Annotated in this window: 47 protein-coding genes (2 of these 47 running past the window's edge); 12 read left to right on the top strand and 35 right to left on the bottom strand. The window is 49.3% G+C overall.

Annotated features, from left to right (window positions below):
* Both EHO60_RS09790 and EHO60_RS09785 read right to left on the bottom strand, forming a co-directional pair.
* On the bottom strand, positions 1 to 173 hold the start of the coding sequence (locus EHO60_RS09790) for a substrate-binding periplasmic protein (RefSeq protein ID WP_135768037.1). 688 nt of this gene lie to the left of the window's left edge; the window shows 173 of its 861 coding nt (coding positions 1-173); its start codon is at positions 171 to 173; its stop codon lies off the left edge, out of view.
* Between the two features lie 81 nt (positions 174 to 254).
* Positions 255 to 2,219, bottom strand: coding sequence for an acetoacetate--CoA ligase (locus EHO60_RS09785; RefSeq protein ID WP_135767910.1), 1,965 nt, complete (start codon positions 2,217 to 2,219; stop codon positions 255 to 257).
* Between the two features lie 87 nt (positions 2,220 to 2,306).
* Here EHO60_RS09785 and EHO60_RS09780 point away from each other — a divergent pair, with 87 nt between their 5' ends.
* On the top strand, positions 2,307 to 2,732 hold the full coding sequence (locus EHO60_RS09780) for a hypothetical protein (RefSeq protein ID WP_246028224.1): 426 nt from the start codon (positions 2,307 to 2,309) through the stop codon (positions 2,730 to 2,732).
* 20 nt (positions 2,733 to 2,752) lie between these two features.
* On the opposite strand, the gene EHO60_RS09775 is transcribed toward EHO60_RS09780, so the two are convergent.
* Positions 2,753 to 3,160: a 6-carboxytetrahydropterin synthase gene (locus tag EHO60_RS09775; protein ID WP_135767909.1), complete on the bottom strand. Its 408-nt coding sequence runs from the start codon at positions 3,158 to 3,160 to the stop codon at positions 2,753 to 2,755.
* 67 nt (positions 3,161 to 3,227) lie between these two features.
* On the opposite strand from EHO60_RS09775, the gene EHO60_RS09770 reads away from it, so the two are divergent.
* Positions 3,228 to 3,452, top strand: coding sequence for a DUF1858 domain-containing protein (locus EHO60_RS09770; RefSeq protein ID WP_135767907.1), 225 nt, complete (start codon positions 3,228 to 3,230; stop codon positions 3,450 to 3,452).
* 185 nt (positions 3,453 to 3,637) lie between these two features.
* On the opposite strand, the gene EHO60_RS09765 is transcribed toward EHO60_RS09770, so the two are convergent.
* The 7 genes from EHO60_RS09765 to EHO60_RS09735 form a co-directional block, all read right to left on the bottom strand.
* A complete protein-coding gene (locus EHO60_RS09765) occupies positions 3,638 to 4,156 on the bottom strand; it encodes an NADPH-dependent FMN reductase (protein WP_135767906.1) in 519 nt (172 codons plus the stop codon).
* Positions 4,157 to 4,217: 61 nt separating this feature from the next.
* A complete protein-coding gene (locus EHO60_RS09760) occupies positions 4,218 to 5,009 on the bottom strand; it encodes a hypothetical protein (protein ID WP_135767905.1) in 792 nt (263 codons plus the stop codon).
* Positions 5,010 to 5,011: 2 nt separating this feature from the next.
* A complete protein-coding gene (rodA, locus tag EHO60_RS09755; RefSeq protein WP_135767904.1) occupies positions 5,012 to 6,532 on the bottom strand; it encodes a rod shape-determining protein RodA in 1,521 nt (506 codons plus the stop codon).
* On the bottom strand, positions 6,519 to 8,465 hold the full coding sequence (gene mrdA, locus EHO60_RS09750) for a penicillin-binding protein 2 (RefSeq protein WP_135767903.1): 1,947 nt from the start codon (positions 8,463 to 8,465) through the stop codon (positions 6,519 to 6,521). The genes rodA and mrdA overlap by 14 nt, the downstream gene beginning before the upstream one ends.
* Positions 8,466 to 8,969 (bottom strand): rod shape-determining protein MreD, encoded by a 504-nt coding sequence (mreD, locus tag EHO60_RS09745; protein WP_135767902.1) that lies wholly within the window; start codon positions 8,967 to 8,969, stop codon positions 8,466 to 8,468.
* Positions 8,966 to 10,081 carry a rod shape-determining protein MreC gene (mreC, locus tag EHO60_RS09740; RefSeq protein ID WP_135767901.1) on the bottom strand — a complete coding sequence of 372 codons (1,116 nt, stop codon included), beginning with the start codon at positions 10,079 to 10,081 and terminating at the stop codon, positions 8,966 to 8,968. Before mreC ends, mreD begins: the two co-directional genes overlap by 4 nt.
* A gap of 62 nt (positions 10,082 to 10,143) precedes the next feature.
* Positions 10,144 to 11,166: a rod shape-determining protein gene (locus tag EHO60_RS09735; protein WP_010413872.1), complete on the bottom strand. Its 1,023-nt coding sequence runs from the start codon at positions 11,164 to 11,166 to the stop codon at positions 10,144 to 10,146.
* Between the two features lie 190 nt (positions 11,167 to 11,356).
* On the opposite strand from EHO60_RS09735, the gene EHO60_RS09730 reads away from it, so the two are divergent.
* Complete coding sequence (locus EHO60_RS09730; RefSeq protein ID WP_135767900.1) at positions 11,357 to 12,910, top strand: Ppx/GppA phosphatase family protein; 1,554 nt, start codon at positions 11,357 to 11,359, stop codon at positions 12,908 to 12,910.
* Between the two features lie 18 nt (positions 12,911 to 12,928).
* Here the strand turns inward: EHO60_RS09730 and EHO60_RS09725 are convergent, their stop codons facing one another.
* The 6 genes from EHO60_RS09725 to EHO60_RS09700 form a co-directional block, all read right to left on the bottom strand.
* Positions 12,929 to 13,330, bottom strand: coding sequence for a DUF6941 family protein (locus EHO60_RS09725; RefSeq protein WP_135767899.1), 402 nt, complete (start codon positions 13,328 to 13,330; stop codon positions 12,929 to 12,931).
* Positions 13,331 to 13,386: 56 nt separating this feature from the next.
* Positions 13,387 to 16,158: a 2-oxoglutarate dehydrogenase E1 component gene (locus tag EHO60_RS09720; RefSeq protein ID WP_135767898.1), complete on the bottom strand. Its 2,772-nt coding sequence runs from the start codon at positions 16,156 to 16,158 to the stop codon at positions 13,387 to 13,389.
* A 12-nt stretch (positions 16,159 to 16,170) separates the two neighbouring features.
* The gene (gene lpdA / locus EHO60_RS09715; RefSeq protein WP_135767897.1) at positions 16,171 to 17,574 is read right to left on the bottom strand and encodes a dihydrolipoyl dehydrogenase; all 1,404 of its coding nucleotides are present in this window, start codon (positions 17,572 to 17,574) and stop codon (positions 16,171 to 16,173) included.
* 12 nt (positions 17,575 to 17,586) lie between these two features.
* Positions 17,587 to 18,822 carry a 2-oxoglutarate dehydrogenase complex dihydrolipoyllysine-residue succinyltransferase gene (gene odhB / locus EHO60_RS09710; protein WP_135767896.1) on the bottom strand — a complete coding sequence of 412 codons (1,236 nt, stop codon included), beginning with the start codon at positions 18,820 to 18,822 and terminating at the stop codon, positions 17,587 to 17,589.
* A gap of 199 nt (positions 18,823 to 19,021) precedes the next feature.
* Positions 19,022 to 21,481: a penicillin-binding protein 1A gene (locus EHO60_RS09705; RefSeq protein WP_135767895.1), complete on the bottom strand. Its 2,460-nt coding sequence runs from the start codon at positions 21,479 to 21,481 to the stop codon at positions 19,022 to 19,024.
* Positions 21,478 to 22,431: an MBL fold metallo-hydrolase gene (locus EHO60_RS09700; protein ID WP_135767893.1), complete on the bottom strand. Its 954-nt coding sequence runs from the start codon at positions 22,429 to 22,431 to the stop codon at positions 21,478 to 21,480. The genes EHO60_RS09705 and EHO60_RS09700 overlap by 4 nt, the downstream gene beginning before the upstream one ends.
* Before the next feature lie 101 nt (positions 22,432 to 22,532).
* Here EHO60_RS09700 and EHO60_RS09695 point away from each other — a divergent pair, with 101 nt between their 5' ends.
* The 3 genes from EHO60_RS09695 to glyA are packed head-to-tail and all read left to right on the top strand — an operon-like array spanning position 22,533 to position 25,503.
* Entirely contained in the window at positions 22,533 to 23,372 is an 840-nt protein-coding gene (locus EHO60_RS09695; protein ID WP_135767892.1) for a rhomboid family intramembrane serine protease, read from the top strand.
* Positions 23,365 to 24,222 carry a lipoate--protein ligase family protein gene (locus EHO60_RS09690; RefSeq protein ID WP_135767891.1) on the top strand — a complete coding sequence of 286 codons (858 nt, stop codon included), beginning with the start codon at positions 23,365 to 23,367 and terminating at the stop codon, positions 24,220 to 24,222. The genes EHO60_RS09695 and EHO60_RS09690 overlap by 8 nt, the downstream gene beginning before the upstream one ends.
* A gap of 33 nt (positions 24,223 to 24,255) precedes the next feature.
* Positions 24,256 to 25,503: a serine hydroxymethyltransferase gene (gene glyA, locus EHO60_RS09685; RefSeq protein WP_135767890.1), complete on the top strand. Its 1,248-nt coding sequence runs from the start codon at positions 24,256 to 24,258 to the stop codon at positions 25,501 to 25,503.
* A 74-nt stretch (positions 25,504 to 25,577) separates the two neighbouring features.
* On the opposite strand, the gene EHO60_RS17135 is transcribed toward glyA, so the two are convergent.
* From EHO60_RS17135 to EHO60_RS09675, 3 genes are all read right to left on the bottom strand, one after another.
* Positions 25,578 to 25,745, bottom strand: a complete 168-nt coding sequence (locus EHO60_RS17135) for a hypothetical protein (RefSeq protein ID WP_167880181.1) — start codon at positions 25,743 to 25,745, stop codon at positions 25,578 to 25,580.
* A 330-nt stretch (positions 25,746 to 26,075) separates the two neighbouring features.
* The gene (locus tag EHO60_RS09680; RefSeq protein ID WP_135767889.1) at positions 26,076 to 26,816 is read right to left on the bottom strand and encodes a LytR/AlgR family response regulator transcription factor; all 741 of its coding nucleotides are present in this window, start codon (positions 26,814 to 26,816) and stop codon (positions 26,076 to 26,078) included.
* Positions 26,817 to 26,818: 2 nt separating this feature from the next.
* On the bottom strand, positions 26,819 to 27,859 hold the full coding sequence (locus EHO60_RS09675; RefSeq protein ID WP_210409331.1) for a sensor histidine kinase: 1,041 nt from the start codon (positions 27,857 to 27,859) through the stop codon (positions 26,819 to 26,821).
* A gap of 241 nt (positions 27,860 to 28,100) precedes the next feature.
* Here EHO60_RS09675 and EHO60_RS09670 point away from each other — a divergent pair, with 241 nt between their 5' ends.
* Both EHO60_RS09670 and EHO60_RS09665 read left to right on the top strand, forming a co-directional pair.
* On the top strand, positions 28,101 to 29,522 hold the full coding sequence (locus tag EHO60_RS09670) for a hypothetical protein (protein WP_135768034.1): 1,422 nt from the start codon (positions 28,101 to 28,103) through the stop codon (positions 29,520 to 29,522).
* Positions 29,523 to 29,536: 14 nt separating this feature from the next.
* The gene (locus tag EHO60_RS09665; protein WP_135767888.1) at positions 29,537 to 30,277 is read left to right on the top strand and encodes a FecR family protein; all 741 of its coding nucleotides are present in this window, start codon (positions 29,537 to 29,539) and stop codon (positions 30,275 to 30,277) included.
* A gap of 37 nt (positions 30,278 to 30,314) precedes the next feature.
* Here the strand turns inward: EHO60_RS09665 and EHO60_RS09660 are convergent, their stop codons facing one another.
* From EHO60_RS09660 to EHO60_RS09640, 5 genes are all read right to left on the bottom strand, one after another.
* Positions 30,315 to 33,389 carry an Ig-like domain-containing domain gene (locus EHO60_RS09660; protein WP_135767887.1) on the bottom strand — a complete coding sequence of 1,025 codons (3,075 nt, stop codon included), beginning with the start codon at positions 33,387 to 33,389 and terminating at the stop codon, positions 30,315 to 30,317.
* A 17-nt stretch (positions 33,390 to 33,406) separates the two neighbouring features.
* Positions 33,407 to 37,360 (bottom strand): hypothetical protein, encoded by a 3,954-nt coding sequence (locus EHO60_RS09655; protein WP_246028222.1) that lies wholly within the window; start codon positions 37,358 to 37,360, stop codon positions 33,407 to 33,409.
* A gap of 445 nt (positions 37,361 to 37,805) precedes the next feature.
* Positions 37,806 to 38,906 carry a TMEM43 family protein gene (locus EHO60_RS09650; protein WP_135767886.1) on the bottom strand — a complete coding sequence of 367 codons (1,101 nt, stop codon included), beginning with the start codon at positions 38,904 to 38,906 and terminating at the stop codon, positions 37,806 to 37,808.
* 131 nt (positions 38,907 to 39,037) lie between these two features.
* A complete protein-coding gene (locus EHO60_RS09645; protein ID WP_135767885.1) occupies positions 39,038 to 39,787 on the bottom strand; it encodes a beta/alpha barrel domain-containing protein in 750 nt (249 codons plus the stop codon).
* Between the two features lie 4 nt (positions 39,788 to 39,791).
* Positions 39,792 to 40,130: an STAS domain-containing protein gene (locus EHO60_RS09640; protein WP_135767884.1), complete on the bottom strand. Its 339-nt coding sequence runs from the start codon at positions 40,128 to 40,130 to the stop codon at positions 39,792 to 39,794.
* A gap of 73 nt (positions 40,131 to 40,203) precedes the next feature.
* On the opposite strand from EHO60_RS09640, the gene murD reads away from it, so the two are divergent.
* Complete coding sequence (gene murD, locus EHO60_RS09635) at positions 40,204 to 41,553, top strand: UDP-N-acetylmuramoyl-L-alanine--D-glutamate ligase (protein ID WP_135767883.1); 1,350 nt, start codon at positions 40,204 to 40,206, stop codon at positions 41,551 to 41,553.
* 25 nt (positions 41,554 to 41,578) lie between these two features.
* Here murD and EHO60_RS09630 read toward each other — a convergent pair whose 3' ends face one another.
* From EHO60_RS09630 to EHO60_RS09615, 4 genes are all read right to left on the bottom strand, one after another.
* Entirely contained in the window at positions 41,579 to 43,561 is a 1,983-nt protein-coding gene (locus tag EHO60_RS09630; RefSeq protein WP_135767882.1) for an HD family phosphohydrolase, read from the bottom strand.
* Positions 43,562 to 43,844: 283 nt separating this feature from the next.
* Positions 43,845 to 45,239, bottom strand: a complete 1,395-nt coding sequence (flgE, locus tag EHO60_RS09625; RefSeq protein WP_135767881.1) for a flagellar hook protein FlgE — start codon at positions 45,237 to 45,239, stop codon at positions 43,845 to 43,847.
* Positions 45,240 to 45,266: 27 nt separating this feature from the next.
* Positions 45,267 to 45,941: a flagellar hook capping FlgD N-terminal domain-containing protein gene (locus EHO60_RS09620; protein WP_135767880.1), complete on the bottom strand. Its 675-nt coding sequence runs from the start codon at positions 45,939 to 45,941 to the stop codon at positions 45,267 to 45,269.
* Between the two features lie 10 nt (positions 45,942 to 45,951).
* Positions 45,952 to 47,523, bottom strand: a complete 1,572-nt coding sequence (locus EHO60_RS09615; protein ID WP_135767879.1) for a flagellar hook-length control protein FliK — start codon at positions 47,521 to 47,523, stop codon at positions 45,952 to 45,954.
* Between the two features lie 197 nt (positions 47,524 to 47,720).
* Between EHO60_RS09615 and EHO60_RS09610 the strand changes: the two genes are divergently transcribed.
* The gene (locus EHO60_RS09610) at positions 47,721 to 48,176 is read left to right on the top strand and encodes a DUF1499 domain-containing protein (RefSeq protein ID WP_135767878.1); all 456 of its coding nucleotides are present in this window, start codon (positions 47,721 to 47,723) and stop codon (positions 48,174 to 48,176) included.
* A 31-nt stretch (positions 48,177 to 48,207) separates the two neighbouring features.
* Here the strand turns inward: EHO60_RS09610 and carB are convergent, their stop codons facing one another.
* The 5 genes from carB to EHO60_RS09585 all read right to left on the bottom strand — a co-directional run bounded on the left by carB (position 48,208) and on the right by EHO60_RS09585 (position 55,189).
* Positions 48,208 to 51,534 carry a carbamoyl-phosphate synthase large subunit gene (gene carB, locus EHO60_RS09605; RefSeq protein ID WP_135767877.1) on the bottom strand — a complete coding sequence of 1,109 codons (3,327 nt, stop codon included), beginning with the start codon at positions 51,532 to 51,534 and terminating at the stop codon, positions 48,208 to 48,210.
* 41 nt (positions 51,535 to 51,575) lie between these two features.
* Positions 51,576 to 53,858: a sulfatase-like hydrolase/transferase gene (locus EHO60_RS09600; RefSeq protein WP_135767876.1), complete on the bottom strand. Its 2,283-nt coding sequence runs from the start codon at positions 53,856 to 53,858 to the stop codon at positions 51,576 to 51,578.
* Positions 53,839 to 54,423 carry an RsmD family RNA methyltransferase gene (locus tag EHO60_RS09595; RefSeq protein ID WP_135767875.1) on the bottom strand — a complete coding sequence of 195 codons (585 nt, stop codon included), beginning with the start codon at positions 54,421 to 54,423 and terminating at the stop codon, positions 53,839 to 53,841. The genes EHO60_RS09600 and EHO60_RS09595 overlap by 20 nt, the downstream gene beginning before the upstream one ends.
* Positions 54,420 to 54,914: a hypothetical protein gene (locus EHO60_RS09590; protein ID WP_246028246.1), complete on the bottom strand. Its 495-nt coding sequence runs from the start codon at positions 54,912 to 54,914 to the stop codon at positions 54,420 to 54,422. Before EHO60_RS09590 ends, EHO60_RS09595 begins: the two co-directional genes overlap by 4 nt.
* Before the next feature lie 83 nt (positions 54,915 to 54,997).
* Complete coding sequence (locus tag EHO60_RS09585; protein WP_135767873.1) at positions 54,998 to 55,189, bottom strand: hypothetical protein; 192 nt, start codon at positions 55,187 to 55,189, stop codon at positions 54,998 to 55,000.
* A gap of 105 nt (positions 55,190 to 55,294) precedes the next feature.
* Here EHO60_RS09585 and EHO60_RS09580 point away from each other — a divergent pair, with 105 nt between their 5' ends.
* Both EHO60_RS09580 and EHO60_RS09575 read left to right on the top strand, forming a co-directional pair.
* Positions 55,295 to 56,287 carry a hypothetical protein gene (locus tag EHO60_RS09580; protein ID WP_135768032.1) on the top strand — a complete coding sequence of 331 codons (993 nt, stop codon included), beginning with the start codon at positions 55,295 to 55,297 and terminating at the stop codon, positions 56,285 to 56,287.
* 4 nt (positions 56,288 to 56,291) lie between these two features.
* Positions 56,292 to 56,654, top strand: coding sequence for an LIC12806 family lipoprotein (locus EHO60_RS09575; protein ID WP_135767872.1), 363 nt, complete (start codon positions 56,292 to 56,294; stop codon positions 56,652 to 56,654).
* 6 nt (positions 56,655 to 56,660) lie between these two features.
* On the opposite strand, the gene EHO60_RS09570 is transcribed toward EHO60_RS09575, so the two are convergent.
* Positions 56,661 to 57,593 carry an energy transducer TonB family protein gene (locus EHO60_RS09570; RefSeq protein WP_135767871.1) on the bottom strand — a complete coding sequence of 311 codons (933 nt, stop codon included), beginning with the start codon at positions 57,591 to 57,593 and terminating at the stop codon, positions 56,661 to 56,663.
* Positions 57,571 to 57,671, bottom strand: partial view of a Holliday junction branch migration DNA helicase RuvB gene (ruvB, locus tag EHO60_RS09565; RefSeq protein ID WP_135767870.1) — the 3' end only. It continues 931 nt past the right edge of the window; 101 of the gene's 1,032 nt are visible here — the last part of the coding sequence; its start codon lies beyond the right edge, outside the window; it ends in the stop codon at positions 57,571 to 57,573. The genes EHO60_RS09570 and ruvB overlap by 23 nt, the downstream gene beginning before the upstream one ends.

The raw sequence follows: 57,671 nt of genomic DNA, 5'->3' as shown, positions 1-57,671 counted from the left end.
TCTATGTAAAAAGGAGCAAAGGTCCGATTTCCGGTGACCCGTAATTCGCCTCGTTTCTGAATGTCCTGCAATCTGGAATTGGAAAAATCGCCCTGCGCAGTCAAAGAGACCGAGAAGAGAAACAAAAAAAGGGAACCGACGAAGCAAAACGGTTTAGAAAGATAGAAACTCATTCCGGAAAGGAACCCGCTTTTTCCGAACATTCTAATTCCGATTGCGTCCTTGCACAAGGGAAAAACGTTTTCCGCAAACGATCAGTCTACCTGCAACTCGGGTAGATTCGCGAAGGATTCCAGGCATTCCGGATTTGCGAGAGCGTCCTTATTCGGCACTGTCTCTCCCTGGACGGTTCTTTTCACCGCAATCTCCACCTTCTTCATATTTCTAGTATAGGGAATATCGGAGACCGCCAGGATTTTTGCCGGAACATGACGCGGAGAAACCTTCTCCTTGATCTCCTTTCTTATAAAAGTTTCGAATTCACCGGTAAGCGCCTTACCAGGAACCATTTTCAGGAATAGAATCACCCGTACGTCGTCCTTCCAGTCCTGACCGATTACGACCGAATCCGCAATTTCGCTGATCGTCTCCAGCAGAGTATACAGATCCGCCGTTCCGATCCTGACTCCTCCCGGATTCAAAGTCGCGTCGGATCGCCCGTAGACGACCATTCCGCCTTCATCGGTGATCTCCGCGAAATCCCCGTGACGCCAAACCTCCGGGAATACGTCGAAATAAGCGGAACCGTATTTTTTGCCGTCGGGATCGTTCCAGAATTCCAAAGGCATGGAAGGAAAAGGCTCCGTGCAAACCAATTCGCCCTTCCCCTTCTCCATAGGCTTACCCGTATCATCGAAAATTTTAACGGACATACCGAGACCAATGCACTGCAATTCCCCGGCGTATACAGGTAAATTAGGATTTCCTAATGCAAAACATCCGTTCAAATCCGTTCCTCCGGAAATGGAGGAAAGTCTCAGGTCCTTTTTCCAGGATTCGTAAACGTATCGAAACCCGTAAGCCGGCAGAGGCGAACCGGTGGAAAGCACCGCACGTAATCCGGAAAGATCCTGCGTCGGTCGAAATCCCTCCTTTTCCAGACTTAAAATGTATTTTGCGCCGACTCCGAAAATATCCGTCCGCAACTCGGACATCATCCGAAACAAAACTCCAGGATCCGGATAAAACGGGTTTCCGTCGAAAAGTTGGATCGTCGCTCCGATGGAAAGGGAACTTACCAACCAATTCCACATCATCCAGCCGCAGGTAGTGTAATAAAAAATACGATCATCGGGCTGAAGACCGGTATGCAAGGCCAGTTCCTTCCAATGATTCAAAAAAACCCCGGGTCCTTGTACCATACATTTCGGCAACCCGGTGGTCCCGGAAGAGTACATGATATAAACCGGATGATCGAAGGGCAATTGTTCGAATCTAGGTTCGGTTCCTGGAAAACTACGTTCCGCGTCCGCCAAAGAGATCGATATGGGCGGGAAGTCGTGCATTTTAGGGGAATTCGAAGCGACTTCGACGGAAGGATACTCCGACACAAGAACGGTTTTTAGGTCGGGAAGCTCCTTGGTAATTTCCTGAACGATTCCTGCTAAAGGAAGACTCTTTCCCTTGAATTCGTAACGGTCGGTAGTCACGAGAACCTTCGGGCGAATCTGGCCGAAACGGTCCAAAACCCCTTTTGCACCGAAATCCGGGGAACAGGAGGACCAGACTGCTCCGATCGAAGTCGTCGCCAACATGGAAACCACGGTATCAGGAACGTTCGGCATCAGACCGGCGACCCGATCTCCCGGCGACACTCCTAGGGCCCGAAGATAAGCCGCCAGAGAACCTACACGGCTCCTGAGTTCGGAGAAAGGCACTTTCGCTCTAGCTCCGCTTTCCCCGATGTATTGAATGGCAATGCCTTCGTCTTTCCTTCGCAAAAGATTTTCCGCAAAGTTCAACCTTGCTCCAGGAAAAAAACGGGATTCGCGGAACGTCCTTCCTCTGTGGAAGACTTCCTCGTACGGTTTGGAATGGAGAACGGGCGCATACTCCCAGAGCAATTCCCAAAAGCGAGGAAACTCTTTCACGGACCAGGAATGCAAACTCCGATAGTCCGCGAATTTGCTTCCGACTTTTTCCTCCACGAAGGATTGGAAGTGGGTCATTCGAGAGATCCGAATTTGCTCCGGATCCGGTTGCCAAAGCGGTCGATTCATCTTAGGCATTGAATGCTTGAGAAAAATCCCGACAAGGTCAACAGGAATTTAGTTGAGCAACCAAGGTGAAAATCATAAGTATGTGACGTGGACCATTCCTCACCCGACTTTTGGATCCGTTTCGACCTTCCTACGATCCTGTTTTTAGCTGCGAGTATCCTGTATGCCGGCCACGGTTTTCTGCACCAGTTGATCGTCGGAGGAGCGATTTCCGCGTTCCAACATCCGGACGAAAGACAATCCAGATTGATTTTGATGATTTGGATCGCTACCGGCGGATTCATGAGTTTTTTAGGACTCTTGCCCACCACGTTAATTCTACTTTTCGGTGCGGACCCGGCTCCCGTAAAGGCTGCACTTTGGACGAATTTCATCGCGTTGGGCTTTCTGGCCTTTCATTCGATCGTGTGCGGAATCCAATATCTTCCAAAGCCTCTGCGCATCGGTTTTTATTTCACCTCCGCGTTTGCCGTCTGCCACTTATTGTTTTTGGTTACGTACGGGAAATTCTAAACGAATCGGAAAACTTCCGATCAACCTTCCGAAGGTTCGAAAAAAGCCAGGTTCTCGGGACCTTCATGGATCACGATCCGATCCACTCTTCCCGAGGACGCGTGTACGCTATCTTTGATGTGATGGTAGAACCATCTGGCCATATTCTCGGAAGTGGGATTCGTACGGATAAAATCGGCATGCTGGTTGATCAGGATATGGTCCAGCTCGGATACCAGTTCCCGCAGCCTCTTTTTGGAGGTCAGAAAATCGAAACTAATGCCATCCTCCCCGATATTCCGTTTTCCGGAAAGATAGACTTCCACCTTAAAGGAATGCCCGTGAATCGGCTCATCCGAACCGTCCTGGAAGTATTTGTATAAAAAATGAGAGGATTCGAATCTTTCTTCGATCCTGATATAGAACTTGCCCGTTTCCTGAAAAAACATGGTATTGACTAAGGATCCGGGAGTCTATATATTGGAAGGAAACCCGTACTAATAGGAGAATTTCCGTATGTCGGAAGCGGTCAAGCCAAGATTTTATAAGGAAATGACGGTGGGAGAAGCAATCGCTCTCCATCCGGAAGCAGGTCTCGTATTTTCCAGCTACCATTTGGGAGGCTGTTCCCACTGCTCGATCAACGAATTGGAAACCATCGAACAGGTTTGCATGGGCTATGGCGTAGAAGTGGAAGTGCTGATCGAAAGCCTGAACAATTTACTCGAAGACGAGGAATAAATCTCCGGAATGTGGCGGCCCCGCCGCTTCGCTCCGGTCACGCTACTCCGGGCTGCGCTATCGCTTCGGTCGCGGCCTTTCCATCTGTCTCTCACAAATAGCCTTCCGTCCCCGCGACTGCTTCGCACCCTACGTATCGTTGCCGCGTCCTGCCAAAGAACTTCTTCTCTAAATTTCAAATTCACCTATATACGAGTCCGAGGAACTGCGCATAGGGATTCTAAGATCTCCCGGACTCCGTTGGACCAAATCCCTGGATCGTCCTCCGGAGAAAGCGGCCTCTGTTCAACAACATGTGCATTCATCGCGCGGAGAGTTTCTGCCAGAGATCGGAGGGCGAAGGTTCCGCGAGACCGGATGGCATAAGCGTTCGTAATCCCGACAGGTTTGTCTACAAGCTCTCCGGAGCCGACCACCCAATCCAAAGCGTTCTTCAAAACTCCGGGAACCCCATGCCCGTATTCGGGACAGGCAAAAATCAGAGCGTCCGCCGCTTGCAGATGGTTACGCCAATCTCCGAGATGTTTCGAACTCTTCTGCAATTCCACTTCCCGGTCCGGAGAAAAGGGAGGAAGCAGATCTAAATCGGAGAAGATTTCCAAGTTAAAGTGTTCCCGGCCGAGCACTCCGATCGTTTTCAATAATTTCGTATTCGTGGAATTTTTCCGGAGACTACCGGAAACGCCGAGCAAGTTGATTTTCATGAAAATTAGACTTAGGAAGGGGCCGTCTCGCCGAGCCGGCGGAACGATCTTCTAGAGACTTCTATTCCTCTTCCGGAATATAATAATATCGAACCCCGGCTTTCCGGAAATATTTCTGAATTCCCGCCTGTCCAATCGTGTCTTCCACTTTCTTCAGTCGACGCTGAAACGTATCTTCCGGAATCCGAAACGTATCTCCCAAAGAATCGTATCTAAAAAATCGAAGTCCTTTGTTATGCCGGATCATCAAAAGATTGCCCGGTTCCGACTCCCAATTTTTCTCCTCTTCCCAGGAAAAATAAATCGAACGCCCCGGAAAGATCGGATATTTCTTTCCTTCGTACAATACTTTCTCTTTCGATCTGTCGATGTTTCGAAAGATCTTCTTCGGGCCGCTTTTCACGATAAAGAAAACGGTACCGCACCGAAACGTGAGAAATAGAGGAATTCCGGAAAAGGTAAAACCTTCGATACTCGGCGCTTGCTCTAAAGAACGATTTAAGGTAGAAGCCTCCGCGATTCTTTCCAGTTTGGCCCGCATCGATTCGTCCAGAAAATCCACCAGATCGTTTTTTCGGATTTTATCCAATTGGCGGTACAGGATGTCGAACTCCCTCTTTTCGTACGCCTTATTCCTGACAAAACCGTCCAACTGTCTCTTTAGATTGACGAGTCTTGCGCGGAAATACGGGGCATCGCTACGGGAAGCGATCGTAAACATCTCCTCCCAAAGAGATTCGAGTTCCCGAACTTCCGTATTTCGATCGAACGTGCTTTTTTCCACCTCTTCCAGGATATATCGGAATTTGCGCTTAAGATCGAATAGAAACCTTGAATCTTTGACTCGTTCCATAATTAGTTCGCATGTTTTCTCATCTTAATGGAAAGGATAATACCCGCCGCCGTCATGGACATGATCAAGTGGGAACCGCCATAACTCATAAAGGACAATGGAATTCCGGTCACCGGCATCAAACCGATCACGATCCCGATATTGATCGCCATGTGATAAAACAGCAAGGCCACGATCCCTGATGCAAGGAGGGAACCGAACCTGTCCTTACTTTCGTAACTGATCTGTAGTCCGCGAAGCGGAATGGAAAACAGAAAAAACAAAAGGAATACGGAACCGATAAAGCCCGTCTGCTCCGCCCAAGAAGCGAAAATAAAATCCGTACTGGATTCCGGAACGTGAGGGATCTTCCCTTCCGTCATCTCCGCGTTCAAAAAACCTTTTCCCACCAGCTTACCGGAACCTACGGCAGGTTTCGAAGCTCTGAGTTGGTACCCTGCTCCCTGCTTGAATTCGTCCGGATTCAAAAATGCGGTCAAACGAATGACCTGATTCTCCCGGAAAGGAACCGTCTTCATCACTACCACGGCGGATAAGATGCTAATCCCCACGATTCCAAGCGGTATATAATAAGTGCGTAATGTTCTTGCTCCCCTGGCGATCCTAAGCAAAATCATGGTCACGCTCAAGGCTATCAAAGTGATCCCCATCCCGATCAGCAATGTCTGATTGGAAAAAAGTTTAAATACGAAACTTGCCTCCAGATCGGTGACCTGATCCACCGCCTCCCGCAAAGAAGCCAAGGTTTTTGGGGTAAGATTCGCTCCGGGGATTTCCTTTCCGTCCAAGACCTGCCAGACCTTACCCCCGAGACGGTTTACGATGGACAATAGGTCCGTTTTTCCTGTCTTTTGCAGAAAGGCCGCTATGTCGTTCAAAAGAGTCAGCCTGGAGTATTCGACGTACATAGGAATCAGAAGAGAAACTCCTCCTAAGGTCAAAAACGAACTGATATGCAGGTAGTCCGCTCCTCCCAGAAACAGCATCGTAAAAAGGATAGGAAGAAAAGACACCGCTGTCCCGAAGTCCGGTTGAAGTAAAATCAAGGCCATGGGCACGAGCACGATGACGAACGGAAGAATCAAAACCGTGATTTTCTTCATTTCTTTTTCGCGCAGCACCAGATATTGCCCCAAAAGGATCACCGTGGAAAGTTTGGCGAACTCGGAGGCCTGGATTCCGACCGGTCCTATCTTAAGCCAAGACCGGGCTCCTCTTCCCGAAGGAAGATATCCGATTCCCGGTATCAAAGTAAGGACAAGAAGAAAGATTACAAATAAATAAATTACTAACGCGTAAGCCCCGATCAATTGATAGTTTACTCTGGAGAGGAACCACATCACGGCCAGACCTACGACGAAATACAAAAATTGTCTTGCCCATTTGTGTCCGAAAAGACCGACCCCTTGGTCGTCGAAATTGTATTCCTGGGAGTACAGGGTCAGGATACTGCAAAGAACGACGATCACTACGGAGATTACGAGAAAATAATCGATTCGGTCGATGGATCTATCTGACATCATTGGATTTCTCCGGAAGTACCGGAGCCCCAGGCTCCGGAGATTCTATTACCCGTTTAAAACTACCCGGAGGAAAGGCGGCTCGAAACATTTCGCGCGCAACGGGGGCCGCTCCTGCAGCCCCTCCGATTCCGTATTCCACGAAGACCGCGACCAATACCTGTTCGCTTACCGGAGCACTGGCCGGAGCATACCCGATAAACCAGGCGTGATTGGACCCGGAGGCTCCGCGACGTCTGGTCTGTGCGGTTCCAGTCTTACCCGCGATATCCGGCAACCCTGGTTTGTTCAAAACGTACGCCGCAGTTCCGCTTTTTACCACCAAGCGCAAACCGGCCTTAATCGCCTCTACGGTCGAAGGCTGGATGGGAATATCCCGAAGCAACTGGGGCTCCGTGCGATTGATGATGGAATTATCGACGGGATCCCTGATTTCGCTTACGATATAAGGCTGATAGATCTGTCCTCGATTCAATAATCCTGCATAAAACAAGGCCATACCCAGGGGGGTAACGGACATGAACCCTTGGCCGATGGAAAGATTGATCGTATCTCCGTCGAACCATTTCGTTCCATAGGTTCTCTTTTTCCATGCTGAAGAAGGTACAAAGCCCTGCTTCTCATCCGGCAGATCGATATTCGTCTTATTATCCAATCCGAAAAGTCTGGAATAGGTGAGGATCGGATCCGATCCCAACTTATAACCTAAATTATAAAAATAAACGGAACAGGACTTTTGCAATGCGTGGGCCAGATCGTTTGTTCCGTGCCCTCCCTTTTCCCAACAAAGAAAAATCTGGTCGGGAACCCCCGCAAACGTCGACTTTAGAACGAAACTACCGTTGCAACTATAAGTGGTCTCAGGAGTATAATCCACCTTATGCCCGCTTTCCAAAGCAGCCAAAGCCACCAAAGTCTTGTAAGTGGAAGCCGGAGGAAACTTCGACTGGATGGATAAGTTTAAGAAACCTCCGTTCCCATCCACTCTCCGGTAATGGGAGGTTCTCTCGGAACGATTCTTTCCCGAAAGCACGTTGGGATCGAAACTGGGGTTCGAGGCCATCGCCAGAACCTCTCCCGTGGCCGGACGGATTGCAATGGCAGTACCTCTGGCGCCCTTCAGAGCTTTGTAAGCCGCAATTTGAATGTCCTTATCGATGGTAAGAATTAAATTATTTCCTGGAGTCGAATGCTCTACGACTCTCTCTTCCTCGATATTTCCTTCGGAACTTCTCTTTTGGATTCGGAAACCGTCCGTTCCGCGGAGACGTTCGTCGTATTCCAATTCCAAACCGCTTTTTCCGAGCCATTGGTAGGATTTAATTTCGCGAGTCAAAAGGTCCGCTTTGGAAGGCTTCCCGATATATCCGGTCACATGCGCCAACGCCGGCCCCATTTTGTAGATCCTACGGGGAGAAGGAACCAGAACCACGTATTTGGAGACTGTATCGAATACCGAGATCCGTTCTTGTTGTGCTTTGCTGATCGCTTCCAAAAGAACGAACGGCTTTTTGGATTTGATGTTCTTGGAGAATCTCGGTTCGATCAGATCCTCTTCGTAATAGGACATGGGAATGGAAAGCGTTCTCGCAAATTCATGCAAAAACTTCCGAACCCTAGAAGGATCGTATTTCAAAAGAGAAGTATTTAATACGGCATCCAAACTGGAATAATTCGAGACCAAAGCCATCGAGGTTTCCGGAGTCAGAAAGTTCCGGTCGAACATTTCTCCCCGAGCGGCCGGAATCGTTTCGCTCTTACGAACGAACTTTTCCGCCTTTAAGGAGTTGTCCGTTCCTTGGACGATTTGCAGATTAAAAAGCTGGATCACGAAGGCGGCAAGGGTAAAAACCACGAATCCGGAAAACAAGTACAAGCGGACGCGAAAGCTACGCTCTAGTTTGAATTCTGTGGATGTGGGAGATCCTCCAAGCACTTAAGCCTCCACTTGTTCCAGTCTGTACAGCTTTCCGAGTAAATAAAAGAACAACGGCGCGATGATCGCGTTGTAAATCGAAGTACTGAAGATAGAATAGCTTAAATTCTCGTGAAAGAAAAGCGAAAATAGGAAATAGGTCGCAACCCTTGTAACGAGAGTGATCACCAAAGAATACAGGGTAATCGAAAGATAATTTTCGTGATATGCGGACCGGGCAAACTTTCCGATGAGATACCCCATCAAGCAGAACGTCAGGGAATGTAGACCGATTTTATAGGTCATGACGTTTCCTACGATCTCTCCCCCCAAGCCGGAATCGGAGAGTAGGCCTCCGAAAAATCCGATCCACAGACCGGCCAGGGCTCCCTTTCTGAGTGCAAAAAAGAGAACGAATAGCACCATAAAATCCGGCTTATTTCCCCAAATTTCCAGGGTATTGGTACCGTTTAGAAAGTGGGAGATAAAGATACCGGCAGCGATGACGACGTATTCGAGGATCATTCCGTCTGCTCCTCGTCCGAGAATCCGGGACCTTTGTCGGATTTAGGTTGCCCTTGTTTTTTATTCTGAGGAATAGGAGGAGTGATGCCCGGATTCGTCGGAGTTTTCGGCTCCCTTTCCTCCTTCGGATAATTCAATTCCCCGAAATACGGATTCTCGATATTGATATTCTGCCCTTCGGGCCAGGTTTCGGCCCATTTCTCGGGAAGTTTCATCAAGATGGTTACGGATTCCAGTAGTTCGAAACGTACGAACGGTTTCAGAAACGCGGTCTTAAAACTTCCGTTGCGAGGTCCTTCTTCGGTGATGATTCCGACAGGAATTCCCGGGGGAAATACTCCCGAAGAACCGGAGGAATAGACCGCCTTGCCGATTTTACTCAAGGACTCCGTATATTGGATCATCTCTGTGGGACCCATCGGATAATCTCCAAAAACCCTCGGATCGATCACGATACCGCTATCGATATAATTCATCAGAGCTTCGGTCCCTCTTCCGGAATTTCCCGAAAGGTTGGCCCAAAGATTGCTGTCCGGAATGGAAACACCCATGTTGAAGTTGGAATTGACCAAAGGCTGGACGACCGCCGAACCTCCGGTGACCGCGATCACCTTTCCGACTAACGCTTCTATGATTTCTCCCTTTTGGTCCACCGTCCTGGCGGTGACCGGCATGTACGGTTTGATCCCTGCCTCGGAACCCTTGTCAATGATGATGGTTCTATAAATGGAATTCAAGCGGACGGAAAGAACTTCCGCCTTTACGTTCGGATATTTTTGACGGGTATTAAAACGGAGTTCCCTCCGTAACGTTTCGTTTTCCCGACCGAGACGATCCAAATCCTGGGGAAGAAGTTTGTAATCGTCCATTGCCGCGACGCAGGCGTCCCTTTCCTGTCTCACGGTTTCGAAAGATTCCAATTTGGTATAGGCGCCTTTAAAGAAGGAACCGATTCCGTCTATGGAACCGGAGACTGTGTCCCCTACCCGTTGGAAACTTGCGATCCCTCGAACCAGTACGTTACTCTTAAACGTAAGAGAAAGAAGAGAAAATACGATGCAAAAGATTAGGGAAACCGCTTCCTTACTCTTGCTGACTTGGATCCAAAGCATAAACGATCTAGGTTAGGAATTCGCGGTCGTCAACGTTCGCTCGAAAGCGCTCGATTCGAATATTAGCGGATTCCCGGTTTTATGTATTTCAATTCGTCCAGATATTTTCCCGTCCCTAATACTACGCAGGTCAGGGGGTTTTCCGCGCGGAAAACCGGCACACCGGTTTCCTTGGAGAGATAGGTTTCCAGCCCTCTCAATAGGCAACCTCCTCCCGTCAGGACGATTCCTCTTTCCACGATATCCGAAGCGAGTTCCGGAGGAGTACGTTCTAACACTCTTTTGATCCCGTCCAGAATCTCATCTGTCGGCTCTTTGAGCGCCTTGCGGATTTCGTTCGACTCCAATTCCAAGGTTCTAGGAAGTCCGGAAATCGCATCCCGTCCTTTGACTTCCATCGTTTCGGTTTTCTTTTCGGGATACGCGTTCCCGATGGTCAATTTGATATCCTCGGCGGTTCTTTCTCCCACGACCAAATTGTATTGGTTCCGAAGGTATTTGATAATTGCCTCGTCGAACTCGTCTCCGCCCGTCCGGATCGATTCCGCGATCACCATCCCGCCTAGGGAAATTACCGCGATTTCCGTGGTTCCCCCGCCTATATCCACGATCATGTTACCGGCAGGTTCGTTAATCGGAATATTCGCCCCGATCGCCGCGGCAAGAGCCTCCTCGATGAGGAAGATTTCCCGAGCTCCTGCCTGCTCCGCGGATTCGCGGACCGCCCTACGTTCCACCTCCGTGATTCCGGACGGAACACCGATTACGATTCTGGGTTTTACGAACGTAGTACGATTATGCACTTTCGCGATAAAATACCGGATCATTTTTTCCACGGTTTCGAAGTCTGCGATGACCCCGTCTTTCATAGGACGGATGGCTACGATTTCTCCCGGGGTTCTTCCCAACATTCTCTTCGCTTCCTGGCCGACCGCCAGAACCTTGCCCGTTGCGGCATGTACCGCTACTACGGAAGGCTCGGAAAGAACGATCCCCTGGCCTTTTACGTGAACCAGTGTGTTTGCGGTTCCGAGGTCGATTCCCATATCATTGGAAAATAGTCCGTAGAGCTTATCGAATATCATTACTTTCCCTTTCTGCCACTTTCAGGGCTTTCTCTTTGTATTATCTGCGAAGAACGGAAAAATCATCAGGATTTTTCAGCCGTTGATTCAATTCAATATTTCTTGCGCAAGTCATACGGGCAATTCCAAAACAAAAAAAACGAAAAACAAATTGGAAACACCGCGGGGGGAGGGAAACATAGCGGAAATTATGGTCCGGGCAAACACCCTAGCTGCCATCGATCTCGGTACGAACTCATTTCACATGATCGTGGTCCGGGTCCGTGAAAATGGAACCTTTGAAGCCCTGGCCAGAGAAAAAGAAAACGTCCGCCTGGGAAGCGGCCTGGAGGAAGGCGGAGAAATCGACCCGCCGGCCTTTCGCAGAGCCATCGATTGTTTAAAAAGATTTAAGATTTTAGCGGAAAACAGCAAGGCGGAAATCCGCGCCGTCGCCACTTCCGCCTTGAGAGAAGCCTCGAATCGGTCCGCTTTTCAGGAAGCAGCCTGGAGAGAGGCGGGAATCCGGATCGACGTGATCAGCGGCTACGAAGAAGCCCGTCTCATCTATTTCGGAGTACTACAAGGCCTCCCCGTTTTCGATAAAAAGATTCTCATGATCGATATAGGCGGAGGGAGCACCGAAGTACTTGTAGGGTACCGGGGAGATATTCTGTTCTCCAAAAGCTTCAAACTCGGCGCCATACGACTTACCGAAAAATTCCTAAAAACCGATCCTCTCTCCGCCTCGGATGTGAAAAAATGCAAACTTTACATAGAGGAAATGATTCTACCCTTCCGTAAGGTAATCCGGGATCTGCAGCCGGACGTGATCGTAGGATCTTCGGGAACCGTACAAGCGGTCGCGGGGATCACCCGTGCATTCGAGGGGGAACAGGAAGAGCGACCCTTGAATCATTATACGTTTTCCGCCGCGGAATTCCGAAAAACGAAGAATCTCATCCTAGAAGCGGATACTTCCAAAAAAAGAGCCAAAATCCCGGGTTTCGATTCCAAACGTTCGGATATCATCGTAGGGGGTGTGCTGATTTTAGAGGAACTGTTCCAGCAGTTGGATCTCCGAGAGATGACCGTGTCCGAACTCGCTCTACGGGAAGGCATCATTTACGATACCATCCGAAAATGGGAGCATTTCCAGGACGACGAGCATTCCCGTCATTTGGACGATATTCGGCAGAAATCGGTGCACAATCTGCTGATCTCCTTTACGAGGGAGGAGGAATACGCCAGGCATGTCGCCAAACTTGCGTTGGACCTCTTCGACCAATTGATCGGAGTTCACAGACTAGGAAAAGAGGAAAGGGAATTGCTGGAAGCCGCCGCCCTTCTGCACGAAGTCGGACTCTTCGTTTCCCACTCCGCTTATCACAAACACAGTTATTATCTGATCCGAAATTCGGAAGCAATGCTTGGATTTACCTGGGGAGAAATCGAAATCATCGCTCTTACCGCAAGGTATCACCGAAAAAGCGGCCCGAAAACGAAGCATAGGGAGTTCCAGCGGATCGGATTTCGGGAACAAGATATCGTGATGAAATTATCGGGAATATTGCGGATCGCAAGCGCCTGCAATCGGAATCGGCAGGGATTCATCGAATCCGTGAAATGCCAAACCAGAAAAAACCAGGCGATCTTCTCCTTAATCGCGAAGTCCGGATACGACAAGAGTCTGGAACTATGGGCTTGCGAGGAACAAGCGGATCCGTTCGAGTCAGCTTACGGCTTGGTTCCGCTCTTTCAGTAAAATTAAAATACGATCCTTTTATACGGGAGAAGGGACTTGCTCGACCCACAGGGGCCTACTTCCCACGATTTCTCCGCTGATCTTCAGGAGCAAAATGTACCTTCCCTCTTTCGGAAATACCGCGTGCGGAATCGGAATCCCCATCTCCACCGGCTCCGAGCCATTATTCACTCGGATGGTTCCCCCCACTCCGATTACCTTTTCCGAAGTGTCGGCAAATTCGAGTTCCAGAGAAAACTCATGATCTCCCGGAGTTAAATTCGTAACGCAGATATAAATTCCCCAGGGCGGAAAAACCACCGGAAATTGCTGGGCGAAGAATTTGGTAAAGGTTCCGATGATTCCACGCTTCCCGTTATCTTCCGTGATGACGCGGTCCGCAAAAATCAGTGCCAGAAGTACCGGTTCGCTAGGAGGCATGCTTCTTATTTGAAAACTTTCGGAATCGATGGTTCCACATTCGATTCCGATATCGCCTAATTCAGAAATGCGTCCTGGACGAGTTGGTCCTGTTCCTGTAGGTGCACCTTCATGTGACCCGCGGCAGGGCTAGGAGATTCCTTGCGGCCGGCGTATTTCAGACGGACCGAGGTAGGCAACACTTCCTCCAGGTGGTCGCGAACGAAGTTCCAGGAACCCTGGTTTTTAGGTTCTTCCTGGCACCATACGAAAGTCTTGGCGTTCTTATAAGTCTTAAGGATCGCCTCGATCTCTTTAGCCGGGAAGGGATAAATCTGCTCCACCCTTACCAGCGCGGTGTTCTGAACTTTGTTATCGTCCCGATATTTCAACAAATCGTAATAAACTTTTCCGAAACTGAATACGATTTTTTCCACCTTATCCGGTTTCAATTCGCCGCTGTCCGGCAATACTTCTCGGAACGCCCCCTTCAGCAGGTCTTCGATCGGAGAAAGCGCCCCCGGAAAACGAAGCAGCGACTTCGGAGTGAATATGATCAACGGTTTCCGGAAATTACGCAGCATCTGGCGCCGGAGCAGGTGGAAATACTGTGCGGCGTTCGTACAGTTCGCGATCTGCATATTGTTATCGGCGCACAATTGCAGGAATCTTTCGATCCTACCGGAACTATGCTCCGGCCCTTGTCCTTCGTAACCGTGAGGGAGAAGAATTGTCAAGCCAGACATCCTCTGCCACTTCACTTCGGAACTGGAAAGGAATTGGTCGAAGATCACCTGCGTATTGTTCGCAAAGTCTCCGAACTGGGCCTCCCAGATCACCAATGCGTTCGGATCGGATAGGGAATAACCGTATTCGAATCCGAGAACGGAGAATTCCGAAAGGGAAGAGTTCACGATTTCCGCCTTGGCTTGTTTCGCGGAGATATGGTTCAAACCCACGTATTTTTCGCCGCTATTGATGTCCACGAGGACCGCATGGCGATGAGAGAAGGTACCGCGCTGGCTATCCTGGCCGGACAACCGGATCCGGAAGCCGTTTTCCAAAATGGATCCGAAAGAAAGAGCTTCCGCCATTCCCCAATCTAGGGAAATTTTACCTTCCGCCATTTCTTTCCGACTCTGCAGCAATTTGACCAGCTTAGGATTGGGAGCAAATCCTTCCGGAACCGTAGTGATCGCATGAACGATGCGATCCATTTGTTCCGCCAATACCGAAGTGGCTGTCCCGCTATCCAACGGATCCTTGGAATAGCGAGCCCAGACGCCTCGCATCGTATCGACTTTCATCTTGATGTCCTGTTCCTTCGCTCTTTGGAAGGAATCCTCCAAGCCTTGCTGAGAACCGTTTTTGATGAAGTCGACTTCGTCCTTGGTGATATCCCCGTCGGTCAATAATTTCTTTTCGTACAATTGAGCGGTGGGTAAATGGTTTTTGATAACCGAATACATTCTCGGTTGGGTAAATGCGGGTTCGTCCGTCTCGTTGTGACCAAGTCTTCGATAACAGATCAGGTCGATGATAAAATCCTTTTTGAATTTTTGACGGTATTCCATCCCGAGCTTGGTGACCCGATAGACCGCTTCCGGATCGTCTCCGTTTACGTGTACGATAGGAATCTGGTATCCTTTGGCCAAGTCGGTGGCGTAAATGGTGGATCTGGACTCGTCCGGTAAAGTGGTAAATCCGATCTGGTTGTTTACTACGATATGGAAGGTGCCTCCGGTGGTATAACCTTCCAAATTCATCAAGTTGATGGTCTCCGCGACCACTCCTTGTCCTGCAAATGCCGCATCCCCGTGGATAGTGACCGGCATATATTTGGAACGTTCGGAGTCTTCGTATTGTTCCTGACGCGCTCTGACCGATCCGGTCACTACTGGATTTACCGCCTCCAAGTGACTCGGGTTGAACGCGAGCGAAAGTTTCACTTCCTTTCCGGAAGTCGTCATCTTACTATTGGAATACCCGAGGTGATACTTGACGTCTGCATAGCTGACGGCGCCTTTTTCGGCTTTTTCTTCGAATTCCGCAAACACGAGAGAAGCGGGTTTTTCGATTACGTTAACGAGTACGTTTAAACGACCACGGTGAGCCATCCCGATCACGAGACCGTCCATCTTAAAATGACCGGCTTCTTCCACGATCGTATCCAGCATCGGGATCATGCTTTCCCCGCCTTCCAGGGAGAATCTCTTCTTACCCACGTATTTTTTCGCGAGAAAGGTTTCGAAGTGGTCGGCTTGGAAGAGCTTTTCGAAGAGTCGGAGACGAATGCTTTTCGGAAGCGGCGCGTGGAATTCCGAAGATTCCACTTTCTTTTGCAACCATTCCCTTTCCTCGTCGTTTACGAGATAGTATTGCTCGAATCCGATCGTGCTACAGTAGGTCTTTTCGAACCAACCGATCACGTCCTTCAGCTTCGCTCTTCCCAGACTGGGATTATTCGTCTCAACTACCGTATCGAGATCGGACGGGGTCAAATTACTCAGCTTGGCATCGATGAATTTGCGGTCCGGTTTCGAGATCGCGAGAGGGTCCAGGTCGGCGGCGAGGTGTCCCTGTCTTCTATATGCGTTTAACAGGTTGATAATCCCCATCTCGCGGAAGGTTCCGGCTTGAGCATCGGTAAAGGAAGTCGCCACCGCGGATTTGCCGTTTCCATTCCCGTTCATTCCGTTTCCGGGATTGACGCCGTTAGTCTCCACTTCTTGGAAGAAAAGGGACCATTCCTGATCCAAGGAATGGGGATCTTTCTTAAACTTTTCGTAAAGTTCTTCGAGAAGCGCTCCGTTCTCCCCGTATAAAGCCATTAACTGTTCGATTTTCATGATGAAAACTCCCTAAGCGTGAATCGCCCACTTATCTACGGCCATAGCCGCTTCTTTTACAATTTCGGATAAGGTAGGATGCGCGTGGAAGGATCTCGCTACGTCCTCGGAGGAGGCTCCGAATTCCACGGCAACCGCGAGTTCGGCGATCATATCCGAAGCGCGGGGCCCGAACACGAAGGCTCCCAGGATCTTATCCGTTTTTTTATCCGCCAATATCTTGACTTGGCCCTCGGCCTCGTTCATCGCTTTGGCTCTTGCATTCGGCTTAAATAAAGACTTGCCCGTTTTATATTCTACACCCGCGGCCTTCAATTCCTCTTCTCCTTTTCCTACCCAGGCCATTTCGGGCCAGGTATAAACGATATAAGGAACCGCTGCATAATTTACGTGACCGGACTGCCCGGCGATCAACTCCGCCAGTGCAACTCCCTCTTCTTCCGCTTTATGCGCCAACATGGGTCCGTCGATCACGTCTCCGATCGCATAAACGCCTGGAACATTCGTTCGGAAATGGCCGTCCACTTGGATCCGCTTCCGTTCCGTAAGTTGGACCCCGGCAGCCTCCAAACCGATCCCTTCGATGTACGGGCGGCGACCTACGGCAACGAGCACGATGTCCGCATCCAGTTCGGATTCCTTTCCGTCGGGGGCGGCAATTTTGACTTTCGCCCCGGATTTTCCCGGGCTGGCGCCCAGCACCTTGTGTTCGAACAGGAATTTGAATCCCTGCCCTTCCAAACTGCGTTGCAACAGATTTCCGAAAGACCGATCTACGTTGGTAAGCAATCCGGGGAGAAGTTCTACTACCGTGACTTCCGCGCCGAGCCTTCCCCAGACGGAACCCAATTCCAACCCGATGACACCGGCTCCGATAATGACCAATTTTTTCGGAACGGAGCGGAGATCGATCGCGTGGTCCGAAGTAATGATGGTTTTTCCGTCTACAGGCAGTCCGGGAATATCGATAGGAACGGAACCGGTGGCCAACACGATATTCTTAGCGGATAGGGTTTCTTTTTTTCCGTCGGCCAGAGAGACCTCGACTTTTCCTCCACCGAGAAGTTTGCCGAAGCCTTCGTAACGGATGATCTTATTTTTGTTCATCAAATAGTCCACCCCGTCGGTGACCTCTTTGACGACTTGGTTTTTTCGTTCCATCAAACGGTTCAGATCGAGAGAGACTTTTCCGACTCCGATACCGTGGTCCTGGACTTTATGGAGAACCTTATGGTATTCCTCCGAAGAGTCCAATAACGCTTTAGAAGGAATGCAACCTACGTTCAGACAGGTTCCCCCCAGCGTTTTTCTTTTTTCGATGATTCCGGTTTTTAAACCCAACTGAGCGGCCCGGATCGCGTTTACATATCCTCCGGGTCCAGCGCCGATCACAAGTACGTCGAATTCTTCGGCCATTCCTTTTATCCTTTAAACTTCCAACAGCAAGCGGGTAGGATCTTCGATTGCTTCTTTTACCTTCACGAGGAAGGTCACGGCTTCCTTGCCGTCCACGATTCTGTGATCGTAGGACAACGCAAGATACATCATCGGACGGACGACGATCTGATCGTTCACCACTACGGCACGTTTTACGATATTATGAAGTCCTAAAATTCCACTCTGGGGCGGATTCAGGATCGGAGTCGACATCATGGACCCGTAGATTCCGCCGTTGGAAATGGTAAAGGTCCCGCCCTCCATCTCGGAAAGCTCTATCTTGCCGTCTTTCACCTTATTGGCAAGACGGGCAATTTCGGATTCAATCTGAGCGAAACTCAAAAGATCGGCGTCTCGAACGATCGGAACGACAAGCCCTTTCGGTCCGCCTACAGCGACACCGATATCATAATAATTCTTATATACCGTATCTGTTCCGCGGATCTCCGCATTAATAGCCGGAATCGTCTTTAAGGCTCCGATAACCGCCTTCGTAAAGAAGCTCATGAAACCCAGACCGATATTATGCGCGTCTTTGAACTTATCCTTATATTTATTTCGAAGATCCATCACCGCGCTCATATCCACTTCGTTAAACGTAGTTAGGTGAGCAGCGTTATGTTGTGCGTTAACCAATCGATTTGCGATGGTTTGCCGGAGTTTCGTCATCGGAACGACGTTTTCTCTCGGAAGATTTCCCCGGCTTGCGGCAGGAACCGCTTTCGGAATTTCTTTTGCCGGTGTAGCTGCGGCGGCAGGCGCAGCGGAAGATTTGTTGGCGATCGCATTCAACACGTCTTCCTTGGTGATTTGACCGTTCTTTCCGCTGCCGGAAATGGAAGTAGGATTCAAGCCGTTATCATCTATCAGTTTCCGGACGGCGGGAGGAAGAGTTTCGTTAGTGGTTCCCGTGTTCGAGGAGGTAGATGCTGGAGTTGTTTTTGCTGGCTGCGAGGAGGAGGAAGGAGGAGGAGTGCTTGAGGCGGTGGCGGCTGGATCAATGAGTCCGATGACTTCCTTGATTTTGACCGTGTCCCCCGGCTTCTTATTGATCTTTTGGAGGACACCCGCCGAAGGGGCCGGGACCTCCATGGTCACCTTGTCGGTTTCCAGTTCTACCAGGACCTCGTCCTGTTCTACTCGTTCGCCTTCTTTTTTAACCCAATTTGCTATGGTTGCTTCCGTAATGGATTCGCCCATTTCGGGAACCTTGATCTCTATCGACATCTTGATCCTGCGGAGGCAGTTATCTGTCCCATTCTGAGACCGCCTCCATTTCACTTTCCGTAAGTCGAAAAATTCTGTAAAGCGGTTCTTGGCAAAACCGCAGTTTGCGGAAAATAACCTTCTCCTAAAGAATTCGACGCTTCGATTCCATCAAACGAATCGGATTTTTCCCGAGCGAACCCGAATCAAGAAAGAAACTTCAATCGGTTTTCGGTTTGAATTTCCGTTCGGTTTTGCCGATTTCTTCGTCGCTGATCTGGTATTCCTGCTGTAGAAATTCTCGGAAATCGATGGACCGATGGTGGTCCCTGTCTCCGTCGCATTGTCGGTTTCCTTGTACGGATTTGGTAACTCCCGCAACGGTGATCGGTTTTAAGGTCAAATTTTGAGTGAGAGGACAAACCCCTGGCTTAGGTGTAAGCCCGTTATAGGCACAAGTACCGCCGTTTTGAACTTCTTCCGGAGCCGGATCTTCCCCGTGTTCGTTTCCGAATTCCGGGTATCCTTGTCCTCCGTAAAAACGATTGTACATTCTTCCCCAAACCGGAACCGCTAAGACGGAAGCGGCCTGCCCTCTTCCCAAAGAGATGGAGCTCTTGTCAAAACCCATCCAGATCACCGTAGTCGATCTAGGGTCGAAGCCGCAGTACCAAGCGTTGGTAAACGAAGAGGTGGATCCGGTCTTACCTGCCGCTACCCCTCTATAATTCCCTTTTTCCGGATTTCTCAGTCCGTCGGTGGCGGTCCCGGCCATCGCGACCATCATCAACATTTTTCTGAGAATATAGGCCGTCCCTTCGCTGATCACCTGAATGGAACCGTCTTCTCTTTCCTTTTCCAATTCCTGGCGGACCCTTTCCTCTTCGTTATAAATTACGTTTCCGGACTGGTCTATGACGTAACGTACGGCAAAAGGAATCACGTTCCGCCCTTTGTTCGCGACGATGGAATAACCCACGGCCATTTCGTAGGGCGTCAATTCCGCGATCCCCAAGGCAAGAGCAGGGCTGGACGGAAAGCGACTTTTATCAGCCTTTGTTAAACGAGAAGCAAAATCAATAACCGCATCCGCCCCCGTCCTAAGCAAAACTTGAACGGAGACGATGTTTAAAGAAAGGGAGAGTGCTCGGGACAGAGGAACCATTCCCTGAAAATCCCCGTCAAAATCCTGAGGAGACCAGCCCTCCCCTTCCTCCGTCAGGGTCGTAAGAGGAGCATCCATGATTCCGGTTCCGGATCCCACGGCTCGTTCCGCAATGGCCGCGCCATAAACGAAAGGTTTAAAGGAAGAACCTGTTTGGCGACGCGCCTGGACGGCTCGGTTGAACTGGTTCTTGGGGGTGAATTCGTATCCGCCCACCATAGTCTGTATATAACCGTTCGTATGATCTATGGTGATCGCTGCGCCTTCCACATGAAGGTTCTTGCCGAACACTGCCGAACGTTTCTGAAACTCGGTAAACGCGGAGGATTCGTTTTCCGCTTCCGGAGTAAAAAGAGCCAGAAGGTCGACTGCGTCTATCAAATCCTTTTCGAGTGCTACGCGAAAGTTTGCCTTTTCATCCAACTTACTGACGAAAGGAACGCCGACCGGAAAAACCGTACCCAACAAACCGTACAATCCGACGAGAGACCTATCGGCGCCTCCGGCGTAATTCACGGTCACCCCGGAAACCAGATCGTCGTGCTTTTTCAGTACCTTCCGGAGTTCTTCCTGGGCAATCTCTTGTTTACGTATATCCAGCGTAGTGTAGATTTTTAGACCGCCGTTATAGAGCCGGTCTTCCCCCAGTACTTTTAACAATTTCTGTCTAACGAATTCCGTAAAATGCGGCGCCCGATTCAATTTCGTTCCCCAGGTGGATTGGGAGGGGGATTGGGTGATCACCACAGGCCAGTATTTTTCCCAAAATTCGTCGTGTATCGTCCGGACCTTGTCTGCGGGAAGGAAGCCTTGTCCCGCCATCAATTTCAGCACTTCGAGATGCGCCCTCTTTGCCGCAGCCGGATTTTTGTAGGGAGAATACTCCACCGGAGCCTTGGGCAACCTCGCCAGAAGAGCAGCTTCGGCTACGTCCAGATCCGTCACGTCCTTGTGGAAATAAACGTCTGCGGCCGAGGCCAAACCGGTGGTTCCATGCCCGAGATAAATTAAATTAAAATAAATCTCTAATATTTCTTCCTTGGAATATTCCTGCTCGATTTGGAGGGTAAACAGAGCTTCGACGAATTTCCGGATAAAGGAACGTTTTCTGTTTTGCAGGACTGTTTTGGCCAACTGCTGGGTCAAAGTGGATCCACCCTGTTTGATCCTACCGGAAAGCACGTTCACGATCGCGGCACGACCGATCGCTATGAAGTCGATTCCGAAATGGTTGAAGAAATTATTGTCTTCGACGGAGAGAAAGGCCTGTATCACGTGCGGAGGAATATCTTGGTATTTCAGGAGCTGCTGCTTGTGACGATACAGTTCCGCGAACACGATCCCGTTATTGTCGTACAACCGGGTCGGAGTGGTAGGCTGGTAAGAGGCCAGCATAGCCAGCTCGCCGCCTTCATCCACTTCGGAAAGGATGTACCCGAAAAAAAGTCCCCCTGCTAAAGCGATTCCCAACAGGATTTTCGTAGTACGATGGATTCCGTCGCTAAAAAGATTCATACGAGTTCGAATTTCAGTCCTTCCGAGGCTAGGACGATGTTCAGGTCCTTAGCGCCAAGATTCTCAGCATGGGTTTTTGCGTCATCCAAGATGATGCCTAAAATTTCATCGGAATAGGCAGGTTCGTGGTGGGTTAGAGCCAGAGTTTTGACCTCCCAACCTGCCGCACAATTGACCGCCATCGTGTAGGAAGTATGGCCCCAATCGAATTTCTGGAACGATTCGTCCAGGGTATACTGGGAATCCATGATGAGAAGATCGGCTCCCTGAAAGAAAGGCTTTTGTTCCGAAATCAAAGGCAAATCCTCGCCGGTATATTCGGCGTCGGTGGCGAAGATGAAACTCTTGCCGCCCTCGGTAAATTTGTAAGCGGTCGAACCTCCCGGATGCTTGAGAGGAAGCCATTCCACTTTCATGCCTCCGATCCGTACCGCTTCTCCTCTGGAAAGAAGGCGGAAATCGCATTGGTTCGAAAATCGGTCGAAGGAAACGGGAAAAAACCTGGGATCCTGCTGGGACTCCAGCCGATCCTTGAAATCCCGTAAGGAAGAATAGAGAAGAAACTTATTTCCTGGAATGTATAGGGGTTTAAAAAACGGAATCCCTTGGATATGATCCCAATGAGTGTGGGTAAAAAATACGGAGCATTCCCCCTTCCCCTTACCGAATTCCTCCTGGATCATTTCATCGCCCAGAATCCTGGCGCCGGTTCCCATATCGATCAGTACCAGAGCGCCTTCCGAGGAACGGACGCTCAAACAAGTGGTATTTCCCCCCGTCACACCTCTCAAATATCCGGGAAGAGAGTCCAGCCAGCTCGCTGAAGAAGAAAAAGCTCTGCCTCCCGAAGACTCAGCCATCTTCAAAATCGTCAAAATCTTTTCCCTATATTCGGGCGTTCCCATGGGGGAAGGGATGGAACCCCGAACGCCGTACAGACGAATTTCCACTCTAATAGGAACAGTTACCAAACCGGCCACGGACTGTCAAAGGAAACAAAAATCGGGATTTAGGTTGTCTATCGGAAGGAACCGGGAAAACTAGGAGGGGTATGGCATACTACTCCAGTGGATTCGGCATAGAAGTGACTCCCGTCGTTCGAAGACTTCTCTTCTTGAATGTGGGAGTTTTTGTTTTGGAATTTATTCTGAAACTGGCCTCTTCCGGGACTCTCGGGCTTTTTCTGGGAATCTTCGGACTCGTCCCGGAATTCGTTCTCCACAAGTTCTTCGTGTGGCAGGTCCTCACATACGCCTTTCTCCATGATCCGAATTCCATCTTTCACATTCTTTTCAACATGCTTTCCCTTTGGATGTTCGGCTCCACCTTGGAAGCGTACTGGGGAAGCAGGAATTTTTTGAAATTCTATCTGGTATCCTGCATAGGCGGAGGAATACTCCCCTTAGTGGCGCATAGCCTAGGATTTGCCCAAGGAACCATCGTCGGAGCTTCGGGCGGACTCTACGGACTCCTCATCGCCTTTGCGCTGATTTGGCCGAATCGGGAACTTTATTATTTCGCGATTTTTCCGATCAAAGCGAAGTATTTCGTCCTCATCCTTTTAGTTTTGATCGGGTTTACCTCTTCCTCCAGCGGAGTGGCCGTGACCGCACACGCAGGGGGCGCCCTCTTCGGAGCTCTGTATTTCTTTTACAATAATAAACTGAAATACAAATTCAATTTCGGACTTCCTTCCTTTTCCCTTTCGCGCTGGCTGCAAAAAAGAAAAATGAAGCGATGGCAGGAGGAAATGGTCAGCCGGGAAAAGGCCAAGGACGAAGTGGACCGACTCTTGGAAAAGATTTCGAGGGACGGAATGAACTCCTTGAGCAGAAAGGAAAAAAAATTCCTGAAAGAGGCTTCCTCCAAGTACTACCATCCCGATGAATGACCCTTTCTCTCCGGGCAGGGACACGTTTTATTTCGACCAGACTTCCCTCCGAACCCCGCATTTCAATTTGGCTCTGGAAGAAGCGTTGGCCTTACGGTTGGTCGCGGAAGGATACCTCGGTGGGATCCGTTTTTGGGAAAATCCCAGATCCATCGTGATCGGACTTTCGGAAGATCCGATTCGTACTGCGGGTCAGAAAAACCTGGATACTTTTTTCGGATTCGCCGAACGCTTTCCCCTTTCCAAAAAACCGAAGACCGGATCTCCGCCGTATGTGGCAAGAAGAGCCAGTGGAGGAGGAACAGTGGTACACGAGCCCGGCTGGAACCTGAACTTCAGCCTCTTCGTTTCGATCCGGGAAAAACCGGAGCTCTTTCCTGTGGGAAATTCCTATTCCATTCTATTAGGAATCGCTTGCCGTGCCTTATCTTCCCAAGGCATAGAAAGCAAGGCGATGGGAAAATCGGATCTCGCGACGGAAACCTCCGAGGCCTGGAAAAAAATCTCCGGAAACGCCCAGTTTCGAAAAAAGGAATGCATCGTGCAGCACGGCACTCTGATTCTAAATCCGAGATTGATCTCTCTCGTATCGGATCTTCTTCCGCACCCTCCCGAAGAACCCGAATACCGGGAAGGACGGACCCACAGGGATTTCGTGACCTCTCTTCCTCCCGAATTCTCTCCGGCAAAATTCAAGAAGGACCTTTCCCTTTTATTTGCGGATTATCTGGGGGTGGAAAAGATCGGTACTAGGACGGGCAGACCCTTTCGCAAAAGCGTGCTTCTCGAAACGAATCGATTGTTTCGGGAAAAATACGCCTCCAAAGAATTCATTACTGGCGAACGTTAGATCCGGCCGGCCACAAATCCTACCGAGGACCCGATGAAATATCTTCCAGAACAGGACCCAGAAATCTTTAAAGCGCTTCAGGCGGAAGACAAACGCCAGGAAGAAAACCTGGAAATGATCGCCTCCGAAAACTTCGTTTCCCGCGCCGTGCTGGAAGCGTACGGTTCCACTCTTACGAATAAGTATGCGGAAGGATATCCCGGCAAAAGATATTATAACGGATGCGTAAACGCGGACGCTGTGGAATCCGTCGCGATCGAAAGGGCAAAAAAACTCTTCGGAGCTGAATACGCGAACGTCCAACCCCATTCGGGAGCCCAGGCGAATATGGCCGTCTTCCTTGCCACTCTGGAACCGGGGGATTCCTTTTTAGGAATGAACCTGGCTCATGGAGGACATTTGACTCACGGCTCTCCCGTAAACATCAGCGGTAGGTATTACCGTCCTATTCCGTATGGAGTGGATCCGAAAACGGAAACCATCGACTACGATTCGATCGCGAGTCTTGCGAAAGAGCACAAACCGAAATTGATCGTAGCGGGAGCTTCCGCGTATCCCAGGACCATAGACTTCGCGAAATTCGGAGAGATTGCGAAGAGCGTAGGCGCCAAATTGATGGCGGACATCGCCCATATTTCAGGCCTGGTCTCCACCGGAAACCACCCTTCTCCCGTCGGAATTTTCGATTACGTAACGACCACCACTCATAAGACGCTTCGCGGTCCGAGAGGAGGTCTCATTCTTTCCAACTCGGAAAACGAAAAAGTGCTGAATTCCAGGGTTTTCCCCGGAATCCAAGGGGGCCCTCTCATGCATGTCATCGCGGCCAAAGCGGTGGCGTTCGGAGAAGCTCTCCAGCCGGAATACAAAACGTACATCCAAACCGTAATGGCAAATGCGAAAGTCCTGGCCGAAGTCTTTGTAAAACGGGGCTTCCGCGTAGTGAGCGGAGGAACGGACAATCACCTGGTCCTACTAGACGTTTCCGTCAAAGGACTGACCGGAACCCAAGCCGCAGACGGATTGGATGAGATCGGCGTCACCGTGAACAAAAACGCGATCCCTTTCGATAAAAATCCTCCGGCAGTGGCTTCCGGGATTCGTTTAGGAACTCCTGCGCTCACCACTCGCGGACTCAAGCCCGCCGACATGGAAAAAGTGGGACATCTGATCTGCGACTTTCTGGACCATCCGGAAGATTCCAAAAATGGGGAAAAAGTCAAAGGTGGAATCAAAGAAATCGCTCAGCAATTTCCGATGGATCGATTTAGATTGGAATAGGGAAAAAAAGAAAAGAAGAGAAATGGAAAAGGCGTCCTTTAAGGGCGCCTTTTTTAGGAATCAATTGACCTATATTATTTTGCTTCCTTGCATTCGGTTCTCCATTTGAGAACTCCGGCAACATCGGCTTTCGTGGCTGCTTGGCATTCTTCATACGAATTGAAACTTCCCATGGTGGAGTATCCTCTAACCGAATACAACCAAAGAACCCAAACACTTAACACCAGCATAAATCTCTTCATAAACATTGTCCTCCGAACAACAATCGTCTGAATTTAGGTCAAATTCCTTTTCGCACCGGCTTCCGTTCGCCGTGGTGCCCGAGAGTTGGAGGCTTGATCGTTGCAAACCCGAATCGGTAATTTAAAATAATACGACGCAGTGTCGCCCTTCCTGCTTACTAAAGTTTTGAAAAATTTTTACCGATGACGATTATTTATGAAAAGAAGTTAAGAATTTCTTTCCTAATCTACATCTTAAGGATTAGCCGATTCGATCCCGAAAGGATTAGGGCAAAATAACCTTTTCCCGAAAAAACGGATCGCCGAAAATTCGACAGATAAGTCTATAACTTATTTCTTAAACAATTTCCTGATTCCGTCGGTGAATTCCCGACCCACCGGCAGGTTCGTCTCATCTTCGTTCTTTAAAAAAAGGGAATATGCCCCGCCCGGCTGGGATCTCGTAGCTGCGACGTAACTCTTGTTCACGATATACTTTCTATGAATGCGTAGAAATTCCTCCCCGGGCAGTTCCTTCTCGAAATCTCCCAACAACTTAGGGGTCTCGAAATCCCCGTTCTTCGTATGAAGGATGGAGTGTTTTCCGTTGGCGGTCAGATAGAAAACGTCCGAAGAGAGAATTCGATGCACGAGTCCCTTTTCCCGGAAGACCAACACCGGATCGGGATTTCCCGGAGTTGCGAGCTTGGACAGGGAACGCAGTTTGAGCTGCTCCAGTGCACGGCTCATGCAAGCGTCGAATCGTTCCTTGGTATAGGGCTTCAGAAGATAGTCGCACGCACCGACTTCGAAGGCACGTAGCATGTGTTCGCGATAAGCGGTGGTAAAAATCAGAACGGGAATCGGATCTCCCATCTCCTCCAGCAATTGCAATCCGGTCTTTTCGGGTAGATTGATGTCCAAAAAAACAAGATCGAATTCTCCCTTTTTCAGCAGATCCAAAGCCTGGATCCCCGTCCGAGCGATTCCTCCCACCTCGCAATCTTCCCAATCTTCCAGATATTTTCGGAGCAGGTCTCTCGCAGGAACTTCGTCCTCGATCACGAGTACTTTGTATTTGGGCGACGTCATTCTCAGATCTCGTATTCCAAAAGTAGGATATTGTTTCCGGAGTTCTTCTTAAAAGCCAATGCTGCGGCTCCGAAATTGTATTCCAATCTGGATCGTATATTTTCCAGAGTGCGGGAAAATTCCGATTTTCTTCTTTCGAAGGAAACTCCGCTCACATTCACAGACTCTCTTCCATTATCGATTACCGTAATGCGAACTTTTCCCGCAAATGCTTGCGCGCATAATTCCAGTCTTCCCGGTTCGGACAGCAGCTCCAATCCGTGTTTGAAACTGTTTTCCACCAAAGGTTGGAGGGTCAGCGGCGGTATACGCAATCTGGAAAAATCCCCATCCCGAGTCGTACATATCGTGAGGTTATCCGAAAACCTTAGCCTTTGCAATTCCAGATAGTCCACGGTAAATTTCCACTCCTCTTCGAAAGGGATCAGTCTTTCGTATATCCGATCGCAAAGAAATCGATACGTGTCCGCGAGAAGGATCAACGCGTGGTCCGCTTTTTCCGGATCCGTCACTAAGAGGGAGTGGACCGTATTCAACGTGTTGAAAAGATAATGCGGATCCATCCTGCTTTGTAGGGTCCTGTATTGGATGTCCTTCAGTTCGTTCTCCGTCTTTTTTTTCCTCTCTATAAGCATCTGCATGGATTTTTCCAAAAAGGAGATGAATAGCGCCAGAATGAGACTTCCGAGAAGAATATTGTAGGAACCTCCGTGGTTCCTTCCCACGCCTTCCCCGGACAATAGGATCGCGTGTAGAATTCCTCCCGCAGCGACTCCGAAGACGGCGGCGAAACCGGAAGCGAGGACTAAGAATGCGCCGGTGCTAAAAGGCCCTAGCCTTCGTCCGTTGATGAACTCTACTGAAAACTCGACGATGGAACAGACGGAATGGGTGGTGACTTGGGTCGCCAAAAAAACTTTCCAGAACGGGGAAGGCGAATTGTGAGCGACCAAAAGGGAGTTCATCGTGCCAAGAACGGTATTGACCGTGAACCAAAAAGCGATCTTGAACGCCCGGATCCTAAAATCCATCTTCTTACCCATTTCCCAATTTCTTTCCCAAATCGATTTACCGTCGATTCCGTTTTTTGCCGTTTATTCCTCCCTATGTAACCTCGATTCCGAAAAGCGAATTTTAACGGGAAATGATGTGGACCGGGACTTTTTGGACAAAGTCTAGTAGACAGAAGAACGGAACTACGATTAGGTTATCGGAAAATAATTTCCTTCCTCGCCGAACTTCGACGGGGAATCTAGGGGGCCGCCCTTGAAAGCAGGAAACTCGATTCGATTAAAGTCCGTGTTCTTACTGTTCTTTGTTTCGACGGCTATGAATGCAGAAGAAATCGTTACCACGAAAAAGGACGAACCGGACGGATTCTACGGTCTGAAGGTGGGGGGAATCGTCTCAGGTTCCTACGGCCAAAGATACAGGGACAGCGCGTCCGGTATCTCCAATGCCTATCCGAACGACGAGACCGGCTTCTCCACTCCATGGACCTTATTAATGATCAATAAGGAATGGAAAGAAACCGGAGTCAGCTTGGAACTTTGGGGGGAATTGCTGAGAGCCAGCCAATTCTCCTCGAGTACCCGGGCGGACGGAGGAACGAAATCGAATCCTTATACTCTCGGGATCAGACACGCTCTCGTCCGAAAGACTTGGGACACCAAACTGGGAACCTACTCCCTTACATTCGGAATGCAGGAACTTCCTCATACCTATACGCAATGGAAGAATTACTGGCAGTGGAGATACGTGGACAAAGGCCCGTTGGAAAGTTTGGGGTTCGCCCAAGCACCTGCGGACATCGGATTCGGAGCCAACGGAAAATGGGACGCTTTTTCCGCACATGTCATGCTCTCCAACGGGGAAGGATATCGCCAGAGCCAAAACACGGACTCCTCCGCGATAGACCTTTCCTCCAGGATTTCGTACGAACCGAAGATAGACGAAGACACTCGCTTCGGCCTTCATTTCTTTAGCCGGAACGCAAACTTTGCGGGTGCTGCCGGGACGGACTGTAACGAAGGAACGACCTGTATGCCTTCGGATAACAATCCGTCTACGATCCTACGGAAGGACCTTCGCGCCCTCCAAAGCACATCCTATGCGGTCGAAGCCGACTTTGATAAGAGAAAATTCCTGAATTTCGGGATCGGCTGGATTTGGAAGAAGCAGAACGGAGGCGCCATCGTGGATCGGGCCCACCCTAGCGCTCTGCCCTTGGCTCCGGGGGTGGACTCTACGGGGGATGCGGGATATGCTTGGTTGGCTTTGGTTTGGGATTCTATCAAGATCGTGGGGAGAATGGAAGGCGGAACCGGAAACAATGGAGTCATGTCGGCGGACCGATCCAGGATTTCCCAAATTTTTCCCGGAGTTCCCGACTCCGCATCTTGGTCCCAGGTGGCGGGAACTCCGGTTAGGAGTTCCTCAGGCTACGAATCCCATACTTCCTTCCGCAAGGGCTCCGTTTTTGTGGAATGGATTCTTTCGGATACGATCAAACTTTCCGTCGGCTATTCGGAATTGAGAAATCGGGACGTGAACGGAAGTCGCCAACAAGTATATATAGACCAGAGCGGATTAGCCCGCACCCAAGCGGATTACTTAGGACAATACACATCGAATACCGGAATCGGTATTTCGTCTTACGGCCAGTTGGATAAGGAATGGGCGTTTTGGACGACGGTGGAATTTTAGCGGAGAAAAACGGTATGAAACGCAAACTATGGATCGCAATTTCTTTGGGATTGACTCTCGGCTCTTTAGTGCTTCTAAGCCAGGAGAAAAAGGAACAAGAAGCCAGAATCGCTTTTTTGGTAGGAAATGTCCAACTGCAGAAAGCGGGCAGCGGACCTTGGGCTCGATTGAAGCAAGGAGATCCGGTGGGAGAAGGGGACATCCTTTCCACGGGAAACGGATCCAAAGCGACAGTCGCTTACAGAGGCTCCGAATTCCGAATTCTACCGAATTCCAGGCTCAAACTTTCCTCTCTCCACTCGGAAGCCAAAGGTGGAAAGATGAACGTCTTAAGCGGATTTGCTTGGTTTCATGTCGTGAATTTGAACGGAAAAAAATTCGACGTCTCCACTCCTACGAATACGGCAGGTGTAAGAGGTACTTCCTTTTCGGCGTTTTACGAACCTAAGTCCAAGGACTCCGGATTCTGCACCTGCGAAGGAAAGGTAGCCCTGACTGGAAACGGGGAAAAAGGGGACGGAACCGTACAGGAAAAAGGATTCGGAGGATATTACTCCGGAGAAGGCGGAGAACCCAAGAGGACTTCCTACGAGGGAATCATCATAAAGTTCAAATCTATGCCCCCGTTTAAAGAGATGATGAAGAAGAACATCTCCTTAAAAAACTGCCTGTCCTGCCACATCCCGCAAGGATGGACGGCATCGGACCCGGTTCCCATGGACGAAACGTACGGAGCATCCGCAAATTCGCACTAACCGACTCGATGAAACGAATCGGAGATGCTCGTACGCGTTACGGACAGGTGATGGTGGACCCTGGGTTGGTCGCGTAGGCCCCTTGGAACTGTAGCCCCGCGAACAGGAACGGATACGTCTGTGTGCTCGGGATCGGTTGGGTCAACAGTTTGATCTTGTCCGTAGTCGTATTCAGATTACAGGTTTGCGCCGAATTAGTCGGGTTGGTCAGAGTTGCCAATCCCGCCTTCGATGGCAATGGAATCTGTCCCAGGATATTATTTACCAAAGGAATGATCAGGGAAGGAATCAACGGATTCACGACCGTCAACACCCCTTGCGGATCGATACCGAACGGATTGTATTGGCTTCCTTCCAGGATATCCAATGTATACGACATGCTGGCCGGATCGACCACCAGACTCAATGCGTTCAGGTTGCTATATCCGGTGATTCCCGTAGGTTGAACGAATGGAGTGAACTTGATGGTGCCTAAAGCCTTAAAACTAGCCCTTGCGGTATTGATCAGGTACTTGGGTCCGCTTGCGGGAACTCCGTAGATCCTCAATTCCAAATCGGTGAAGTTCACCTCCAATTGCGGAATAGCGGAACCGGAAGGAACCGGTTTCAGACTTCCGTTCGGCGCGTGGATGGCCCAAAGATCGATTTCCACACCGTCCGTACCATTGACCGTGATGGTCTGAGTCGGGTTGGATGGATTCAAACCGGTCAGACTCGGAAAGCCAGGAGCCAGGATATTGATGATGGCCGAAGCTTGGAGCAGTGTCTTGGTCAATTGGAACAGGGCTCCGTTTCCTGCATACGTTTGGATCTGGTTGATGAATGCGGCATTCAAACCCAGGTTAAAAGCCCCGTTCTGCCAAAGACTATAGGCTGCTTGAGTGACCGTATCCGCGCTGAGTCCCAAGAGTAAGCCCGGGGTTGCATTGCTTTGCCCGAATAGGTAGTTCTTCGCATTTTGGATCGCGGTGGTTCCGGCAGTTCCGGAAGGAGCAGTGCTTACGAATCCCACGGCAGCATTATGACCATGGTAATTCGCGTTTGTGGAAGCCAAGCGGGAGCTGGATTTTGCCACCAAAGCTACATTCGCGGAGGCCACGATTCCTTTGTTGGATCCGGAAGATTGAACTGCCGCATCCGAAGCGACCTGAAGAGAAAGAATCAAAGGGAAATTCGCGAGCGGAGCAGGAAGGTAACTCGGAAGGTCCAGCTCCAACCCAGGATTGTTCAAGGATTGCAGCACTGCATTCAACGCATTTACGGAAACCCTTTCCACGATGTCCGTAAGAAGCGCTTGGGTGATGGACGGAGTCACCTGGGGAACGGCGTTCGAAGCGATCATGTTCGTGATCGGCCCCAAGAAAGATCCCAAACCGCTGGTGGAACCTTGCAGGCTCATGGAAGCGGTGTTCAGGTTCTGCCACCATTCCGACACGTAGAAGTTCCCGGTGATCGGATCGTTCGGATCGAAAGGATAGACTCCGTTGGGAGAAGGACTTCCGCTAGTGTAACGGTTGATCTGAACGTTGATATTTCCGCTCGTATCGAACCAGGTCGTTGCCTTCGCTCTCGCTAATCTCGGAGTATACGGGCCGCTCCCGTTTACCGTGGAATTCGTCGTAAAATAGAAATCCTGATTGTTACCGATGAGACATGCGAGCACGGTACAATCATGGGTCAAACCGATGACGGCCAGATCGATCACGGAATATTCGCCAAAGATATCTATCCCGATCGATCCGTTTCCGGTAACATAAAAGGAATCCGTAATATTCGCCGTTCCATCCGGAGCCGTAGGAGGAATCGAGATGCCGGGAATGAACACGTCCAAATACATCGGAAGGTTTCCGAGACCTAACACGCTGGCCACTACGTTAAACGCTCCCCCGTTCGGATTTCCACCGCAATACCCGTCCCCGTACTGTCCGGAATTATCCCCATAATTCCGGACGTAGGTGATCTGGCCCTGGTAGTAGTTGATACATCTGGACGAAAGAGTCGCCGCACTATTCGTAGAAGGATTTCCGGCAAAATCGTTGAAGCTCATTCCTCCGATCTTAAAGTCCGCGTGCGCGAACTTTTGCAGGATCTGACCGAACAGAAGCATCGTCTGGGCCTGGTCCATCACGGTGGTAGAAACCCCGGTAAGAAGCCCATACGGATTGGTATTTACCGCACCGTAATTAAAGGAGAAGTAACGATTGAAAACCTCTCCGCTTGCGGTGGTAATCTGATAATAGTAGGAGTTCCCTCCGGTAAACACATAAAGCCCGGGAGTGGAAGTTAGACGCGCATCGGCGATCAGATCTAGATTGGAAACCAGCGGAGAAGACATGGAACAGGTTCCCGTACAGAGCGTGTACTGATCCGTGGAACCCATGTGATTCAAGGTGATGGACTGGATCGGGTTCGCGCCTGAAATCGGATTCGTAAAACTGCTATTTACATAAAGATGCGCGTTCGTCGGAAACGTGATGTCCTTTCCGCCGGAGTTCCCCCAACCTAAGGCGACGTTGGTATACGCGCCGGCAGTACCGGTGGAAGTAACGAAATAATCCGGCTCGGTGGTGAACTGGATTTGGTAAGGAAGCAAAGCGGTTCCGGAAGAAGTGGCCGAATTCGCGGTGAGGGTCAGCGTATAGGTCGTGTTTGCGGCCAGCTCCTTGTACGGATCGAAGATCAATCTCGTTCCGGAAGCCCAATGGAAGATTCCCCCTTTTCCCGGTCCCGGAAGAGCTACGTTGCTTCCGTTCACGATGGAAAGGTCGGACTGCACGGTAGCCTGGTTCATGGATTTGGAAAAACGGATTTCCAGACTTTTATAACGGTTCACGTTGGTATAAGAACTGATGAAAAGAATCGCGCTCGGTCCGTTATTGCCGAAATTCGCGGGAAGAGAAGTAGGGGTATCCAAAGCGGAATACACGCTACTACTCACTCCCTGAGGAAGGGTTCCTCCTTGGTCCGTCACGATCCCCATTGCACCCAAAAGGGAACCGAACACTCCGCCCCCGGATTTTTTACCGGCACAGGACAGAGCCAAGGCGGCGAGCAGAAACAAAAGAACTAAAGGATTGCTGAAGGCGATTTTCTTTTTTTCCAAGCGTTTCATAATCTTCCCTCTCTCGATCATCTTACAGAAAACATAACGTTCAAATCGTCGAAGTACGTCGACGTGGGCTGGCCGGTATTCCAGTTATCATAAAAATAGTCCCCAACCGGACTGAACTTCCTTCCGTTTTGGTAGATATCCGCCAAATCCCCGATCAAGGTACCGGCGGAATAAAGGAAAGAAGTGTTGTCGTAGGCCTGGGTCTGGATCAGTTGCGAATTCAATAAATTCTCGAAGTCCTGAAACAGGTCCTTCACCGCATAATGCGAATCCATAAAAGCGTTCGCTTCCAGGTAGGAAAAGAAAGCTCCTTGGACCGCGAGATAGTAACCCGTTCCGTACAGATTCTTACCGTAAGGCGCGATTGCGTTCAGCATGGGAGGCAGGCTCTGAGTCAGCAAGTTTGTGACCGTATAGGTCCCGGTATGATTCGGGTGAATGAATAACGAAGCCGCCACATCCAAGGTATTCTGTATATCCGTAAAGGAAGGCTGGATATTGATGAGCAGATCCAAAAGAAAATCCAAGGACTTGACCACGGACCACCCGGAAGCGCTGGACATATAATCCCGGACGTTACTCGCGAAATTATCCACATCGCTCCAAGTAGGATCGTAGATATTCGTGGACCTGGTCGCATAATACGTCGATCCACCGCCACACACTACGGTGGGGTCGGGATTACAGAAGAGCTGCGGATTCGGATATTCCACGATATGATCCCGGAACCAATAGAGGACTCCGCCCTGGATGTCGAACTTAGTGGGGCAATTCGTTTGGAAGGAAGGATCATCCGTGGCTCCCGCACATTCGGATACCAGCAGGGTTTCTCCCATGATACTTTCCAAAGCGGGGGAAATCAAAGCGAAGGCGTCCGCGTGGGAAGCATCTCCGAGCTGAGCTAAAAACTGGGACAATCCGGAAACCAATCGAGTCTTGCTGATCAGGTTCAGCATCCCGTCTTGGAATCTTCTCGTATTCTCTATCAGAATGCTGATAAACGAACGATAGGTATCGTCCGGTTGGTAATCCGATACTCCTCCGCCCGGATTTCGGATCCCGTAAGCGATCCCATTCGTCCGGATCTGATAAATGGAAGGAGGACTCGGATTTGGTACGCTTCCGTTCGTCGTATCAGGACCGTAAAAGGCGTAAGGACGAGAAAGCAGTTCCGCCAAACGGGAAAGGATGGACACGGGATTTACGGGAGTTGCCGTCGTTTGACCGCTTACCTTATCCAACACGGATTTTGCCAGAGCCGCGACAAAAGGAGTAAAACGGTTCCGGTATGGCCAATACACGGTATCATTCGCATTGAAAAGATCCGGAGTGACGGGAGCCGGAGAAGTGGAAGTCGTATTGATGGAAGAACTCGTGTCCGTGCTGGCAGGCGGCAAGAAACCGAGCATCTGTAGCACATAGCCGTTCTGAGAAATAACGGGAGGAATCAGACCGTAGCTGATGGTAGGCTGAGGAACGAGCAAGGACCAAAGAGCGGAATACACTACCGTGGGTCCCATGTTTCCGCTGCTCGCCGGAACTCCCGTACCGTCAGCTCCGTAACCCCACCCTTCCACGAGCATAGCGGAATCCCCGGGAACCGAGGAGAAGTATTGCAGGTCCTGCTTCGTCGTGCTGTACACCTTCAGCATCTTCGTGCTGTCCGGAGAATTTCCGGTCGTACTCTTCCATTGTCCGTTATAATTTCCGCAAGTACCGGAGGAAGCGGTCGCCAAAGGCCCGCAATTCGGAGCCAAATTCAGCATACCTACGAGACCGTTTCCTACCGCTGTGACGAACAGGGCCTCCGCAAAAGCCACTGTCGCCGCCAACTTAGCGCGGACCGGCAATACGACTACGAATCTCTTTTCGTACAATAACCATTGTAGATTTTTATAAAATGCCTCTTCATCCGAGGATACGGCTCGTTGTGCGTCGGTTTTCGCGATTTCCGGAATGGTGTACTGCCCCGCTCCTGCAGCAGGATCTGGATTTGTGCAAGTATAATTTCCAGCTGGCGGAGTAGGATAAGTATTGGGATATGTACAGGTCCAAGTGTTATATGGAGCAGCCGGAGAATAAGTCACATGATTTGAATGCGTTACCCAATCACAACTAAGAGCCGGACTACTGTTAGAATACCCTCCCATGGAAATACACTTATTCGTGGCATTCGGGTTCAGTTGGATATCGTAGCGATGCGTTTTCCAGGAAGGTTGGTAATGATTCTCCGCGAGATTCGAATACCTCGCAATGGAACCGTCTGGCGAAAGGTAATTTCCTCCCGCGTCCCTCCGATTTACGTTATAATAAGGCCCGTATCCTTTGTAGGTAACCTTCACCAACCAGTCCAACATCCAAGGAAGGGTCTTGTTAAATACCTTGTCATAAGAACCGGCGCTCGCGGAAAGATCGATGGGATTCGTACTCGGCACCTGCGTAGCTCCGCGGGATGCATCCTCCATCAAGGAAAGCACTCGCGAATTCATTCCGATCAGATAAACGGAGCCGTCCCTGTAGACGTTGTTGCTCGTCCTGCTCTGCTCGGAAATATTCTTAAAATTGAAGGAATCGGAGGAGGAAATGACGGACATCATCGCAAAGAGACCGTCCCCTAGAGTGATTTCCCCTCCAGTCATTCCGGTGATCCAATCGTTCGTAGTGGTGGTCGGATCCCAGGTATAACCGTAATTGTCCGCCAAATACAAGATAAGAAACAAAGTCTCCAACGCGGACACCGTATAACTGTTGGCATTGTAAGCCCTGTCCAAACCGTTTCCGTCCACACGGATCAGGTTTCCCAAAGATTGCTCGATCGGCCCCGCTCCGGAGGAGGAAACGGAAGAAAGCAAACTCGTAGGAAATCCTAACGAATTCAGATTCGTAGCGGAATCCTTCAGAAAATCGAATCCAGTATAAGAAGCGCCTAACGCAGGATTTTTAGCGGGAACTACTAAATCCCGGATTACCTGAAAAAAGTCCGTCAACACCACCCCCAATTCGGAGGAATGAAGAGTGCCGCCCGGAGCGTTATATGCCGCTTTCGAACTGTAGACCGTCGGCTGTCCCGCTACGGCAACGGTGAAGTAATTATTCAGATTCAGAATCAATTGTTTCAAAGTCGTAGCCGGCGTAGTCTGGTTCATGAACCCCGCTTGGAAATTCATCATGTCCCCGACCCCGTATACGATATTGATAAAACCGTTTTTCAAGGAATGGGTAGGATCGCTCAGCACGGAAGGAGCAAAGAATCCGTCCAACAACCCCTGCACACCCGATCGAAAATTCGCATTCGCTGTCAGCGCCTTGTAAAGAAAGTCCTCTGCTTTTTTGAGAAAATTCACCGTCGTTTGCTTTTGCAGCGTATTGGCGGTGGAGGTAATGGATTGCTGGATCTGAAGATTGGTATTCGTATTGTATTCGTCCAAAAGAGCCTGAGCGCTAATGGGAACCAAGTTACGCACGACCGGAGAAGGGTAATTCCGGATCTTTTCCATCAGCGGCTGCAAAGCGGAGTATGCATTCGCATTATTCGTTTGAAGTTTATTGATCAGGTCCGCTCCACCGGAAGCCAGAGTCTGCATTGCGGGACGACTTTGCAGCATCATTGCCTCTGCTGCCCGTAAAGTACCCAAATTGTCCGGCTGGGGAGCCCTTGCTAAAGAATTTCCTAATGCAACGTTAAAGGCGACCGGATCCAAATTCGTAAAAAAGCTCTTCACTACCGGAAACGGATTCAGAAAAGTAAAGAGAGAAACTCCGGTGTACGTCGTGGTGCCGTCGGAGAATTGAGAAATCCCCGACTTATCCGTCCCCGCATGAGAACAAGCGGTCGATAAGACAGATATAAGAGAAAAAATAAGTAAATACTTGGATCCTCTGCCGGAAACAGACCTCTCGTCTCCTGGGATTGCCAGTGATTTTTTTCCTATTTTCATTCCCAAACTTCCCCAGTTCAGCCAATTTCGCATTTTATAACGATCGTTATCCGAAAGAGATCTTTCTCCTTTTTGTATAGATGAGAGAAAGAATTTGTTCAAATCATTTTTATATATCAATCGTTCGGATCATGTATCGGTCGCTATACAGGTACATATCACAACTCGCCATACAACGATTTTTTTCATACTTTTCACATTTTTTTCAAGAACGATTGTTATTTAAAGAGGTCCTCTTCGTCGCAAACAATCGAATGATTTTATATTCCCAATCCTTATAAACGGCTTTTAAACGCCTTAACTCTTAAGTATCGAGGAAACATGGACTTGAGAGGACATAATTGTAGGAAATTGAAATGAAGAGGATTCGATTCCGATATGCCGCCTTTCCAAGGAGTAAGGCGGAAGGCAAGAATTTATTTCCGCAAAACCGACGGAATCCTGAAAAGAATTCCGCCGGAAAAAGGGATCGCTTAGATTAAGCCGAAGCCGGTTTAGCCTGCTTCCGTTTGTAAATCGAATAACCGATCGCTCCCAAACAGATTAAAAGCCAGATGTACCAGAATTTGACGAGAAGGATCGTGATCGCCGTGATCACGAAGGCCACTACTCCTAAAACGAAAGAGATCGCCATCTTACCGAACTCTCCGATAAAAGGAATGAAACTCAGTAATGCAGTCAAGGGCCCGACCAACAGATTCAAACTCGCCCACATGATGACGAAACAAACGATTCGACCGATCCATTTCATCATCTTGTCGTCGGAAGCGATGTCCTTCATCGTCTTTTGATAATCTCCGACGGACGCGTTTAGAAAAAGATTGTCCTCTTTACTTCTGAATTTTCCCATCGAATGTCCGGAAACGGAACCTACGAAAGTCATATTCTCCTTCGGAATCGGCCTCACATCCACATTTACGCGTTCGCAGCCTTCAATTTCGTCCTTGGAACATTTTTCGTTCAGATAGACGTATTCCTCCTTCAAAATCCCTTTCGACAGATTCGCCGCTTCGGGTGCGGAAGAAGGAACTTCGCTCGTAAACTCCACGTCTTTCAGATTGACGGAATAAGAGGTTCCGCTTTCCCCTTTGATCTTCGCGTCGTTTGCGAAAGAATTGATCTCGGAATGCGAAACTTGGTAAAACGGTTTGGATTTACAACCGGTGAGTTCGAAGTTTCGCGGATTTTTTGGAGAAGAGGTCCATTCCAATTTACATTTGCGGACTTTCTTCTTGTTGGTTCCGCTTCCTTCTTCCTTCACTTCCTCAGTCCAAGCATAGACCTCGGCGGTTTGAGAATAAGAAATATAATGTCCCGTTTTAACGAATTCCCCTCCTAACGGATCAGCTGTAAGCATACCTGTTACATACGACGGAAAACCTTCTTTGGCTTCCGCCGCGGGAACGGCTCCTTTCAAAGCCGCACTCGCTTGCTCACAGGTTTCGACCTGATAGATTAGAAATAAAGAAGCGGGGAATAATAAGATACCGGTCAGGATGCCTTTAAAAGAATCGCCAAACTGACCAAATATACCGACGTCCTCCGAAGAGGACATCCCATCCGAACTTTCCAATGCCATGAATTTATCTCCTGAATGAGGGTGAAAAACGAAACAGCATCATACACTCAAGAGAAGACGTTAGGCAATTTATTTTTTCCGAAAAAAAGAGGTTGTGAGAAATTTATTCCCTACTTACTTACGATGGAATTTTAAAATAATTCTAACCAGGCGGTGCGAATATCCGGTTTTTCCATAAAATAGGTCCCGATCAAAGCGGCATCCACATAGGGACGAAATGCGTCCAAGTCCTGCTTGCTCTTAACACCGGATTCCCCTACTTTTATGATATTGGGCGAAAGCTTGCCCGACACTTTCGAAACTAGGTTTTGATGAATCGTGAAATCGTCCAAATCTCGGGTATTGATACCTACGATGTTCGCGCCCGCGTCCGAGGCGATTTCGGCCTCTTCCTCAGTATGAATCTCCATCAGGACATCCATTCCGAGATCTCTCGCCTGACGGATTAAGGAACCTATGGATTGACGATCCAGGATCCGAACGATCAATAAAATCGCTCCGGCACCGAACTCCCGTGCCTCCAGGATCTGCCTAGAATCTATTATAAAATCCTTACGAAGTACGGGGATTCGAACCGAATCGGAGACCCTTCTCAAATCCTCCAAAGAGCCCCCGAAATATTCCCGATCCGTAAGGACGGAAATGCAGGAAGCCCCGCAATCTTCGTACGTCTTAGCTACGGAGATAGGATCGTAATCCTCGCGGATCGTCCCGGCCGAAGGGCTCTTTCGTTTGCATTCCGCGATGATGGAGAATTTCCGGGATCGAAGAGACTGCCAGAGACTCGGCCCGGAATAGCGAGGAGGATTGTATTCGGGAATCGATTCCAATTCCCGCTTTTTGGTTTCGAGAATTTCCCGTAAAACTCGGTGCAAACCCATCCGATCAATTACGGAAGGACTTAAGCGCTTCTTCCTCTGTTTCCCGGATATCGAAAAGGGAAGTAAGTTCAATCACGTCGAAGATCCGTTTTACGGCAGGCTTGATTCCGCAGATTTTCAGACCACCTTCTTTCGCGTTCAACTTTCGGAGGGTGGAAATGCAGGCTCGAAAACCGGAAGAGGACATATAATCCACTTCCTGCATATTCAATATAACCCTTGTATGTCCTTGGTTGTCGATGAGATCGTTGAGATTTTCTTCCACCTCGTTCGCGATGGAAACGTCCAAGCGTCCTTTGAGGTATACAATGAGAACTCCGTCCTGTACCTTATGATCCAGCAAAGGAACCTACCTGAGCGATTAATTAGAGACAATTCTGAGTCCGAAAATTAGCCTGTCAACCAAGTTCCCCCGTATGGCAAATTTTCCTACCTCCTTGCTCGGCCAGAGAGTTCTCGTTCTAGGCGGCGGAGTCTCCGGCATGGCGGCCCTCCGTCTCTTACGGGAAAGACAAGCTATTCCCCTCTTATGCAATTCGGAGCCCGTTCCCTCCGTAGCAGAAACATTCGTAAAAGAGGATGTTTCCTTGGCCTCGCTTCTTCCATTAGCGCTTGTTGTAAAAAGTCCGGGTGTTTCGCCCGGGCATGCGGTGATCAAGCAGGCGCACTCCCTGATGATTCCGGTGGTATCGGAAGTGGAATTCGCCCGCGGATTCTTTACGGGAAAATTACTGGGAGTCACAGGTACGGACGGAAAATCCACGACCACAGCATTGACCTGTCACCTACTCTCCAAGGATTTTCCTGGAGCTACCGCTGGAGGAAACATAGGTCATGCGTTCAGCGAATTCTGTACGAAACCGATCCCGTTGGCGGTTTTGGAATTGTCCAGCTACCAGCTGGAGGATTCCGGTCCTCTCCAACTTGACGTTTCCGTAATTTTGAATCTTGCACCGGATCATCTGGAGAGACACGGAACCCTAGACGAATATTTCTCCGCCAAATCCAGGATCATAGACAAGAATAATCCCCGTCATACCCTAGTCGTCAGTTCCAAATTATTCCGGGAAAGGGTCCAGAAACTGAATTGCCTCTGTAGAATCCAGACCTTCGGTAGAGAACAAGGCAACGACGCGATCATTCAGGACGAAGCAAGGACGATTCAAACCTCGCAGGCGCTCTACGACGCGAAATCATTTCCCCTTTCCGGCGGACACAATCTGGAAAATCTAAGCGCGGCCATCCTGGCTGCGGAGGCCTCCGGAGGCAAACCTGTCAATATCCAAGCGGCGATCTCCTCGTTTACCGGCCTTCCCCATCGCTTTCAGAACGCGGGAAAAGCGGCAGGAATTTCGTTTATCAACGATTCCAAATCCACGAACCTACACAGCATGTTGGCGGGAATGAGCACGTGGAAAGACCGAAAAACCACCTGTTTGATCTTAGGCGGACGCCCCAAATCGGAATCCGCCGAGCCGCTTAAGGATTTTTTAAAAGCGGGAATGGGTTGGGTAATCCTGTTCGGAGAAGCGAGAAAGATCTGGGGAGAGGAAATTTCACCCATTTTGGGAGACCGTCTCGTGCAGGCAGACACCTTGGAAGAAGGATTTTCCTGGTTAAAAAACGCGATTCGAACCGGAAGAGCCAAGTTGCAATCCGTGGTTTTTTCTCCCGCATGCGCGAGTTTCGATCAGTACAAAAACTTCGAAGAAAGAGGGGAACATTTCCTGAGCATGGTTCGCCGTTGGGCAGAGGAAGAACCCTAAAATCTCGAAAAGCTCTTTCCGGAATTCATTTCGTAAGATGCGGGTGCTGGGATAATTTCTCCCAAACTCTTGCGTCGATGAACATTTTCAACAATTCGGAATCCAGATGGTTGTCCTTGGCTTCCATCTCCAAAATGTCGAGAGCACGATCCAAGGGAACCGCCTTCTTATAAGGCCTGTCCTTGTCCGTCAAAGCGTCGAATATATCCGAAATGGTCATGATCTTGGACTGGACGGGAATATCCTCCCCGGACAATCCGCGGGGATATCCGCTTCCGTTTAATTTTTCGTGATGAGCATGAGCAATCGCGGGAACCATCTTTAAATCGCTGGTCCAAGGGATCTTGCTCAAAAACTGGAAGGTATGTTCCACATGGGATTCGATTTCCTTGCGTTCGTCGAAATCCAAGGAACCTTTTTTGATCGTGAGAAATCCGAATTCGTACGGCGTGATCAGATTCAGTTCCTCTCCCTCCGTAGTCGTGTACTGCAGCTTTGCGATCTCTTCCAAACGGTAGGAATTGGTCTCTTCCAATATGGTAGGCTCGTTGGATTGACGGATGATCTGCAGCATGGAACTCAGCCTCCTGAATTCCTCCGTCTTTTCGAAGTCGAGGGACTTTTCGAAATCCGCGAATCCCAAGGTTCCGTGCTTCTTTAAGTACTCCACTTTTCTAGCGTTGAACCGTGCTTCCAAATCCTTTGTCAGGAATTTAAAACGCCAATCGATCAGATCCAGTTCCAACTCTTCCAGTTTTTTGGCCTTAACGAGCACCTTTTCCCGGACTCCCACCTTTCCGAAATCATGAAGCAAGGACGCATAACGGATCTCCTTGATCTGTTCCTTGCTGAATTTGACGTCCTTATATTTTCCGTTCTCGACCCGATCCATCGCTTCGGCCAAGCCCACGGTCAAAAGAGCGACGCGAAAAGAATGTCCGCTCGTGGTCGGATCCCTGGCTTCGATCGCATTTACGGACGCAGTGACGAACCCTTCGAACAGGGTTTCGATTTCCCGAAGAAGGTAATTGTTCTGAATGGCTACGGCAGCTTGGCCGGCCACACCCAAAACCAACTGAGAGGAGTAGTCGTCGAAGGGTTGAACGTCCTCTCCTTTCATCTGTTCCACGGTCAGTTTCTGGTTGAAATTCCTCTTGCGGTTGATCAGTTGCAGGACCCCGACCACCTCTCCTCTGTGGTCCTTCATAGGAACGACCAACATGGACTTCGTATAATAATTCGTTAATACGTCGAAATTCCCGTTAAACGTGAACTCCGTTTCGGGAGGAAGATTGTACGCGTCCGAAATATTCAGAATCTTACCGGTTTCCGCCACGTACCCTGCGATACTCTCCTTGTTGATCGGGAGCAGGAATTCCTCTCCTACGCTCAAGGCGGAGATTTTGAATCTCAGACTTTTAACGAAACTGATCTCATCCCTCTCTACGAGATACAAGGATCCGGAATCTGCGTTACAGATTTCCCTTGCACTGTATAGGATTTCGCCCAATAATTTACCGAAATCCTTTTCGTTGGCCAGACTGATTCCGATCCGCGTCAACCGGTTGATTTCGTATTTGGCGGTGTTGATCCGGTGGAGCAGATCGAATTGATCCGTCACCATCTGCAGATGGATAAACGCATTGGCCAAACCTTTACAGATATGAAGGTCGGTCGTCGTGTTCGGTAGTATTCCGAAGATCAAATCGTCTTCGATTTCGGTCTGTTTGTGATCGTCATAGTCCAGGCCGGCGTTCAGGATAAATCTCGCCAGGATCAGCGGATTCAAACGGAGCTGTTCTCGGATTCGTCTGTGATCTTCCTCCAGCGCAGCCGCGGAAAGATAAAAGACGATATTCACGAATTGTTCCGTGTCGCGGATTCCCGGATATTCGTAAAAGTCCCGGAGAAGTAAAACTTCCGGATGGAGCTTATTTCGAAGTACGGTTAACCTGCGGTCTAGAGCCGGATCATCCGTTACCACATATTGCTGAAACTTGGACTCCATTCCTTGCGGGCCCATCCTACGACAATTCTAGTTTGGTGAAAAGGAGAATTTTCCGAAGGACGGAAACCCACGCCAAACAGGCGTTCACGTTCGAAATCGGTTATAGAAATGCGTAAAGTATACTCATCGCCAAACGGAACTTCGAAGGTCGGAATCTTCTCCGCTAGGATTAGAGGAAAAATCCCGAAAAAAACCTCAGGAAACCCGTAAAATAAAAGGCGCTCCCCGCTAGAAAAGCAAGGAACGCCCGAGACTGTTCGTCAAATAGCTGTTCGGGTTAGAATTAACGCTTCAGACCTAGAACTTCCTGCAGCATTTGGTCCGTAGTCGTGATCGTCCTTGAGTTGGCCTGGAATCCTCTTTGGGTTACGATCATGTCCGTAAACTGGTCGGACAAATCCACGTTGGACATTTCCAGAAGTCCGGCATTGATTTTTCCCCGGCCTGCGACCCCGGCCTCCCCGATCAAAGGTTCCCCGGAGTTGTTGGAGAAAGCGAACATCGTATCTCCCGCCTTATCCAAACCTGCCGGGTTATTGAAGACCGCTGTGGCGATTCTAGCCAGCGGTTGCTTGATTCCGTTCGAGTAAACGCCGGTGATGGTTCCGGAATTATCTATGGAAAAAGACTCCAAGTATCCCATGGTGTATCCGTCCTGCTTTACCGCCTTCGTGGTAAAATCGGAGGAGAATTGAGTGATTCCGTCCACCATCCCTGCTTCGCCCAAGGCCAGGTCGAAACTCTGCACCTGTGGATTTCCGGGAATCCGGAAGGAAACCTTAGCGCTCAATTTACCGGTATTCATCATGTCCGCTCCGTCGGAAACGTACACGAGCTTTCCGTCCGGAGTGAAGCCGAATTCTAGCTCCGTGTTTCCGGGAAGTTGGGTATTTTGACCGCCGGTTCCGGCGACATCCGCGGAAACCTGAGTCGCATCGGTAAGAGAAACCCGGCCTTTCCAGGTATTGTCCCGAACCTTATAGAATTCCATTTTGAGTTCTCTCTGTTGTCCTTGATCGTCGAAAACCTTGATCGTAGTAACGTGACCGCGTCTTTGTTTCGGATCCGGATCGTTGATGTATGCGGTGATTTCCTCGGGAGTCGCGTCCGGGGGAACCGCCGGAACGGACGAGTTCAGGTTGGATCGGAAATCGATCTTGGAGGTCGCACGTGCGGGTTCTTTAGAATATACTGGAATAATAATATCTTCCGTCGATCCGGAGGAATTGATGTATTTGTTTCCTTTCTCGTCGAGCCTGGAATTCCACCCTTGTACTTTCAGACCGTTGGCGGGATTCACGTAGTATCCGTTCTTATCCAGGTTAAACGCTCCCGCTCTCGTGTAGAATTGCTTATCCCCGTCTTTAACAATGAAAAAACCTTCTCCGGAAATGGCCACATCCGTATTTTTTCCGGTAGTCTGCAACGCTCCCTGAGTCATGATTTTATCGATCGCTGCGATCAACGACCCGAGGCCGACCTGTTGCGGGTTCACTCCTCCGATGTTCTCCTTCGGTTCGGAAGCTCCGCGGAGTTCCTGGGAAATCATGTCCTGGAAAGTCACACGTTCGGTCTTAAAACCGTGAGTGTTCACGTTGGAAATGTTGTTCCCGATCACGTCCATTCTAACCTGGTGGTTTTTCAGACCGGAGACTCCGGAATAAAGAGACCTCATCATAACGCTTGTACCTCGATACTTTCTATCTTATTTATAATCACTTTGGTTGGGTTTGCCGGGAAAGCTCCACCCGGGAGCGCCCGAGGATTCGAATTCCTGTTCCTCTCCGGCCTGGGCCTGAGCTCCCGAAACGGAATCCGCGGATTGCGGTTGGATTGCTCCTTCGTTCTTGGCTGGTCCTTGGGCTTTAGATCCTGTCTCGTTCTGGTTCAACAAGCTCGGATCCGTGATCAGAGTGATCGAATCGATTTCGACGGTCCTACCGTTCACTCTTACGAAGGATTTCCCTTCACCATCAAAGAAGAGAGCTCCGGCCGTTCCGACAACGTTCTCCCCCGTTACAAAATCGGGACCGGAAACGATTTTTCCAACGAGAGAAAAACTCTGACGGTTCGTCATTTTTCCGATTCCTTGGGAGATATTGTTCATCTGTTCCAACGAGGAGAACTGCGCCATCTGAGCGATGAAATCCTGGTCCTTGACCGGATTCGTAGGGTCCTGGGAGGAAAGTTGAGTGATGAGAAGTTTTAGAAAATCATCTTTTCCTAATGCCTTTGCGGTTGAGCGCACTTCTATCCCCTGCAATCCGCCCTTTTCCTCTTTTTCCAATTTCTCGAAGTGGTTCTTCAAATTGAAGCTTCTGTCTCCTTCGAGATAACGGTTTCGGGTGGCTTCGCTACTGACTGCGTTGGTCTCTGGCATTCGAATGTCCTTACACTAAAACGTTTAAACGTCTTTCCGTATTCTTGTCGGCGTTTTGCGGAATTTCTATAGAACCGGAATCGGAAAGATTTTCCGATTCGTCTTGCGTTTTGCTCTCCGGAGAAAAAGACGATTCTTCGGTTCTTCTCTCGCCGGAATTACCGGAGTCTTTGTCCGCGAACAAAAACGATCCGGATTCCTCGACTTCTACCGACAAGGATTCCAGAACCAATCCTTGGTCCTTAAAATCCTTTTTCAATTGTTCCAAGTCTCCGGAAAACATGCGTTTGACTTCCTCGGATTCCACGAGGATTCTTCCCTGAACTCTGTCTTCCTCGACGGAAATCCGAAGAGAGACCCTTCCTAACTCCTGGGGATTTAGGCGCAAGGTCGCTTCCGATCTTCCGTTTTCCACGATGTGAAGCCTTGCGCTCTGGACTAATCTTTGGAAATTTTCCCTTGCGACTCCTGGATCCGAGGTTCTAGTGCTGACTGCCCGGGATTTTTCGAAGGAAGCGGAGTCCTTGTCCGCTACCCCCATTCCGGCCTTAATCAGGGACAAAGTGGTCTCGTTTCCCTGTCTATGAAACGATTCCTGATTCTGCTTGTCCTTTCCGCCGGAATCGCTTTTCGTTCCCGCGTCTTCGGCAGCCTGGAGTTTTACGGAGGACGATTTCGAAATTTGAGCGTAGGATTCCGATTTTTTTTCGCGTGTGACTTTTATCGATTCGGAATCTAAAATTACGTTTTCCTTATTTACTTCCCGCAATATGGCTTGGCCCTTCTCCTCGTTGGCAGGTTTGGAAAATTTGCGGACCTCGTCCAATTTCTTCATGCCTTCTTCTAGGCTTTCTCTTTCCGAGGGTTTATTTTGACGGAATTCCTTGACGTTCTTTTTTTCATCGGACTTCGGAGTCTCTATAGCTTCCGTAGATTCCGATTTGAATTCCTTTTGCTGGTGAATTTCCTCTTTGGAGGAATTTCTAAGATTCTTTTTGACTGTAGAAAGGGAAACGACCCCTTCCTCTTCCTTGGAATTTTTATCCTCTTTTTTAGGCTCCAAGGTTTGCAAAAATGCGCTCATGCTGAGATGAAACGGAATTTCCCCTTCCGTAGCTTCGGTATCTTTTTCCGATCTAGGGTCTTCTCCCTCGGTCGCACTCTCATCTAATTCCTGAATCGTGCGGAGTTTTCCCTTTTGATTTTCCGAAAGAGAAACGGAATCGGAAACGAGATTCAAAAAGGAATAAATTTCGGAAAAATCTGAATCTCCCTCTTCACTAGCGACCTCTTCTTCCTCTTCGTTTTTTTGTTCCTCATTCTTTTGGAGATTCCGCACTTCTCCCGTGCCTTCGAATAAATCCTGTTCTTTCGGCTCGACGTCTCTACGATCCGAGATGAAGGCAGAGCGACCTTCTCCTTCTTCCAAAGCCTGCTGGGAACGGAGTTGGATGGACTTCATCAAGTCCATAAAATTCGGACCGGAATGAGGCGCCTTGTCGGAAGAAACGGAAATCGATTTGGATTCGGCATGCGTGATCCGGACATCTTCCGGGCTGGATTGATCGGTTCGTATCTGCATAAAGCGCCCCTTGCAGTATAAGGATCGAAAGTTCCTCCGATTCCTTGATCGATTTCCGAAATTATCTTCTTCCCTTTTTTGATTATGTCGGGTTAAGCTCGGGAAATCGCCGGATTTTTCCCGAAAATCGCTAAAGTATATAGGGCAAACCGGGAAAAGGGTGGCGCATCTGAGCGAACGAAGGTCCGATGAGAGTCATGTCACGCATCGTTCTCGGATTTCTCCCGTTCGCCTTCTTAACGTTAGTCGTTGCAAATTGCACCGGAACTCGTCCCACGAATCTGGGAGTTCGAGACGGTAAGTTGGCACCCTGCCCGAGCAGTCCTAACTGCGTTTCCAGTCAGGTGGTCAACTCGGACGAGACCCATTTCATTTTTCCCTACGAATATAAGAGTAAAACGGAAGACGCCCAAAAGAAATTAGTAGCGGCGATCCAATCCCTTCCGAGAACGCTCGTAGTGATCGAAAAACCGGATTACGTGTATGCGGAATTCACTTCCTTTACGATGCGCTTCGTGGACGACGTCGAATTTTATTTCGCACCCGATCAAAAGACGATCCATATAAGATCCGCATCCCGATTGGGGCATTCGGATTTGGGAGTGAACAGAAAAAGGATGGAGAAGATCAGAGGACTGCTCTCCGCCCCTTGAAGGGAGAAAAGAAGAATTAGGAATTGATAAATTATTTCTTCCGAATCTCCGAGGGTCCGTGTATTGCCTGCAAGGACCGGATCGTAAATCCTTTGTCCCGCATCTCCACCATTCCCTTAATCAGAGCCTTAGCGGCGCTCGCCGTCGTCAGGCATGGAATCTTATAACGGATAGCCGCCTGACGGATCGCAAAGCTGTCGTCCCGGGTCACTCGACTCAGAGGAGTATTCAGGATCAGGTGGATCTTATTTTCACGGATATAATCCAGTGCCGTCGGGAACTGGTTGTCGTAAACCTTATTGATCTTGGAGGAAAGAATCCCGTTTTCGGATAGGTATTTGTGAGTTCCTTCCGTCGCGATCAAGTTGAACCCAAGGACGGAAAGATCTTTCATATAGCGCAGGAGTTCCTTCTTATCCTTGTCGTTTACCGATACGAAAACGGTTCCTTGGGAAGGCAATTCCTCACCCGCCATGTACTGGGATTTTAAAAAAGCTTCCCCCGCCGTATCCGCGATCCCCATCACTTCTCCAGTGGATCTCATCTCCGGTCCTAGAATGGTATCGACTCCCGGAAATTTATTGAAAGGGAGTACGGCTTCCTTCACGTTTACGGTTCTGAAATCCATTTCCTTGGGAAGAGGAAGTTCCTTCAGAGCTTCGCCCATCATGATGCGGGTTGCGTATTTGACGATCGGATGTCCTAAAGCCTTGGACACGAAAGGAACGGTTCTGGACGCGCGAGGATTGACTTCGATCACGTACAATCTTTCATCCTTAACCGCATATTGGATGTTGATGAGACCTTTCACTTGCAGTTCCAAGGCCAAGGCTCTCGTGGCTGCGCCGATTTCCTCCATCACTTTGGCGGAAAGGGATTGAGGCGGGAGAACACAGGCGGAATCTCCCGAATGGATTCCTGCCTCTTCGATATGCTCCATGATTCCTGCGATAAAAACTTCCTTGCCGTCGCAAAGAGCATCCACGTCCACTTCTACCGCGTCTTCCAAAAAGCTATCTATCAGAAGAGGACGATCCTCCGAGATTTCCTCGGCCTTTTCCATGTAACGGTCCAATTCCCGTTCTTCGCTGATGATCAACATCGCCCTTCCGCCCAACACGTAACTAGGACGGACGAGCACAGGATACGTGATCGCCTTCGCGATTTTACGGGCGTCTTCCATGGAGGTCGCGATTCCGTTTTTCGGAGAGACCAGATGGAGTTTCTCCAGTACTTCCGCGAACCTTTTTCTGTCCTCCGCCCTATCGATGGAATCCGGGCTGGTACCTAAGATCGGAATCCCTTTTTTTTCCAAGTCCTTTGCCAACTTCAGAGGTGTCTGCCCTCCGAATTGGATAATCAGACCTGTAGGCTTTTCCTTTTGATAGATCTGAACGACGTCTTCGAGAGTCAGAGGCTCGAAATAGAGACGATCGGAGGTATCATAATCCGTGGACACAGTTTCCGGATTGGAATTGACCATGATGGATTCGATTCCCAAATCCTGTAAAGCGAAGGAGGCGTGACAACAGCAATAATCGAATTCGATCCCTTGGCCGATCCGATTCGGACCTCCACCCAAGATGATCACGGACCGTTTCGAAGTTACGTCCGTCTCATCCTCTTCGTCGTACGAGGAATAAAAGTACGGAGTATAGGCTTCGAACTCTCCGGCACAGGTATCGATACGTTTGTAAACGGGTTCGATCTTCGCATCCGCAAGCGTCCGTTCCAGCAGGATCTCCTCAGCTTTCAATAAGGAGGCGATCTCCGCCTTTTTTTTATCCGGAGTCAGCTCTGATGCGAGTAGAACCTCCACTTGCTTTTTCCTTTTGAGATAAGCTAGCTGGCGATTGGAAAAACCGAAACGCTTCATTTTCGGAAGAACGGAATCTCCTTTTTCCGCGAACTCCGCCTCCGCTTTTTGCAGGTCCGCAAACTGGTACAAAAACCAAGGGTCGATTTTGCAAAGTTCGTGTATTCTTTCTACGGAATATCCTTCTTCCAAGGCTTTCTTTACGTAAAAGATTCGTTTATCATTCGGACGACGTAGGAAGGCGTCGATCTTTTCCTGTTTGGCGGCGGAAGAAAGGGAATGGAACTCCGCCAACTCCACAAAGTTTCCGTCGGACCCGAAACCGTACCTATCGATCTCCAAAGAACGCATCGCTTTCTGGAAACTTTCCTTGAAAGTCCTTCCGATCGCCATGGCTTCTCCCACCGCTTTCATCTGGACTCCCAGAGTGTCGTCCGTACCTGGAAATTTCTCGAACGCGAACCTAGGAATTTTCGTGACCACATAATCGATGGACGGTTCGAAGGAGGCCGGAGTCACACGGGTGATATCGTTCTTGATCTCGTCCAAGGTATACCCGATGGACAATAAGGCGGCGATCTTTGCGATCGGAAATCCCGTTGCCTTGGAAGCCAAGGCGGAGGAACGGGAAACGCGGGGATTCATTTCGATCACGATCACGTCTCCGTTTTCCGGATTCACCGCGAATTGGATATTGGAACCGCCTGTTTCCACTCCGATCTCACGAATGATCTTGATGGAAAGATCTCTAAGATTCTGGTATTCCTTATCCGAGAGAGTTTGCTGAGGAGCTACTGTGATGGAATCTCCCGTATGAACTCCCATCGGATCTATATTTTCTATGGAACAGATGATGACTACGTTGTCCGCAAGGTCCCGCATGACCTCCAACTCGAACTCTTTCCATCCAAGGACGGACTCCTCCAAAAGCACCTGACTGATAGGAGAAGCCTTAAGTCCTTTCCCTACTACTTCGTCGAAAGTCTCTTCGTCGTACGCGATTCCACCGCCGGTACCTCCTAACGTAAACGCAGGACGTACGATCAATGGGAGACCGATCTTTTGTTTGATCTCCGCGGCTTCCTTTAAGTTATTTGCCAGACCGGAGCTAGGTACCTTGACCCCGATCTTTTCCATGGCCTTTTTGAATAATTCCCTGTCTTCGGCCTTTTTGATGGCGTCCACTTTCGCGCCGATCAATTCCACATTGTACTTTTCCAGAATGCCAGCATTGTGGCATGCGATCGCGAGATTGAGAGCGGTCTGCCCTCCGACGGTAGGTAAAATCGCGTCCGGCTTTTCCTGTTCTAGAATTTTCTGGACCACTGCGACCGTGAGAGGCTCTACGTAGGTCGCATCCGCCAGTTCCGGATCCGTCATGATCGTCGCAGGATTCGAATTGAGAAGAACGACTCGAATTCCTTTTTCCTTTAACGCCTTAGTGGCTTGGGTTCCGGAATAATCGAATTCGCAGGCTTGACCGATGACGATCGGCCCGGATCCGAGGATCAATACGGATCGAATATCTTCTCTTTTCGGCATATTATTTTACAGCTTTTTCGCTCCGTCTTGTACTTCAAGCATCAATTCCGAACGGGAAGGAAATAGTCCCCCGCCTTTTTCCATTTACCGGAACCGAGGAGAATTCTCTCCAATTCCAGCTTCAAATCCGAACACAAGTGGACGGGAAGCGGCTTTCGGTTCCAAGGATCCGCGATCCTGTCGTAACATTCGTACTGCACACCGTCCGGCCCGGGAATGTAGAGAAATTTCCTCTTTCCGTCCTGTACCATCCTATGCTTCGCGAAAGAGATCGTCTCCTTAGCGTACGGATCGGAAATCGCGACCGTGTTCCGATCGGAAGAATCTATGGAATGCAGCTCCAGAATATTCGGATAGCGGATCCTCCCTTTCTGAAAGAAATGATTGCCCCGATCCGAAAACCAAATTCCCGTTTCGGAATATACCTTTCGGTCGTCTTTCCAGGAGTGAAGAGCGGGAAGCTTTGTCAGGTCTCTTCCGGGATAATCCGCGTCCGGTTTCCGTCCGGCCAGGGAGAGAACCGTAGGCAATACGTCCAAGGAACTCGTGATTCCGGAAAAGGTTCCGGACCGGTCGGAAACGGGAAAATCCTTAGGGTATTTCAAGATGAGCGGGACCTTGGTTACCCCCTCTCCTCTGAGGTGTTCTCCGTGCCCGTGACTGTGCACGTCTTCGAACAGGGACTCTCCGTGATCACTTGTTAAAAGAATTAGAGTATTATCATATATCCCTTTCTTTTTCAGCTCCGCCACGATTTTACCGACGGCGAAATCGAATGCGAGAAGGGATTCCTTGTAGACGGCTCGGATCTGCCTCTTCTCGCTCTCCTCCGGAGTTCCGGAATCGCTTGGATCCACGAACCGAAAGTACTTGGAAGGACCGTAATATTTAGGATCCCCTTCCGCTTTGTAGTACGGATAGGGAGGACTATAAGGGAAGTGAGTGACGGAGGAAAAATAAACCAGAAAAAAAGGAGTCCGATTCTCGTCCAGAAGTCGGAACAAATCGGGCAGAATCCGTTCGTCATCCCCCAGCGTAGGAAAAGAACGCACGGAAGAAAGATATTCCCCACCTCCGAAAAAGGCCCCGGTCAGCACGGGCAACAGATACACTTGGGACTCCAAGGTTCTTTGTTGGGTAAGGGTTCCCGCATTGAAATCCGGGGCATAGATCTTCTCAAAACCCCAATCCGCTCTGGGAAAAATATCCCCTGCAAAAGAGGATACCACGCCGGTACGATACCCGGATTCCTTAGCCAGAATTCCGGCTAACGTGGAAATTCTAGATCCCAAAGAGGCCTTGTCATTTTTATCCGGAAACATGTCCAGAATTCCGTGCTCGAAGGAGTATCTCCCCGTCAGCAAATCGGCCCATGCGGGAAAAGTTCTAGGGATCGTGGTATGATGGTCCAGAAAAACCTTCGCATCGGCCGCGAGAAGATCTATATTCGGAGTTAGATCCTTTTTTCCCTGGACGAATCCGAGTTGGTCTTCCCGAATGCTGTCGGCTGCGAGCACCAAAACGTTCGGGCGGGATGAAGCGGAAGGAACCGACGTCGGAACGTTCTTCCGAAAATTTCCCTCGGACAGCGGAGACAGACTGCTTTGGAATGCTCCGAAACATCCGAGCGTGAGAACGAAAAGCAAAAAGAATTCGTACTGCCTTCGTTTCAGAGAGGGAGCCCAATAGTATGCGAACCCGGAAAAGAAAACGCCTAACGCGGAACCGAAACGGTGGAATCCGTAAAAGAATAGCAGGAATACCGCAAGTCGAATTACCGATTGCACGTCCCCTTCTTTCAGAAAATTTCGGACCTTCCGTCCGAGCTGAACGGATAATAGAAGACTCAATAATCCGAGCGAAAACCAAGGAGGAATATGATCGGTAAGAAAATAGAGAAATCCGAGAGCCCAGGCCTGCCTATAATAAAAGAACTCTCCGTAAACCTGCGGATACATGGAAACGGAAGAGCAAAAAAGCAGAAATAGCCCCGCAAAGAGCTGCAGATAAAACTTCCGAATTCGGATTTCTTTTCCGGTTCGATAAGCTTCCCATTCCGGTCCCATCGAAAGTACGGAAAAACAGAAAAAGAAAGAGTAGGATACGAAGAGCACGGAGCCTAAGTCGCGCAAAATGGACGGAATCAATCCGTAAAACAAGGCTCGGAATTCGCCGACGTCCACGCCCATGATATGGAAGGAAGTATTTCCGACGACACAAAGAAAGGAGAGAACGGAAACGAATATCCCGGTATGTATCCAGGGATTTCCGGACCGAAACTCCTTCCCGAAGACTTCTTTGAACTTAAACCAGTACGCGGACATTCAGTACGTTCCTGCCGAAGGGACGAGGTTCGAAACCTTCCCAATCCAAAGCTACGGGTGACTGGACGGCGATCAAAGCCGCACCGGATTCCTGACCGATGAGATCCTCCACCATCGCTTTGATCTTGGGTTCTTTCTTTTCCCAGAAAGAATAGGGAGGATCTATAAAGAAAACCTTATGCGTCCGGGTTTCGGCAAAACCGGTATAAAAGCGGAACGCATCCTTCCTAAAAACGGAATGTTCGTGAGGAATCTTGGCCAAAACGTTTTTCAGACTTTCGAAACGATCCCAAGCTAGCTCCAAAAAGATCGCCTCCGCGAATCCGCGACTTAACGCTTCGATTCCCATTTGCCCGGACCCCGCAAACAAATCCAAAAACGCTGCATCCGTGAAATTCAACCTGCCCTGCAATTGGAGGGATTCCAAAATATCGAAGAAGGATTTCTTCATGATCGCAGGGGTAAAATTGCTTTTCCCTTCCTGCGTGACCGGCGAAGGAATCAATTTCCCTTTCAAATCGCCCGTCTGGATCCTAAGCCCTTTTCCTTTCTTGGCTGGTTTCATTTTCCCTCCTTGGTCTTTTGCAGACTCAATTCCAGAATCTTGAGTCGCTTTCCCAATTTTCCGTCGTGCGAAATCTCTTTGGCCTTTTGCAGGATTCCGTCCGCGGATTCGTAGTCCTTGGAAGAATACAGAATACAGGCGTAGGTGTAAACTCCTTCCGCATAGCGAACAGAGGACTCACCGTGTTCCAAAAAGATTTTTCCCCATCTTACTCCCGGTTCGGTGGCTTCCAAAACCAACGCTCTCTCCAGAAAAAGATACACCGCGTTGTAAAAGATTCCCGGATGTTTTTTGGATCTTTCGAAAATACTGGTTAAAGTCTTATCGATTTCCTCCAGATTAGGTTCGGAAGCAACGTAAAGAAGAAGGATTTTATAATCCACTTCCCCTTTTCGCAGGACGGGTCGGGAGGCCCTGACTAAAACGTCATAATTTCCTTTTTTATAATATTCGTAGATTTGATCGAAATCGACTCCGTAGGTCGGAGACATGATCGGCGATTGGGCGAGATAAAAAAATAAGACGATGGCTCCGCAGAAATTCCCCTTTCGGGAACGGTGCGGAACCGGAAAAATCAAAGCTCGATTACGTTCGAGGAACCGCACATGGCGCAGATACCGCTTTCCGGCCCGTCAAAAGAGCCGTCCGGATCGCTTTCCCAACGATGGTCGCAGTCCTCGCAGACACAGGTTACGGCTTCGTCATCCAGGAAGCCTTCCTCCCCGTCGGTATCGTAGTCCTCGTCAAAGTCGTAGTCATAGGGCATATTTACACGGAAACCAAGGGGGGCTTGTGAGTCAAGCCGTACTAAACGGGAATGCCCCAAAAAATACGTGAAAGGTCCGGGCGCTCCGGAGATTCTGCCGAGAGGATGCTCTACCAAGCTCGACATAGAAGTTACAAGAAAAAAACCGATTACAAACCCTTGGTATTTTTCTTGCTTGCAATCGTCCTCGGCGGAATCGCCTTTTTTTTTCGCCAGGATATTCGTAACGTATTCGCAGGGGACCGAAGACTGCTCTTAGAGAAGGAAAGAAAGATCCTGCAAAACGGAATCCTAAAGTCGGACCCTAAGGAAAACGAAATCAAGGAATTCCGGTCTTTGGCCAAAGACTTTGCCTCCGCAAATCCTAAGGACGGAATTTCCTACCATTATCTGGCCTTATCCAGTTATTACGAATTTCTACTTTTAGGATTCCGCTTCGATTCCGGAACCCTAACCAAAATCGCATATACGGGATTCGACGAATTCCTCTCCGAAGATTCATCCTACCTTCCGCTCATCGAGGACTCTTATCGTAATGCGTTAAGAGCGGAGGCGGTGGATCCTGAATTCGCGGAACATACTGATAACCGTTATCTGATTTCGTTCGGAGAAGCGATTCGGCAGAAACTGAGTCGCTCCGCTCTGAATAGGCTTCTGATCTCGATTGATCCGCAAAAATTAAGTCCGGAATTGAAGATCGGTTACGCCTGGGTGTGTCTCTTGGGTAGCTCCTTGTCTGGAAATACGGATTTCTTAAAAAGCACCCTCTCTCGAGAGGAAGGTTCCGGCGCCTTACTTCTTTCCCACCGGGAAGCGGATTTTTTGACCGCACTTTCTGAATTCAGGGCGGGGCAATATGTTTCTTCCCTCTCCAGTCTTCGACGAGTGCGGAACGAAAATGTGGATTTTCTCACGGGAAGTTCCCGAATCTTGGAAGCCAAAATTTTCTATTATCAAAACCTTCCTCCTAGAGCTCTGTCGCTTTTGGAGGAATATTATCCGACAGCCGGAGACCGCCGAGAAGAAATTCTGAAACTGGCGAGAGAAATCGTAGCGAAACACCCCAACCTAAAAACGAAACTGCCACTGGAGGAATGATTTTATGAGGATGCTGATTCCGGCGATTTTAATCTCCCTTTCCTGTGGAGTAAAACCGGTACCTCCTCCGAAAGGAACTTTTTGCGATCCGTTAAAAAAAGAAAGGGATTGTATTACTTTGGATTTCAGAAACGAAAAAACGATCCTGGACGATAAGGAATACCCGTTGAAATCCAGCAGTATCCTGAATTATGCTTTTTCGGCGGAATCCGTGACGTATGACGTGGAAGTATTAAACGAAAATAGAATCAGAATTATCGGGACCGACGGTTCCCAAAAACTTTTTCTTCGCTTAAAGGAAAAGGGGGAACGAAAAAAAGAATGGGCGCGACTTTGGCAAGTGATCAAAGAAAGCCTAGGACAATAGGAACTCTTATCTGAATCCCGGAAATATGAAACGAATTCCGAATATCATTCCTTGAGATTTGACGTCCTCGGGTACGGTCCCGAAATTTTGTCCTCTGAGAGTGTCCAGGCAGGCCCGATCCACAAGTGTTTGTCCTTGGGAAGAAACCAGCTTCGTATCGATAACCTGGCCAGCGTCGTTTAGCATAAATTGTACCCGGACTTCTCCCGGAATGATGGCTTCCCTGACGACGGTACCTGCGCCGTCCCTATATCCGTAATTTCCTCCGCCGGGCGGCGCAAAGCTTCCTTCGATCTGGCGTAGCATTCTCTTGAAATAATCGTACCCGGCCAGTTTCTTACGGGGAATGGAAAGGGACTGTCCTCCGTCCCATCGGAAAAGAAAATCCTGCTCGAAACGATAATTGAACGGAATCTTGGTCATCCTTCCGGTTGCGGAGGATTGGGTGGATTGCTCCTGGCTTTTCGTAGGCTCCTGCACCGGATCGTTTTTCAGAATCGCGACGTCGTAAACCTGTTCCTCTTCCGTCTTGGTTTGGGAACTCTTCGGATTGGCCTGCTGGGAAGGTCTCTTAATCAGATTTCCCCAAATAAACTCCCTATGAGGCGAAGCGGAATGGAATCCCTCCTTTTGAGTCAATCCACCCGCGCCGGCCGCATCCACGTTGGAGAGAGCCTTGTATTCGTCTTTCACCCTCGAATCCACGAAATCCTGTTCCAACAACACTTCGTAGATTTTTTCCCGTTCCGCCTTGTCCGTGACCTTTACGAGAGGATCCTCTCCCAACATCTTCCAGAGTGCGTTACGAGTAAACAAATGTGCGACCAAAAAGGAGGCGAAGGCAAAAACCAAAAACGCGGCAAAGAGAAGACGACGATCGTCTTCCTCGATATTCGCAGGTTTATCTATTTCTAAATTAAAAAAGGCCGGGAGTTGCATCTTCGTCCGTTCTTATCCCTTTAACAGGATAAGATTTTTCCAATATTTGATACGCTTTTTCTGTGGCAACCCTTCCGG

Origin of the sequence: Leptospira fletcheri (assembly GCF_004769195.1) — a bacterium.
Taxonomy (GTDB): Bacteria; Spirochaetota; Leptospiria; order Leptospirales; family Leptospiraceae; genus Leptospira_B; species Leptospira_B fletcheri.
The sequence above is the reverse complement of the archived record's forward strand: the minus strand, read 5'-3'. Positions and strand labels throughout refer to the sequence as shown.

Bases quoted from the DNA above. Each gene is read 5' to 3' on its own strand.
- EHO60_RS09765 (WP_135767906.1), bottom strand. From the start codon at position 4,156: ATGAAAATCAACTTGCTCGGCGTTTCCGGTAGTCTCCGGAAAAATTCC.
- carB (WP_135767877.1), bottom strand. From the start codon at position 51,534: ATGCCGAAAAGAGAAGATATTCGATCCGTATTGATCCTCGGATCCGGG.
- EHO60_RS09590 (WP_246028246.1), bottom strand. From the start codon at position 54,914: ATGTCTCCGACCTACGGAGTCGATTTCGATCAAATCTACGAATATTAT.
- EHO60_RS09730 (WP_135767900.1), top strand. From the start codon at position 11,357: ATGGTCCGGGCAAACACCCTAGCTGCCATCGATCTCGGTACGAACTCA.
- lpdA (WP_135767897.1), bottom strand. From the start codon at position 17,574: ATGGCCGAAGAATTCGACGTACTTGTGATCGGCGCTGGACCCGGAGGA.
- EHO60_RS09725 (WP_135767899.1), bottom strand. From the start codon at position 13,330: ATGCCTCCTAGCGAACCGGTACTTCTGGCACTGATTTTTGCGGACCGC.
- mreC (WP_135767901.1), bottom strand. From the start codon at position 10,081: ATGCTTTGGATCCAAGTCAGCAAGAGTAAGGAAGCGGTTTCCCTAATC.
- EHO60_RS17135 (WP_167880181.1), bottom strand. From the start codon at position 25,745: ATGAAGAGATTTATGCTGGTGTTAAGTGTTTGGGTTCTTTGGTTGTAT.
- EHO60_RS09675 (WP_210409331.1), bottom strand. From the start codon at position 27,859: ATGGGTAAGAAGATGGATTTTAGGATCCGGGCGTTCAAGATCGCTTTT.
- EHO60_RS09575 (WP_135767872.1), top strand. From the start codon at position 56,292: ATGAGGATGCTGATTCCGGCGATTTTAATCTCCCTTTCCTGTGGAGTA.
- EHO60_RS09680 (WP_135767889.1), bottom strand. From the start codon at position 26,816: ATGACGTCGCCCAAATACAAAGTACTCGTGATCGAGGACGAAGTTCCT.
- rodA (WP_135767904.1), bottom strand. From the start codon at position 6,532: ATGATGTCAGATAGATCCATCGACCGAATCGATTATTTTCTCGTAATC.
- EHO60_RS09760 (WP_135767905.1), bottom strand. From the start codon at position 5,009: ATGGAACGAGTCAAAGATTCAAGGTTTCTATTCGATCTTAAGCGCAAA.
- EHO60_RS09650 (WP_135767886.1), bottom strand. From the start codon at position 38,906: ATGGCATTGGAAAGTTCGGATGGGATGTCCTCTTCGGAGGACGTCGGT.
- EHO60_RS09695 (WP_135767892.1), top strand. From the start codon at position 22,533: ATGGCATACTACTCCAGTGGATTCGGCATAGAAGTGACTCCCGTCGTT.
- mreD (WP_135767902.1), bottom strand. From the start codon at position 8,969: ATGATCCTCGAATACGTCGTCATCGCTGCCGGTATCTTTATCTCCCAC.
- EHO60_RS09645 (WP_135767885.1), bottom strand. From the start codon at position 39,787: ATGGGTTTGCACCGAGTTTTACGGGAAATTCTCGAAACCAAAAAGCGG.
- EHO60_RS09785 (WP_135767910.1), bottom strand. From the start codon at position 2,219: ATGAATCGACCGCTTTGGCAACCGGATCCGGAGCAAATTCGGATCTCT.
- EHO60_RS09665 (WP_135767888.1), top strand. From the start codon at position 29,537: ATGAAACGCAAACTATGGATCGCAATTTCTTTGGGATTGACTCTCGGC.
- glyA (WP_135767890.1), top strand. From the start codon at position 24,256: ATGAAATATCTTCCAGAACAGGACCCAGAAATCTTTAAAGCGCTTCAG.
- EHO60_RS09660 (WP_135767887.1), bottom strand. From the start codon at position 33,389: ATGAAACGCTTGGAAAAAAAGAAAATCGCCTTCAGCAATCCTTTAGTT.
- EHO60_RS09705 (WP_135767895.1), bottom strand. From the start codon at position 21,481: ATGAATCTTTTTAGCGACGGAATCCATCGTACTACGAAAATCCTGTTG.
- EHO60_RS09735 (WP_010413872.1), bottom strand. From the start codon at position 11,166: ATGATATTCGATAAGCTCTACGGACTATTTTCCAATGATATGGGAATC.
- EHO60_RS09595 (WP_135767875.1), bottom strand. From the start codon at position 54,423: ATGAAACCAGCCAAGAAAGGAAAAGGGCTTAGGATCCAGACGGGCGAT.
- EHO60_RS09620 (WP_135767880.1), bottom strand. From the start codon at position 45,941: ATGCCAGAGACCAACGCAGTCAGTAGCGAAGCCACCCGAAACCGTTAT.
- EHO60_RS09630 (WP_135767882.1), bottom strand. From the start codon at position 43,561: ATGGAGTCCAAGTTTCAGCAATATGTGGTAACGGATGATCCGGCTCTA.
- EHO60_RS09720 (WP_135767898.1), bottom strand. From the start codon at position 16,158: ATGAAAATCGAACAGTTAATGGCTTTATACGGGGAGAACGGAGCGCTT.
- flgE (WP_135767881.1), bottom strand. From the start codon at position 45,239: ATGATGAGGTCTCTTTATTCCGGAGTCTCCGGTCTGAAAAACCACCAG.
- EHO60_RS09615 (WP_135767879.1), bottom strand. From the start codon at position 47,523: ATGCAGATACGAACCGATCAATCCAGCCCGGAAGATGTCCGGATCACG.
- EHO60_RS09570 (WP_135767871.1), bottom strand. From the start codon at position 57,593: ATGCAACTCCCGGCCTTTTTTAATTTAGAAATAGATAAACCTGCGAAT.
- EHO60_RS09585 (WP_135767873.1), bottom strand. From the start codon at position 55,189: ATGCCCTATGACTACGACTTTGACGAGGACTACGATACCGACGGGGAG.
- EHO60_RS09690 (WP_135767891.1), top strand. From the start codon at position 23,365: ATGAATGACCCTTTCTCTCCGGGCAGGGACACGTTTTATTTCGACCAG.
- EHO60_RS09600 (WP_135767876.1), bottom strand. From the start codon at position 53,858: ATGTCCGCGTACTGGTTTAAGTTCAAAGAAGTCTTCGGGAAGGAGTTT.
- EHO60_RS09775 (WP_135767909.1), bottom strand. From the start codon at position 3,160: ATGTTTTTTCAGGAAACGGGCAAGTTCTATATCAGGATCGAAGAAAGA.
- EHO60_RS09580 (WP_135768032.1), top strand. From the start codon at position 55,295: ATGCTCTACCAAGCTCGACATAGAAGTTACAAGAAAAAAACCGATTAC.
- EHO60_RS09610 (WP_135767878.1), top strand. From the start codon at position 47,721: ATGTCACGCATCGTTCTCGGATTTCTCCCGTTCGCCTTCTTAACGTTA.
- EHO60_RS09770 (WP_135767907.1), top strand. From the start codon at position 3,228: ATGTCGGAAGCGGTCAAGCCAAGATTTTATAAGGAAATGACGGTGGGA.
- murD (WP_135767883.1), top strand. From the start codon at position 40,204: ATGGCAAATTTTCCTACCTCCTTGCTCGGCCAGAGAGTTCTCGTTCTA.
- odhB (WP_135767896.1), bottom strand. From the start codon at position 18,822: ATGTCGATAGAGATCAAGGTTCCCGAAATGGGCGAATCCATTACGGAA.
- EHO60_RS09655 (WP_246028222.1), bottom strand. From the start codon at position 37,360: ATGCGAAATTGGCTGAACTGGGGAAGTTTGGGAATGAAAATAGGAAAA.